This window comes from Kitasatospora sp. MBT66 (assembly GCF_000710405.2).
Classification (GTDB): Bacteria; Actinomycetota; Actinomycetes; order Streptomycetales; family Streptomycetaceae; genus Kitasatospora; species Kitasatospora purpeofusca.
This window is the reverse complement of sequence record NZ_JAIY01000013.1, coordinates 165,251-218,300: the sequence shown is the minus strand read 5'-3', so window position 1 is coordinate 218,300 and position 53,050 is coordinate 165,251. Positions and strand designations below refer to the sequence as shown.

The 53,050-nt window shown below is 75.0% G+C and carries 40 protein-coding genes, 4 tRNA genes and 1 pseudogene; 25 read left to right on the top strand and 20 right to left on the bottom strand.

Annotated elements, in window-relative coordinates; translation table 11 throughout:
• Positions 1–183: hypothetical protein (locus tag BI06_RS51560; RefSeq protein WP_043474849.1), on the top strand; the 183-nt coding region annotated here is incomplete at its 5' end.
• Between the two features lie 39 nt (positions 184–222).
• Here the strand turns inward: BI06_RS51560 and BI06_RS34445 are convergent.
• The 3 genes from BI06_RS34445 to BI06_RS54110 form a co-directional block, all read right to left on the bottom strand.
• Positions 223–693, bottom strand: a complete 471-nt coding sequence (locus BI06_RS34445; RefSeq protein ID WP_030394135.1) for a GNAT family N-acetyltransferase — start codon at positions 691–693, stop codon at positions 223–225.
• A 184-nt stretch (positions 694–877) separates the two neighbouring features.
• On the bottom strand, positions 878–1,807 hold the full coding sequence (locus tag BI06_RS34440) for a spermidine synthase (RefSeq protein WP_043474848.1): 930 nt from the start codon (positions 1,805–1,807) through the stop codon (positions 878–880).
• 124 nt (positions 1,808–1,931) lie between these two features.
• Complete coding sequence (locus BI06_RS54110; RefSeq protein ID WP_233290404.1) at positions 1,932–2,432, bottom strand: hypothetical protein; 501 nt, start codon at positions 2,430–2,432, stop codon at positions 1,932–1,934.
• 395 nt (positions 2,433–2,827) lie between these two features.
• Here BI06_RS54110 and BI06_RS54105 point away from each other — a divergent pair, with 395 nt between their 5' ends.
• Entirely contained in the window at positions 2,828–4,543 is a 1,716-nt protein-coding gene (locus BI06_RS54105; RefSeq protein WP_043474847.1) for a hypothetical protein, read from the top strand.
• Between the two features lie 70 nt (positions 4,544–4,613).
• On the opposite strand, the gene BI06_RS34425 is transcribed toward BI06_RS54105, so the two are convergent.
• Positions 4,614–5,270 (bottom strand): histidine phosphatase family protein, encoded by a 657-nt coding sequence (locus tag BI06_RS34425; protein ID WP_030394139.1) that lies wholly within the window; start codon positions 5,268–5,270, stop codon positions 4,614–4,616.
• Positions 5,271–5,556: 286 nt separating this feature from the next.
• Here BI06_RS34425 and BI06_RS34420 point away from each other — a divergent pair, with 286 nt between their 5' ends.
• The 6 genes from BI06_RS34420 (at position 5,557) to BI06_RS34395 (ending at position 11,527) form a co-directional block, all read left to right on the top strand.
• Positions 5,557–6,837 carry a hypothetical protein gene (locus BI06_RS34420; RefSeq protein WP_051742566.1) on the top strand — a complete coding sequence of 427 codons (1,281 nt, stop codon included), beginning with the start codon at positions 5,557–5,559 and terminating at the stop codon, positions 6,835–6,837.
• The gene (locus BI06_RS34415; RefSeq protein ID WP_063795081.1) at positions 6,834–8,537 is read left to right on the top strand and encodes a hypothetical protein; all 1,704 of its coding nucleotides are present in this window, start codon (positions 6,834–6,836) and stop codon (positions 8,535–8,537) included. The genes BI06_RS34420 and BI06_RS34415 overlap by 4 nt, the downstream gene beginning before the upstream one ends.
• 8 nt (positions 8,538–8,545) lie before the next feature.
• Positions 8,546–9,961: an AAA family ATPase gene (locus BI06_RS34410; RefSeq protein ID WP_030394142.1), complete on the top strand. Its 1,416-nt coding sequence runs from the start codon at positions 8,546–8,548 to the stop codon at positions 9,959–9,961.
• A 278-nt stretch (positions 9,962–10,239) separates the two neighbouring features.
• Positions 10,240–10,647 (top strand): hypothetical protein, encoded by a 408-nt coding sequence (locus BI06_RS34405; protein ID WP_030394143.1) that lies wholly within the window; start codon positions 10,240–10,242, stop codon positions 10,645–10,647.
• Positions 10,648–10,826: 179 nt separating this feature from the next.
• The gene (locus BI06_RS34400) at positions 10,827–11,354 is read left to right on the top strand and encodes a bifunctional DNA primase/polymerase (protein WP_051742565.1); all 528 of its coding nucleotides are present in this window, start codon (positions 10,827–10,829) and stop codon (positions 11,352–11,354) included.
• Positions 11,355–11,453: 99 nt separating this feature from the next.
• Positions 11,454–11,527, top strand: a tRNA-Lys gene (locus BI06_RS34395).
• Between the two features lie 142 nt (positions 11,528–11,669).
• On the opposite strand, the gene pgi is transcribed toward BI06_RS34395, so the two are convergent.
• Positions 11,670–13,331: a glucose-6-phosphate isomerase gene (gene pgi / locus BI06_RS34390; RefSeq protein WP_030394145.1), complete on the bottom strand. Its 1,662-nt coding sequence runs from the start codon at positions 13,329–13,331 to the stop codon at positions 11,670–11,672.
• 268 nt (positions 13,332–13,599) lie between these two features.
• A complete protein-coding gene (locus tag BI06_RS34385; protein ID WP_030394146.1) occupies positions 13,600–15,183 on the bottom strand; it encodes a Na+/H+ antiporter in 1,584 nt (527 codons plus the stop codon).
• Between the two features lie 263 nt (positions 15,184–15,446).
• Between BI06_RS34385 and BI06_RS34380 the strand changes: the two genes are divergently transcribed.
• Positions 15,447–16,355 carry an NADP-dependent oxidoreductase gene (locus BI06_RS34380; RefSeq protein WP_043474845.1) on the top strand — a complete coding sequence of 303 codons (909 nt, stop codon included), beginning with the start codon at positions 15,447–15,449 and terminating at the stop codon, positions 16,353–16,355.
• Between the two features lie 92 nt (positions 16,356–16,447).
• Positions 16,448–16,521 (top strand) — tRNA-Lys (locus BI06_RS34375).
• 90 nt (positions 16,522–16,611) lie between these two features.
• Here the strand turns inward: BI06_RS34375 and hemC are convergent.
• Positions 16,612–17,547 (bottom strand): hydroxymethylbilane synthase, encoded by a 936-nt coding sequence (gene hemC / locus BI06_RS34370; protein WP_030394148.1) that lies wholly within the window; start codon positions 17,545–17,547, stop codon positions 16,612–16,614.
• A gap of 42 nt (positions 17,548–17,589) precedes the next feature.
• Positions 17,590–18,321, bottom strand: coding sequence for a DUF2306 domain-containing protein (locus BI06_RS34365; RefSeq protein WP_051742564.1), 732 nt, complete (start codon positions 18,319–18,321; stop codon positions 17,590–17,592).
• 390 nt (positions 18,322–18,711) lie between these two features.
• On the opposite strand from BI06_RS34365, the gene BI06_RS34360 reads away from it, so the two are divergent.
• Both BI06_RS34360 and BI06_RS34355 read left to right on the top strand, forming a co-directional pair.
• The gene (locus tag BI06_RS34360; RefSeq protein ID WP_051742563.1) at positions 18,712–19,866 is read left to right on the top strand and encodes a sensor histidine kinase; all 1,155 of its coding nucleotides are present in this window, start codon (positions 18,712–18,714) and stop codon (positions 19,864–19,866) included.
• Positions 19,863–20,582: a response regulator transcription factor gene (locus BI06_RS34355; RefSeq protein ID WP_051742562.1), complete on the top strand. Its 720-nt coding sequence runs from the start codon at positions 19,863–19,865 to the stop codon at positions 20,580–20,582. The genes BI06_RS34360 and BI06_RS34355 overlap by 4 nt, the downstream gene beginning before the upstream one ends.
• A gap of 90 nt (positions 20,583–20,672) precedes the next feature.
• On the opposite strand, the gene BI06_RS34350 is transcribed toward BI06_RS34355, so the two are convergent.
• A complete protein-coding gene (locus BI06_RS34350) occupies positions 20,673–21,116 on the bottom strand; it encodes a MarR family winged helix-turn-helix transcriptional regulator (RefSeq protein ID WP_233290403.1) in 444 nt (147 codons plus the stop codon).
• 119 nt (positions 21,117–21,235) lie between these two features.
• Between BI06_RS34350 and BI06_RS34345 the strand changes: the two genes are divergently transcribed.
• Complete coding sequence (locus tag BI06_RS34345) at positions 21,236–22,087, top strand: alpha/beta fold hydrolase (RefSeq protein WP_233290402.1); 852 nt, start codon at positions 21,236–21,238, stop codon at positions 22,085–22,087.
• A gap of 50 nt (positions 22,088–22,137) precedes the next feature.
• Here the strand turns inward: BI06_RS34345 and BI06_RS34340 are convergent, their stop codons facing one another.
• Positions 22,138–23,373, bottom strand: a complete 1,236-nt coding sequence (locus tag BI06_RS34340; protein ID WP_107113464.1) for an MFS transporter — start codon at positions 23,371–23,373, stop codon at positions 22,138–22,140.
• 65 nt (positions 23,374–23,438) lie between these two features.
• On the opposite strand from BI06_RS34340, the gene BI06_RS34335 reads away from it, so the two are divergent.
• Entirely contained in the window at positions 23,439–23,801 is a 363-nt protein-coding gene (locus tag BI06_RS34335) for a MerR family transcriptional regulator (RefSeq protein ID WP_030394155.1), read from the top strand.
• A 104-nt stretch (positions 23,802–23,905) separates the two neighbouring features.
• Here BI06_RS34335 and BI06_RS34330 read toward each other — a convergent pair whose 3' ends face one another.
• Positions 23,906–25,603, bottom strand: a complete 1,698-nt coding sequence (locus tag BI06_RS34330) for a chitinase (RefSeq protein WP_051742561.1) — start codon at positions 25,601–25,603, stop codon at positions 23,906–23,908.
• Positions 25,604–25,905: 302 nt separating this feature from the next.
• On the opposite strand from BI06_RS34330, the gene BI06_RS34325 reads away from it, so the two are divergent.
• Positions 25,906–29,133, top strand: coding sequence for a S41 family peptidase (locus BI06_RS34325; RefSeq protein ID WP_043474840.1), 3,228 nt, complete (start codon positions 25,906–25,908; stop codon positions 29,131–29,133).
• A 36-nt stretch (positions 29,134–29,169) separates the two neighbouring features.
• Here the strand turns inward: BI06_RS34325 and BI06_RS34320 are convergent, their stop codons facing one another.
• Positions 29,170–29,436: a hypothetical protein gene (locus tag BI06_RS34320; RefSeq protein WP_030394158.1), complete on the bottom strand. Its 267-nt coding sequence runs from the start codon at positions 29,434–29,436 to the stop codon at positions 29,170–29,172.
• A 179-nt stretch (positions 29,437–29,615) separates the two neighbouring features.
• On the opposite strand from BI06_RS34320, the gene BI06_RS34315 reads away from it, so the two are divergent.
• Complete coding sequence (locus tag BI06_RS34315; RefSeq protein ID WP_051742560.1) at positions 29,616–30,413, top strand: phosphoribosyl-dephospho-CoA transferase MdcG domain-containing protein; 798 nt, start codon at positions 29,616–29,618, stop codon at positions 30,411–30,413.
• Between the two features lie 282 nt (positions 30,414–30,695).
• Entirely contained in the window at positions 30,696–33,188 is a 2,493-nt protein-coding gene (locus BI06_RS55225) for a PKD domain-containing protein (RefSeq protein WP_043474837.1), read from the top strand.
• Between the two features lie 191 nt (positions 33,189–33,379).
• Here BI06_RS55225 and BI06_RS34305 read toward each other — a convergent pair whose 3' ends face one another.
• From BI06_RS34305 to snpA (BI06_RS34290), 4 genes are all read right to left on the bottom strand, one after another.
• Positions 33,380–35,479, bottom strand: coding sequence for a phosphocholine-specific phospholipase C (locus BI06_RS34305; protein ID WP_043474836.1), 2,100 nt, complete (start codon positions 35,477–35,479; stop codon positions 33,380–33,382).
• A 165-nt stretch (positions 35,480–35,644) separates the two neighbouring features.
• Complete coding sequence (locus BI06_RS34300; protein ID WP_051742559.1) at positions 35,645–36,316, bottom strand: pentapeptide repeat-containing protein; 672 nt, start codon at positions 36,314–36,316, stop codon at positions 35,645–35,647.
• A gap of 233 nt (positions 36,317–36,549) precedes the next feature.
• Entirely contained in the window at positions 36,550–37,185 is a 636-nt protein-coding gene (gene snpA, locus BI06_RS34295) for a snapalysin (RefSeq protein WP_043474833.1), read from the bottom strand.
• 235 nt (positions 37,186–37,420) lie between these two features.
• Positions 37,421–38,068, bottom strand: a complete 648-nt coding sequence (gene snpA / locus BI06_RS34290) for a snapalysin (protein WP_030394164.1) — start codon at positions 38,066–38,068, stop codon at positions 37,421–37,423.
• Between the two features lie 342 nt (positions 38,069–38,410).
• Here snpA (BI06_RS34290) and BI06_RS34285 point away from each other — a divergent pair.
• Positions 38,411–39,349, top strand: a pseudogene (locus tag BI06_RS34285) (LysR family transcriptional regulator); the annotation flags it as partial.
• A 215-nt stretch (positions 39,350–39,564) separates the two neighbouring features.
• Here the strand turns inward: BI06_RS34285 and BI06_RS34280 are convergent.
• Positions 39,565–40,770, bottom strand: coding sequence for a low temperature requirement protein A (locus BI06_RS34280; protein ID WP_051742558.1), 1,206 nt, complete (start codon positions 40,768–40,770; stop codon positions 39,565–39,567).
• Positions 40,771–41,263: 493 nt separating this feature from the next.
• The gene (locus tag BI06_RS34275; protein WP_043474830.1) at positions 41,264–42,970 is read right to left on the bottom strand and encodes an ABC transporter family substrate-binding protein; all 1,707 of its coding nucleotides are present in this window, start codon (positions 42,968–42,970) and stop codon (positions 41,264–41,266) included.
• A 392-nt stretch (positions 42,971–43,362) separates the two neighbouring features.
• Between BI06_RS34275 and BI06_RS34270 the strand changes: the two genes are divergently transcribed.
• The 5 genes from BI06_RS34270 to BI06_RS34250 all read left to right on the top strand — a co-directional run bounded on the left by BI06_RS34270 (position 43,363) and on the right by BI06_RS34250 (position 48,590).
• Complete coding sequence (locus BI06_RS34270) at positions 43,363–44,346, top strand: ABC transporter permease (RefSeq protein ID WP_043474827.1); 984 nt, start codon at positions 43,363–43,365, stop codon at positions 44,344–44,346.
• A 16-nt stretch (positions 44,347–44,362) separates the two neighbouring features.
• Positions 44,363–45,385 carry an ABC transporter permease gene (locus BI06_RS34265; RefSeq protein WP_369826310.1) on the top strand — a complete coding sequence of 341 codons (1,023 nt, stop codon included), beginning with the start codon at positions 44,363–44,365 and terminating at the stop codon, positions 45,383–45,385.
• Positions 45,382–47,529, top strand: a complete 2,148-nt coding sequence (locus BI06_RS34260) for an ABC transporter ATP-binding protein (protein ID WP_043474825.1) — start codon at positions 45,382–45,384, stop codon at positions 47,527–47,529. The genes BI06_RS34265 and BI06_RS34260 overlap by 4 nt, the downstream gene beginning before the upstream one ends.
• Before the next feature lie 141 nt (positions 47,530–47,670).
• Positions 47,671–47,744 (top strand) — tRNA-Lys (locus BI06_RS34255).
• Between the two features lie 153 nt (positions 47,745–47,897).
• Positions 47,898–48,590, top strand: a complete 693-nt coding sequence (locus BI06_RS34250) for a GPP34 family phosphoprotein (RefSeq protein ID WP_030394171.1) — start codon at positions 47,898–47,900, stop codon at positions 48,588–48,590.
• A gap of 29 nt (positions 48,591–48,619) precedes the next feature.
• Here BI06_RS34250 and BI06_RS34245 read toward each other — a convergent pair whose 3' ends face one another.
• Both BI06_RS34245 and BI06_RS34240 read right to left on the bottom strand, forming a co-directional pair.
• Complete coding sequence (locus tag BI06_RS34245; RefSeq protein WP_082558890.1) at positions 48,620–49,564, bottom strand: alpha/beta fold hydrolase; 945 nt, start codon at positions 49,562–49,564, stop codon at positions 48,620–48,622.
• Positions 49,561–50,385, bottom strand: coding sequence for a DUF998 domain-containing protein (locus BI06_RS34240; RefSeq protein WP_082558889.1), 825 nt, complete (start codon positions 50,383–50,385; stop codon positions 49,561–49,563). Before BI06_RS34240 ends, BI06_RS34245 begins: the two co-directional genes overlap by 4 nt.
• A 210-nt stretch (positions 50,386–50,595) precedes the next feature.
• On the opposite strand from BI06_RS34240, the gene BI06_RS34235 reads away from it, so the two are divergent.
• Together BI06_RS34235 and BI06_RS34230 are read left to right on the top strand one after the other, a co-directional pair.
• Positions 50,596–50,669, top strand: a tRNA-Lys gene (locus BI06_RS34235).
• Between the two features lie 265 nt (positions 50,670–50,934).
• Positions 50,935–53,050 (top strand): transglycosylase domain-containing protein (locus tag BI06_RS34230; RefSeq protein WP_149030572.1); only part of this gene is annotated, 2,116 nt, incomplete at its 3' end.

The following is a 53,050-nucleotide window of genomic DNA, read 5'->3' as shown; positions in this document are numbered from 1 at the left end:
GACACCCCGGCGGCGGCGGTCGCGGCCCCGGCGACCGCCCGGCCCGCGGCCACGACGGCCGTGGTCACCGTCGCGCACGACGCCGCGGGCACCGCGACCGCCGTCCTCGCCCCGATCGCGGCCGGGCTGGCCCTGACCGGGGCCGCGATGTACAAGCACCGGGGCCTGCCGAAGGGGCACTGAGCGCGCTCGGCGGGACGGGGAGAACGCCACCCGCGCCGGTCAGCGGCCGGGGGCCGTCCCGGTCAAGTGCAGGGTGAGCACCGGCAGTTCCCGGCCGGGAATGGACCCGGACGCGACGGTGCCGGTCCGGACGGCGCCCACGGCCAGGTAGAACGGCTCGGCGTGCGGGTCGGACTCGACCACGATCCGGGTGAAGCCCTGGGCGGCGGCCTCCGCGCACAGGTGCTCCACCAGGCGGCGGCCGATCCCCCGGCCGACGGCGTCCGGCTCGACGAAGAGCATGTCCATCTCGCCCTCCGGCGGCGCCCCGGTGAGGGTGACGAAGCCCAGCACCCGGCCGCCGTCCTCGGCGACGGTCGTGCGGTCGGCCTCGATGCGGTCCGGATCCAGGGTGAGTTCGGCCCGGCAGGCCGCCATGAAGGCGGCGTCGTAGCCGAGATGGGCCTTGGATCGCAGGGCCAGGGCACTGAGTGCCGCCGCCTCGCTGGGCCGGGCCGGTCGGATCGGCATGACGTGTGCGCCCTTCCTGGTCGGGTCGGCGCGACCGGTTCCGCGCCGCGCCGGTCCCATTCTCGGCGGCCCGGCCGCACGACTTCCAATTGGGCGTCAGGACGACGGCGCACCAGGCGAATCGGCCACCGGACCGACCGAACGGGCTTGCGGCGAAGGCCCGTTCGACCAGGGTCCGCCGCGACTACCGGAAGACGCCCGGGGGCGGGGCCGGGGACGGCGCGGCGGCGGCATCGGTCACCGGGGCCGCGCCGGCCGCGAAGTCGGCCAGGGCGCGGCCGTGTTCGACCCGGCCGAGGGCCGCGTCGGAGGCCACCCGGCGGGTGAGGTCGGCCAGCGGGAGCGGGGTGTGCGCGGCGGCCAGGATCAGATTGCCGAACCGCTTGCCGCGCAGCACCGCGGGGTCGGCGACCAGGCAGAGTTCGGGGAAGACGGCGCCCAGGGTGGCCACCTGGGAGCGGGCGAACGCCAGCGTCGCGCCGTCGGCGATGTTGGCGGCGTACCAGCCGCCGGGGGCCAGGGCGCGCGCGGCCAGCGCGGTGAACTCGACGGTGGTGCAGTGCGCGGGCACCCGGGCGCCGGAGAAGACGTCGGCGATCACCAGGTCCACGCCGCCCTCGGGGGTGCGCTCCAGCACGGCGCGGGCGTCGGCGCCGCGCACCTTGACCTGCCAGCCGCGCTCCAGCGGGAGTTCGGTGCGGACCAGGTCGGTGAGCGCGGTGTCGATCTCGGCGACCTGCTGGCGCGAGCGCGGGCGGGTGGCGGCGACGTAGCGGGCCAGGGTGAGGGCGCCGCCGCCGAGGTGGAGCACGGTGAGCGGACGGCCGGGCGGGGCGACCAGGTCGACCAGGTGGCCGAGCCGGCGCTGGTACTCGAAGCCCAGATGGGTCGGTTCGGCCAGGTCGACCAGCGACTGCGGCGCGCCGTCGACCAGCAGCGACCAGGCGGCGGGGCGGTCGCGGTCGGGGCGGAGTTCGGCGAGGCCGGAGTCGACGGCGCGGGTGAGCGGCCCCTGCGCGTGGGTGCGGCCCCCGGGGCCGGTGGCGGCCGGGTCGTCCGCGGCGGCGGCGCGGCCCCGGTCCGTGGTGCGGCCGGCTCGGTTGCTTCGTCCCATACCGGCCATTATCGCCGCAGCTCGGAGAGGTCCGGCGGCCCGGCCCGGGCGGCGGCGGCCCCGACCCGGGCGACAGCGGCCCCGGAACGGGCGACGGCGCCCCCAGGGACCGGCGGCGGCGGCCTCAGAACGGGCCGAGGCCGCCCGCAGTGAGGGTGCAGGCGGCCTCGCAGAGCGCTGAGCGGAGGACCCAGGCGTCGGTGGGGCGGGCGGTGCAGTCGGCGCCGGCCGGGGGCATCACCCAGCGCGGGTCGGTGGCGGGCGGCAGCTGGGCGCCGGCGGTACAGGAGCTGCCGGGCAGGTGCCAGGTCGCCGAGGTGCCGGCCGGGACGAGGAAGGAGACGGTGGCGCCGTTGCGGCTCTGCAGGACGGCGCCGCAGGCCCGCCGCAGGCGCAGGATGTCGACCGCCTCCAGGCCGTGCCGCAGGGCGACGGTCACGGTGTCGTGGGTGGCGACCGGGGCGCGGTCCCGGTCGGCGGGAGGGCGGCGGGAGGGGCCGCCGCCGGACGGCGGGCGGGCGGGGCCGCGGTCGTCGGCGGACTCGGGCAGCAGCGCGGGGGCGGCGGCGGCCGGCATCCCTCCGGCGACCAGGCGGCGGTACTGCGGTACTCCAGTGGCCGGCATCGGCCCTCCTGTCACCTCGTCGGGGTGGAAGCCGCGCCGCCCGGCGTGGGGGGTGCCGCTGGGGCTGCCGCCGGGGGGTGCGGCAGGGACGGCGGACGGGGCTTCCACGTAACAGGACAACGCCGGGCAGGCCCCCGAGGCCACGGGGCGCCTTACAGCAAGGCATGGCATTTCATGGCGGATCCCGGCAACTACGCCCGGTTTGCCCGGTATTGGTGGCACATCATCCCCCAACGCACTGTGGCCGACCGGTGACTCCGGGTACTGTCGTGCCTCGCCCGGCGGTCCGTCGGGCCGCAGGACACGCCCCAGCGGACCCATTCGTGGCCGGGCGCCCCACCGCCCCACCGCCGCCCGACCAGGCACCACCACCCCGCACCACCACGGAGCGCACCATGGCAGCCACCCCACCGGCCGAGCCGAACCGCCCGTCGCCCAACGCCGTGATGCGCGCCCTGCGCGGCGACCGCTCGCCGGGCGAGTTCGCCATGACGGTGCGCCGGGCGGCCCGGGAGATCGGCGAGCACGTCTCGTGCGACGCCCGGTACATCGGGCGGGTCGAGTCCGGCGAGATCCGCTGCCCCAACTACGCGTACGAGCGGGTGTTCCGGCACATGTGGCCGGAACGGTCGCTCACCGAACTGGGCTTCGCCCCCCGTACCGCCGTCCGGCGCCGCTCGACGGACGGCGGTACGGGGAGCGAGGTCGAGGGCGAGGGGGTCCGGCCCGGCGCCGCCGCCGGGCACATCCCCGGGCGGTTCCCCGGACAACGCCCGGACCCGGACCCGCACACCGGACCGGACGCCGGACCACCACCGCTCCTCCACCCCCCGTTCCCGCCGCTGCCCGCCCCCCGCTCTCCGCTCTCCACCCAACTCCCGTACGCTGCCTGGCCGTACGCGGAACCGCCCCCACCGGAGGGGCCCCCGGCACCGAGGTCCGCGACGGCGCCCCGGGGGTCCGCCGCACCGCACCATCCCGACGAGGAGAACGACGACGTGCGTCGCCGTACGTTCCTGGCCGGCGGCCCTGCCGCGCTGGCCACCGTGATCGGCATCGACCGGCCCGCCCCGGCCGCCGCGGCCGATGCCCCCCGCACGGCGGGCACCCGCCCGGGACCGGGCCCCCGCCCCGGCCCCGGTGACGGCCTCGCGCCCGGCGACGGCTTCGTGCCCGGCCGGCCCCGGGCCGTCCCGCCGCCCCGCAAGGTCGGCGCGGCCGAGGTGCTGGGCGTCGAACAGGCCGTCCGGGAGATCCGGTTGGCCGACGACGCGCACGGCGCCGACGCGCTGTTCGAGCAGGCGGGCCGCTCGCTGCGGGCCGCCTACGTCCTGCTCGACGCGTGCGAGTACTCCACCGAGACCGAGCGCAGGCTCCAGGCCGGCGCCGGCGAACTGGCCGTCTCGGTCGGCTGGTTGGCCCACGACTCGAACCGGCTCCCGGACGCCCGCTCGTACTACGCCGAGGCGCTGGCCACCGCGCGGATGGCCGGGGACGCCGCGCTGGAGGCGCACGTCTTCTGCAACAGCGCCTTCCTCGCCCGCGACGCCGGCCGCCCCCGGGAGGCGCTGCGCGCGGCCCAGGCCGGGCAGTCCGCCGCCCGGGAGCTCGACTCGGACCGGCTGCTCGCCCTGCTCGCGATGCGTGAGGCCGGCGGCTGGGCACTGCTGCAGGACCGCGCCGCCTGCGAGCGGGCGGTCGCCCGGGCCTGCCGGCACTTCGACCGGGGCCCGTCCGACACCGACCCGGAGTGGATGTCGTTCTTCGGCGAGGCCGAACTCGCCGGGCTGCAGGCCCAGTGCTGGTCCGCCCTCGGGGACTGGGAGCGGGCCAGCGAGCGCGCCGGACTGGCCATAGCGCTGCAGAAGCCGCACTTCGTCCGCAACCGGGTGCTGTACACCGCCGAGCTCGCCCACGACCGGCTCGGCCGCGGCGATCTGGCGGGCGCGGCCGAGCACGGCTCGGCCGCCGTGGCGCTGTTCGGCGACGTGCGCTCGGCGCGGATCCGCTCGATGCTCGCGGACACCGCGCAGCGGCTGCGGCAGCACCGGCGGGTGCCGGAGGTCGGGCGCTTCCTGGCCGCGTACGGCGCGGCGACGGCGGCCGCCTGAGCCCGCCCGCCGTCGGCCGCCCGCCGCCCCGCGGGACAGGGACGACGGACGGCCCGGGCCGGTGCCGGGGTCAGGCCTTGTGGGTGAGGGTCTCCAGGTGGCCCTGGTCGTTCCAGAGCTCGACCGCCGGGGCGCCGTACTCCCAGGAGAGGATGCAGAGCGCGGCCGTGCCGAGCTTGAACCGCTGGGCGAACTCGGGCGGCAGGCCCAGCCAGCGGGCGGTCAGGATGCGCAGCAGGTGGCCGTGGGCGAAGAGCACCACGTCGCGGTCGGCGCAGTGCATGACGGTGGTGTCCGCCTCCGGCACGCCGTGCTCGGTGTTGAGGTCGGCGAGCAGGGCGTCGACCCGGGCGGCGACGTCGGCGAGCTTCTCGCCGCCGGGGACGCCGTCGCGCCAGATCAGCCAGCCGGGGTGGTCGGCGGCGCGGATGTCGGCGCCGGTGCGGCCCTCGTACTGGCCGTAGTCCCACTCCATGAGCTCGGGGCGTTCGACGGCCCGGTCGCCGAGGCCGGCCAGCGCGCAGGTCTCCTTGGCGCGGTCGAGCGGGCTGGTGTACACGAGGGCGTCGGGCAGGCCGTTCCAGGGCGCCGCGGCGAGGCGGACGCCGAGCGCCCTGGCCATCGCGCGGCCCTCCTCGGTCAGCGGGATGTCGGTGCGGCCGGTGTGGCGGCCGGTCGCCGACCACTCGGTCTCACCGTGGCGGACCAGCAGGATTCGGGCGGGCATGGCAGGCTCCTCGCGATCGGGGCGGGTGTCGACGTCGGCCTCGCCATCGAGCACCGGCCTCCATGATCCCCCACCTGCCGAGCGCCCACGATCCCGGCCTCCCCCACCTGCCGAGCGCCCACGATCCCGGCCTCCCCCACCCGCGGAGCGCCCGCGGTCCCGACCTCCGGCTCCCGCGCCGCCCGGCCCGCCGCCGGGCCGGGCGGCCGCCCGTTCCCCGCCCGTTCGTCGCCAACGGCCGGTTACGGCCGGATTGTCGGAGCCGGATGCGACACTGGGCCGCACCATGAACGTCTCGACGAACGCCCCGCTCCGCGGGCCGGCGGAGCCGCTCGCCCAGCGGCTCGCCGAGCTGCGCGGACCGGCGCCGCAGCGCAGTCTGAACGCCCGTGCCCTCGCCGCCCTGGCCGCCAATCCGGGGTGCCACCGCCGCGCCGTGCTGGACGCCGCCGGGGTGGACAAGACGGCGCTGGCCGCCCGTCTCGGCCGCCCCGCCCCCTTCGGCCGCTCGCCGCTCGCGCTGGCGCGCGGCGTCGTGTTCGAGGCCCGGCTGAAGGAGAACGGCTACGCGGCCCTGCTGGAGCCGCTGCGCAGCCGGCTCGGGCCGGCCGGTGAGGACGGCCCGCTGCTCGTGCCGGACCTGCTGCGTTCCTCCGGTCCGGCCGTGCGGGCCGACCGGACGGCGGCGGCGCTCGCGGAGGCGGCCGCCGAGGAGCACGCCTGGACGCTGCTGGACCATCCGCTGCTGCGGCTGGACGTGGCCGGTTCCACCGCCTACCTGGAGCCGGACGCCGTCGTGGTGCACGGCGGCCGCTGCACGGTGGTCGAGATCAAGTCCTTCCCGGTGCTGGACGGCACCGCGGACCCGGGCAAGGTGGGCGCCGCCGCCCGCCAGGCGGCGGTCTACGTGCTGGCGCTCCAGGAGGCCGCGGCGGCGCTGGCCGGGCGGGCGGTGGACCCGGACCCGTACGCCGAGCAGCGGTTGCCGGGCAGTCCCCGGACGACGGTGCTGCTGGTCTGCCCGGAGGACTTCGGCAGCCGGCCGACCGCCGTGCCGGTGGACGTCCGCCGCGAGCTGGCGACCACCCGCCGCCAACTGAGCCGGATGACCGGCATCGAACGGCTGCTGGCGGTGCTGCCGCCGGGGGCGGACTTCGACCTCTCCCCCGACGCGGACGGCGCCCCCGTCCGCTCCACCGAGGAGTTGGAGAAGACGGTCGGGACGGTGCCGGCCGCGTACAGCCCGGACTGCCTGTCGACCTGCGAACTCGGCTTCCACTGCCGGGCGCAGGCCCGCTGCGGGGACCGGGTCGAGCAGCTCGGCCGGGGCGTCCGGGGCGAGCTGGGCAGCATCCGCACGGTGGGCGAGGCCCTGGCGGTGGCCCGCACCGGCCCCGTCGGCGACAGCGGCGACAGCGACGGCATCGGCAGCGGCGAGGACAGCGAGGACGACGACGGCGACGGCAGCGGCGCCGACGAGGCCGCCGCCCGGCTGGCCTACGCCGCCGCCCTGCGCGCCGAGGCGCTCGGCCGCCCCCACCCGGCCGGCCCGGAGGGCGGGCGATGAGCCTGCTGACCACCCTGGCCCGGCTGGAGGCCGTCCGCGGCGGCCGCGCCGAGCCGCTGGCCACCGTCCGCCACCGGCACCTGTCGGAGCGCCCGATGGTGCTCGTCCCGCTCACCTCCGCCGGTGAGGACGGCGCCCCGCTGGCCGTACTGCTCGGCACCGACCGGGACGCGCCGGTGCTGCACATCGTGCCGCAGCCGCTCAACCGCACGCTGCGCTCCGAGTTCCTGGCCGATATGGCCGCCGACCTGCTGCCCTACCTGGAGTCCTTCGGCGACGAGGTCGAACTGGTCGAGGGCTCCGAGAAGGACCCGGAGACGGGTGCGAAGTCCCCGGTGGTCCGCGAGCTGTGCGCGGACGCGCCGCAACTGGTGGTGCCCAACACCGGGGGCGTGCGCCACCTGGCGCTGCTCGGCCGCTCGACCCGGTTCCGCCGCACCGCCGAGGACGAGGACCCGGGCCCGTTCCCGGCCCCGGCCCGGGTGCCGCTGCTCGGCCGCTGGCTGACCCACCTGGCCGAGCGCTCGGCCGTGCCCGGGTCCAGCCTGCTGCTGCCGATGACCGGGCTGCTCGCCCGGCACTGGGCCACCGGCCAGAGCCACCTGGAGGACCAGCACCTGGCCGCGCTGCTGGCCTGGCACGCCCCGCCGGAGGGGCAGACCGGCGCGGAGGCGGCCGAGCGGGCCGAGACCGAGCGCAACGCCGAGGGCCGGCTGGTCCGACCGCCGGCCGGCCCGACCACCGACCCGGTGTTCGACACCAAGGTGCTCGCCCCGGCCATCGCCCGCTACGACGCGGCCGCGGCGGCCCTGCGCGAGGCCGAGGGGCCCGGCGGCGGAGACGTCGCGGCGGCCCGGCAGGCCGTCCGGGTCTCCGTCGACCGGCTGCGCGCCGTGCTGCGCGCGGAACTGCTGCCGGCCTGGCACGACGTCTGGCACGGCCTGGACCTGCTGCGGGCGCTGCCCCCGGCCGGCCACCTGGCCGAGCGCTGGACCGGCGACCGCTGGTCGTACACCGGCCACCGGGACCGGCTGGCGGCCGGGGAGCCGCCGCAGCCCCGGGTCGACGACGCCGTGACGGCCGCCCGCAAGCTCGCCCAGCGCGAGCGCGAGCAGACCAGGCTGGACGTCCAGGAGGCGCTGGACGACCCGCTGGCGATGGCCGAGCACCGGCTCTCCGGCGAGGCGTTCAGCGGAGTGGTGACCGAGGTGGTGCCGGACTACGACACCACCGGCCGCTCCCCCAAGCCGCGCCCGCTGGTGACGGTGCGCACCGGTGACCGGCCGCACGCCGACCCGGGCCGGGAGGTGCACCGGGTCCGGGCGGCGCCCGGGCCCGAGGCCGGACCGGCGCCGGCGGCGCAGAAGGCGGTGATCGCCGCCGTCGACCCGGAGGAGGGCACCGTCACCGTGCGGGTGCTGTCCGGCATGGGGCGCAAGAAGGAGCCCGAGCCGGGGAGCCTGCCCGAGCCGGGCGAGCGGGTGACCTTCACCCTGTTCGAGCTGACGGTCCGGCAGGCGGCGCCGCTGCCCGATCCGGACGACACCCCGTGGACGCACGGCGGCCCGCCCGGGGCCGTCGTCACCGTGCTGCCGGCCGTGACCGGTACCGGCCCCGGCACGGACACCCGTACCGACGCCCGTACCGACACCGACGCCCGTACCGACACCGGCACCGGCACCGCCGAGGACTGGGAGTGATCCGGCCGATGAGCAGCACCGAGCAGACCTCCCCGACCGGCGACCCCGGCGGCCCGGTCGCCGACCCGCCCGCCGACCCGACGCCCGGGGCGGCGGCCGACGCGGCGGTGGCCCGGATCCTGGAGGCGACCGTGCGCCCGGCCGTCGGCGCGCCGCGCGGGGTCGTGGTGGACTCGCCGCCCGGGGCCGGCAAGTCGACCCTGGTGGTGCGCGCCGCCCGGGAGCTGGTGGCCGCCGGCGAGCGGCTGATGATCGTCGCCCAGACCAACGGCCAGGTGGACGACCTGGTCGACCGGCTGGCCGCCAAGGCCCCCGATCTGACGATCGGCCGGCTGCACGCGGCGGACGCCCGCCCGGGCCCCGAGGTGCTGCGCCACGCCAATGTGACGCCCTCGGACAAGGTCGCCGAGCTCGCCGAGCTGGACGTGGTGATCTCCACCTCGGCCAAGTGGCAGTGGGTGCGGACCGAGCAGCCGTGGCGGCACGCGATCGTCGACGAGGCGTACCAGATGCGCTCGGACGCGCTGCTGGCGGTGGCCCGGCTGTTCGAGCGGGCGCTGTTCGTCGGCGACCCGGGCCAGCTGGACCCGTTCACCGTGGTCGGCACCGAGCAGTGGGCGGGCCTGTCCTACGACCCCTCGGGCAGCGCGGTGGTCACCCTGCTCGCGCACAACCCGCAGATCCGGCCGCACCGGCTGCCGGTGTCCTGGCGACTTCCGGCCAGCGCGGCGCCGCTGATCTCCGGGGCGTTCTACCCGTTCACACCGTTCCGCTCGGGCACCGGGCCCGGGGACCGGCAGCTGACCGCGGCGGTGCGGCCGGACGGTTCGGCCCTGGACGCGGCGATCGACCGGGCGGCCGAGCACGGCTGGGCCCTGCTGGAGCTGCCCGCCCGGCACACCGTGCGGACCGATCCGCAGGCGGTCGCGGCGGTGGCGGCGACCGTGCGGCGGCTGCTGGACCGGGGGCTGACCGCCCACTCCGAGCAGGGGTCGACCCCGCTCACGGCGGACCGGGTCGCGGTCGGCACGGCCCACCGGGACCAGGCGGCGGCGGTCCGGGCGGCACTGACCAAGGTCGGGGTGCCGGTGGACGGGGCGGCCGGCCCGGCGGTGACGGTGGACACCGCGAACCGGCTGCAGGGCCGGGAGTACGACGTCACGGTGGTGCTGCACCCGCTCTCCGGGCGGCCGGACGCGACCGCGTTCCACCTGGAGACCGGCCGGCTGTGCGTGCTCGCCTCCCGGCACCGGCACGCCTGCATCGTGGTGGCCCGGGCCGGGATCGCGGAGCTGCTGGACGAGCATCCGGCCACCGAACCGGTGCAGTTGGGTGTCCCGGTCGCCTTCCCCGACGGCTGGGAGGCCAATCACCGGGTGCTGCACCACCTGTCCGGGCACCGGGTGCGGCTGGGCCGCTCCTGAGGCCGGGCGGCCCGGCCCGCCCGGCGCCGCCGGGAACAGCGCCCGGGAGCAGCGCCCGGGCCCCGCGGACGCACGGCGGGGGACGCGGTCGGGACGCGGTCGGCGGACGGCGGGTGCCCGGCGGACGCACGCCCCCGGCGCGTCCGCCGGGAATAGCGCCCGGACGCGCACCGTTCCGTTACCGGCCGCCGGCGCGAGACAATGGACGGCGGCCACGACCGGGCGGCGCCCGAGCAGCTGTCGCCCGCCCCCCATCGAGCACCCGGAGGTGTCCGTCCATGCCCGACCCCCAGGCGCAGGCGTCCGACCCGAGCGGCCCCGCCGCGGCGGCCGGTCCCGGTGCGGGCGCCGGTGCGGCGCCCGGCCGGCGGCAGCGTCCGGTACAGCTGCTGTTCGAGCCGCAGGCCGACGAACCGGAGCCGGAGCGCTTCTTCGACCTGGAGTCGATCGACGACCCGGCCGAGCTGCTGCGCCGCTCCACCGAGCTGGCCCTGGCCTTCCGGGCGGCCGCGGAGCGGGCGACCGACTTCCAGGCGGTCGCGGCCGCGCAGCTGGCCGATCCGCGCCGTTTCGACGCGCTGCCCGAGACCGAGATCGCGGCCCGGGCGGACTGGACCCCGGACTACGCGGCCAAGATGATCGAGTACGGCCGCGGCCTGCTCCAGCCCCGGCGGCACGAGGACTGACCCCGGCGCGGGCAGCCTTCCGGCCCGGGCCGCCGTCCGCCCCCGGACCGCCGCAACCGGCGTCCGGCGCCTCTGGCATATGCCGGAGGAAGCGGAAGGGTACGCCCGTGCCCGCCCCGCTGTCCGGCGAACCGGAGTTTCCCTCCCGGTCATGGCCCGGACACCCCAGGCTGCTGTCCGTGGACATCTGGACCTATCAGTCGGTGGAGTACGTGACCGTGGCCGGGGAGGCCTGGCTCGCCTCCGCCAGCGAGTACCCCCGCAGCATGCGCGCCCTCTGGGAGTCCCGGCCGTGGGCGCCCTCGGTACTGCCCTGCGGCCGGGCCTTCGACGTGATCAGCATGCCGTCGCTGTTCGGCCGCCGGGTGCTGGACGAGCTGTGGGCCTCCGGTCCCGGCTGCGGGCCGGTGGCGGTCTTCCGGGGGCGGACCCTGCTGTTCGTGCAGCCCGGGGCGGCCCCCCGGCTGCGCCGGCTGCTGGCCTGGGAGGAGTGGGCCCGGGACGTGCCGCCGCTGCTCTGCCACGGCAAGGGCGACACGGTGACCGTGCCGCCGGTGCAGCGGATGGTGAACAGCCCGGACTCGCCCGGACTGGGCTCCGGGCGGTGGATCGTCGCCCCGGAGAGCCGGGAGCCGTGGCTGCCGGGCGCCTCCGTCGTCCTCTGGGCCTGCGTCCGGGCGGCCCGCGAGCCGGTCGGCGCGCTCTAGCCGGCCGTCCGGCCCCGGGCCCGGACGGCCGCCCGGGAGGTGCGGGTATTCGATTTTGGCCGGACCGCGCCCCGCTGCTAGAGTCCTCTCTGTCAGCAGGCGCCGCTAGCTCAGTTGGTTAGAGCAGCTGACTCTTAATCAGCGGGTCCGGGGTTCGAGTCCCTGGCGGCGCACAGACAACCTGAAGGCCCCTCGCGCGAGCGGGGGGCCTTCAGGCGTTTCCAGCACCCTCGGCGCCGCCGAAAAGCGGCCGGGCCGCCGCCCGCCGGAGCGGACGACGGCCCGGAGGAGTCCGGACACCGGAGCGGGCGGGCCTCAGCGGCCGCGCAGCTCCCGGTAGCGGGCCACCAGCGCGGCGGTGGAGCTGTCCAGCTGCTCCGTGCCCTCACCGGTCAGCAGCACCGGCTCGATCCGCTTGGCGAGCACCTTGCCCAGCTCGACGCCCCACTGGTCGAAGGAGTCGATGTTCCAGATCGCGCCCTGCACGAACACCTTGTGCTCGTAGAGGGCGACCAGCTGGCCGAGCACCGAGGGGGTCAGGGCGCCGGCCAGCACGGTGGTGGTCGGGTGGTTGCCCCGGAAGGTCTTGTGCGGGACCAGCTCGGCCGGCACGCCCTCGGCGGCGACCTCCTCCGGCGTCCGGCCGAAGGCCAGCGCCTGGGTCTGGGCGAAGAAGTTGGCGAGCAGCAGGTCGTGCTGGGCGACCAGGCCGGGCAGCAGGTCGGCGACCGGCTCGGCGAAGCCGATGAAGTCCGCCGGGATCACCTTGGTGCCCTGGTGCAGCAGCTGGTAGTAGGCGTGCTGGCCGTTGGTGCCGGGGGTGCCCCAGACCACCGGGCCGGTCTGCCAGCTCACCGGCTTGCCGTCGCGGTCCACCGACTTGCCGTTGGACTCCATGTCCAGCTGCTGGAGGTAGGCGGTGAACTTCGACAGGTAGTGCGAGTACGGCAGCACCGCGTGCGCCTGGGCGTCGAAGAAGGCGCCGTACCAGACCCCGAGCAGGCCGAGCAGCAGCGGGACGTTCTCCTCCGGCGGGGCGGTGCGGAAGTGCTCGTCGACCAGGTGGAAGCCGTCGAGCATCTCCCGGAACGCGTCCGGGCCGATGGCGATCATCAGCGAGAGGCCGATCGCCGAGTCGTAGGAGTAGCGGCCGCCGACCCAGTCCCAGAACTCGAACATGTTCGCGGTGTCGATGCCGAAGTCCGCGACGCCCTCGGCGTTGGTGGAGAGCGCGACGAAGTGCTTGGCGACCGCCTCGGTGCCGGCGCCCAGCTCGGCGAGCAGCCAGTTCCGGGCCGAGACCGCGTTGGTGATGGTCTCGATGGTGGTGAAGGTCTTGGACGCGACGACGAACAGCGTCTCGGCGGCGTCCAGGTCGCGGACGGCCTCGTGCAGGTCGGCGCCGTCCACGTTGGAGACGAAGCGGACGTCGAGGTCGCGCCGGCCGAAGGAGCGCAGCACCTCGTGGGCCATCGCGGGGCCGAGATCGGAGCCGCCGATGCCGATGTTGACGACGGCGCGGATCCGCTTGCCGGTGTGGCCGCGCCACTCGCCGCCGCGGACCTGCTCGGAGAAGGCGGCCATCCGGTCCAGCACCGCGTGCACGGCGGGGACGACGTTCTCGCCGTCGACCTCGATCACGGCGTCGCGCGGGGCGCGCAGCGCGGTGTGCAGGACGGCCCGGTCCTCGGTGGTGTTGATCCGGTCGCCGCGGAACATCGCGTCCCGCAGGGCGGCGACGCCGGTGGCCCCGGCCAGTTCGCGCAGCAGCGCCAGGGTCTCGTCGGTGACGAGCTGCTTGGCGTAGTCGACGTGCAGGTCGCCGACCTGGAGGGTGTAGCGGCGGCCGCGCTCCGGGTCGGCGGCGAACAGCTCGCGCAGGTGCGTGTCGCCGAACTCCTCCCGGTGCTTGGCGAGGGCGGCCCACTCCGGGGTGCGGTCCAGGGGGGTACGGGCGTCGGCGCGGGTCTCCGACATCGGTGGCTCCTCGTTTCCTCGGGTGCAGATACCGGCAGGACCGGGCGGGAGGGTGTCGCGCGGCCGTGCGGGTCCTGGGGGGTGCGCCGACTCCGTTGACGGCCTTGCCCGGGGTCAGCCTATGCAACGCCGGGGGCCCCGGCGCACATTCCGTTCGTCGGCGGCCGGTCGGGGTTCCGGCTGTTCGGGCGGGCTTCGCGGGGTGTCCGTCCGGCCGTCACGGTCCGTCCGTCCGACCCGCCGCGGGGTCGCCCGGACGGACGGGCCGTCACTTCCGTTCGGACCGCAGGTCGAGGCCGCGCAGCACCCGGTCGACGAGTTCCGGGTCGGCGCCGGGCTCGGCGCGGGCGACCAGCATCTCGCGCCGGGAGGCGGCGATCATCTCCTGTTCGACGCTGTGCGCCGCGCGCCACTGGGCGAGCCGCAGCTTGGCCTCGCTGGCCTCCTCCTCGGCGTAGTTCTCGGGGCAGAGCCGGGCCAGCCGGTCGTGCTGACGGTCCCGCAGGCGGTCGGCGACCTCGGCGGGCAGCTTGTCGGCCTCCTCCAGTTCGCCGAGCCGGCGCAGTCCGGCCTTGGCTGCCCGCCACCACAGCAGCCGGACCTCCTGCTCGTGCCGGTCGTGGTCGATGTCGAGGTGCAGCCGCTTGGCCATCCAGGGCAGGGTGAGGCCCTGGACCAGCAGGGTGAAGAGCACCACGCTGAAGGCGATGAAGACCAGTCGGCCGCGTTCCGGGAAGGGCTCGCCGGTGTCGACGGTGAGCGGGATCGCGAGGGCCAGGGCGACGGTGGCGACCCCGCGCATCCCGGACCACCAGAGCACCACGCTCTCCTGCCAGCTGATCGGGGTGTCCTCCTCGGAGTCGGCCCGCAGCCGCCGGGAGAGCCAGCCGGCCGGGAGCAGCCAGAGCAGCCGGACCGCCACCACGACGGCGATCACCACGGCGGCGTCGCCGAGCATGCCGGTCCAGCCGGAGCCGGCCTCCTTGAGGACGGTGGCGAGTTCGAGGCCGATCAGGCCGAAGGCGACGCCGGTGATGAGGATCTCGACGATCTCCCAGAAGGCGTTGCCGACCAGCCGGTAGGCGACGGCGTCGGCGTCGGCGGCCCGTTCGGCGAGGTAGAGGCCGCAGACGACCACGGCGAGCACGCCGGAGCCGTGGATCTCCTCGGCCAGGCTGTAGGCGGCGAACGGCACCAGCAGGTTGAGCGCGACCTGCTGGGTGGGATCCTCCAGGTAGTTGGCGAGCTTGGTGTTGGCCCAGCCGAGGGCGACGCCGATGACGACCGCGAGCACGGCGGAGAGCACGAAGCGCAGCACGGCGCCGCCGCCGGAGAAGTCGCCGCCGACCACGGCGTCGATGGCGAGCGAGTAGACGACGATCGCAGTGACGTCGTTGAACAGGCCCTCGCTCTCCAGGATGGCGACCAGCCGGCGGGGCAGTCCGACGCTGCCGGCCACCGCGACGGCGGCGACCGGGTCGGGCGGGGAGACCAGGGCGCCGACGGCGATGGCGGCGGCGATCGGCAGGCCGGGCAGCAGCCAGTGCACGGTGCCGGCGACGGCCACGGTGGTGACCACGACCAGGGCTACGGCGAGCAGCAGGATGGAGCGGATGTTGGCCTTGAAGTAGCGGACCGAGGAGCGCCGGGCGACGGCGAAGATCAGCGGTGGCAGGACCAGCGGCAGGATCAGCTCGGGTTCGATCGCGATGTCCGGGATCTGCGGGATCAGCGCCATGGCGATGCCGAGCAGGGTCATCAGGACCGGCTGCGGCACCCCGGTCCGGCGGGCCAGCGGCATGGTCACCACGGAGGCGAGCAGCACCAGGAAGAGCAGGGGCAGCTGGCCCACGGGGAGGTCCTCTCGACGGCGGGCGGATGGTCGAACGCGGATGCGAGCCGGACTGCGGACGCGGATGCGTACCGGAGTACGGACCCGGACATGGCCCGGGCCGCCGTCGAGGATAAATCTGACAATGATCTCAACTCGGGCGACACGCCGGAGCGGGGTTGACCTCAAGCGCGCTTCAGATTCGATGATCGGAGCCTCGCGGTTCGGACCGACAGGCCGCGGCACCCGGCACGACCCGACAGCACGTGACAGGAGCGCCCGGCATGAAGGCAGTGACCGTCCCCCGGTTCGGCGGCCCCGAGGAGCTGCGGGTGACCGCCGTGCCCGACCCCACCCCCGGCCCGGGCCAGGTCCGGATCCGGGTCTACGCCGCCGGGGTGCAGCCGGTGGACCTGGCGATCCGGGAGGGCCGGGCGCCGTACGGCGTCGAGCTCGTCCCCGGGCTGACCCCGGGCAACGAGTTCGCCGGGGTGGTCGACACCCTCGGCCCCGGCGTGGACGGCTGGGCGGTCGGCGACGAGGTGCTGGGCTTCCGGGTGCTCGGCTGCGCCGCCGAACTGGTCGTCGCCGACGCGGAGCGGCTGGTGCGCAAGCCGGCCGGGATGCCGTGGGAGCACGCCGGGGCGCTGTCGGCCTCGGGGCAGACCGCGCACGTCGGGCTCACCGTACTGAAGGTCGGCGAGGGCGACACCGTGCTCGTCCACGGCGCCGCGGGCGGGGTCGGCACGGTCGCCGTCCAGCTGGCCCGGGCCTGGGGCGCCACGGTGGTCGGCACCGCGAGCGAGCGCAACCACGAGTATCTGCGGACGCTCGGCGCGATCCCGGTCGGCTACGGCGAGGGGCTGGTCGAGCGGGTCGGGGCGGTGGCGCCGCAGGGGGTGGACGCGGCCTTCGACCTGGCCGGGCGCGGGGCGCTGGAGGCCTCCGTCGAGCTGGTCGCCGACCGGTCCAGGATCGGCACCGTGGTCGACTACCCGGTGGCCGCGCGGCTGGGCGCCGTCGGCATCAGGGGCGAGCGGACGGCGGCCCGGCTGGCCGAGCTGGTCGGGCTCTGGGAGGCGGGCGGGCTGCGGCTGGAGATCGCCCGGACCTTCCCGCTGGAGCGGGTGGCCGACGCCCACCGGCTGGTGGGCACCGGGCACGTCCGGGGGAAGGTCGTCCTCGTCCCCTGACCCGGCACGGCGGTCCGGACCGCCGGAGGGGTGCGGTCCGGACCGATTGTGTGTTTCCGCCGCTGACCAGGTAATGTTTCTCCCGTCAGCAGGCGCCGCTAGCTCAGTTGGTTAGAGCAGCTGACTCTTAATCAGCGGGTCCGGGGTTCGAGTCCCTGGCGGCGCACAGACGGTCGAAGGCCCCCTCGCAGCAGCGAGGGGGCCTTCGGCGTTCCCGCGCACCCCTCGGCCGGAGCCGGGGGACCGGGCCACCGCGTCAGTGCGGGATCGCGGCGATCAGCTCGGAGGCGCCCTGCCGCTTGAGGGCCAGGGCGGTCGCGGTGCCGAGGTCCTCCGGGCTCAGCGAGCCCGCCCACTCGTGGGCGTCCAGGACCTGCTTGCCGTCCGGGGTGAAGACCCGGCCGCGCAGCGAGAGGCGACCGTCCTCCTCGGCCTTGGCCCAGCCGGCGATCGGCGAGTTGCAGTGGCCCTGGAGCACGTGCAGGAACATCCGCTCGGCGCTCGCCTCGCGCCAGGTCGCGTGGTCGCCGAGGCCGGACACGGCGTCGATGGTGGCGGCGTCGTCGGCGCGGCACTGCAGGGCGAGGATCCCGGCGCCGATCGGCGGGCACATCACCTCGACCGGCAGCACCTCGCTGATCCGCGCGGTCTCGCCGATCCGCTCCAGTCCGGAGAGGGCGAGCAGCAGGGCGTCCGCCTCCCCCGCCGCCAGCTTGGCCAGCCGGCTGTTGGCGTTGCCGCGGATCGGCACGTACTCCAGGTGCGGGTGGGAGGCCGAGAGCTGGGCCCGCCGGCGGACCGAGGAGGTGCCGATCCGGGTGCCGGGCGGCAGCTCGTCCAGGGTCAGTCCGCCGGGGTGGACCAGCGCGTCCCGGATGTCGTCGCGGCGCAGGTGGGCCGCGAACACGGTGCCGGCCGGCAGCGGGCGGTCGGCCGGCACGTCCTTGAGGCAGTGGACCGCGAGGTCCGCCTCACCGGCGAGCAGCGCGGCGTCCACCTCCTTGGTGAACGCGCCCTTGCCGCCGAGCCGGGCCAGGTCGCCCATCCAGCGGTCGCCGGAGGTGGTCACCGGGACCACCTCGGTGCGCACCCCCGGGTGCAGGGCGGCGAGTTCGGCCCTGACCCGCTCGACCTGGGCGAGCGCCATCGGCGAGGAGCGGGACACGATCCGGATCAACTCTGCGGTGGTCATTGCTGGATGATAGGTCGTCAGCGCGCCCGCCCCGGAATCGGGTCACCCGGCCGGCGGTGCCGCCGGAACGCGGCCGGTGCGGGCGGGCGGGGGCAGTCCCGGGAGTCGGGCTATCAGGTGCTCGGCCACCACCAGGTTGATCAGCCAGCAGGTCCAGGCGGCGGTCGCGTAGGCCTGTTCGAACGGGACGCCCGCGAGGTCCATCACCGGCAGCCAGATCCGCAGCGTCGCGGCGGCCATGATCAGCGCGAAGGAACGGATCGCCCAGGCGCGGTGCCGGAGGATGTCGCGGCGCCGGCCGGCCCGCCAGGCCAGGGCCGAGGAGAGCAGCAGCAGGACGGCCAGCCCGGTGAAGCCGATCGGCGCGACCGGGCCGACCAGGCCCCTGGGCGCCATCAGCAGGCCGCCGGTGCCGGCGGCCAGGACGGCGAGCAGGTAGAGCCGGCCGGTCAGCCGGTGCAGTCCGGGGCGGCGGGCGCGCAGCCGGGGCAGGAACTGCCACGGGCCGAGCAGGATCGCCAGCACGCCGCCGCCCACGTGCAGCACGAGCGAGCCCCGGTGGGCCAGGTAGACGGCGCGCTGCTGGTCGAGGAAGACCTCCGGGTCGAGGGTCAGGTAGCGGGCGGTGAACAGGGCCGTGAGGAAGGCGAGCGCGGTGACCGTCCACCAGCCCGCCCGGCGGGCGGAGCCGGTGTTCGGCACGGCGGCGGTGTTCGGAGCGGCGGCGGTGTCGGGGGCGGCGGCGGTCGGGACGCGGGGGTCCGGAGCGTTCATGGCCCGGACGCTACGGACCGGGCCCGCCCGGCCGCGTCCGCCCGCCGGGGTCCGCCGGCCTGCCCCTCGCGGGCGGCCGGGCACCCCGGGCGGGGGTGGCGGGCGGGCTTCCACCCCCGGTCGGGCGGGTCCCGAATACCCCACCAGGGCGATGCGCGGGGCCGACGGCCGCCGTTACCGTACGGCCCGGCGCCCGCACCACCGCGCGGCGGCCACTCCCCGCGAATCCCCCGATTCCCCCGATTCCCCCGAACCGGAGCCGCCATGAGCCCGCCGCCCCGCACCCGGGCGATCCGGACCGCACCGGTCCCCTCGGCCCCCTCGGTCCTCTCTGCCCCCTCTGCTCCCCCTGCTCCCGACGGGCCCGGGTCCTGGTCGGCCGGAGCCCGGGTGGCGCGGAGCCTGCGGGCGGTCCGGGCGGTGCCGGGCGGGCACTGGGACCTCGTCCTGGCCGGCGGGTTCCTACTGCTGATGGCCGTCGAACGGACCGGCGCGGCCGACGAGTTGCACGGCGGCCTGCTCGTGGCGCTGGCCCTGAGCGCGGCGGTGGCCGCCCCACTGGCGGTCCGCCGGACCAGGCCGCTGGCCGGCTACCTGGTCGGCGCGGCCGCGCTGTCGGTGGAGGCGCTGTTCGTGCTGCCGAGCCCGGTCTCCCCGTACGCCGACCTGGTCGGCCTGTACTCGCTCGGCCTGTACGCGCCCCGGCGGCGGGCCTGGTTCGGGCCGTTCGCCGCCCTGCTCGGGATGGCCGCCTACTTCGCCGACCTCGGGCACGACTATCCGGTGATCCCGGCCGGGGTGCTCTTCCTGTGGCTGCTCGGCTGGGCGTTCGGCTACGGCACCGCGCGGCGGACCGAGGAACGGGAGGCCGCCCGCCGGCGGCTGCGCCGCGAGGTGGTCACCGAGGAGCGCGCCCGGCTGGCCCGCGAGCTGCACGACTCCGTCGGGCACACCCTCAACGTGGTGCTGGTCCAGGCCGGGGCCGCCCGCAGGCTGCTCGACCGCGACCCCGAACGCACCCGGGAGCTGCTCTCCGGGATGGAGCACACCGGACGGGACGCGCTCGACGACCTCGACCGGGTGCTCGGCCTGCTGCGGCGCGACGGCGAGTACGGCGAGTACGGCGACGACGGCGAGGGGGCGGCCCCGCAGCCGGGCCTCGCCGACCTGGAGCGGCTGGCCGGGCGGCTCGGCCGAGCAGGGCCGAGGGTGCGGGTGCGGATCGACCCGGCGGCCCGGCGGGTGCCGCGCAGTCTGGACGTGTCGGCCTACCGGATCGTCCAGGAGGCGCTCACCAACACCGTCAAGCACTCGGGCCCCCGGACCGTCGAGGTCACCGTCCGCTGCGCCGGCGGGCGGCTCGCCGTCGAGGTGTGCGACGACGGGCGGGGCGCCCCGGCCGGGTACACGCCCGGCCGGGGGCTGCTGGGCGTGGCCGAGCGGGTGTCGATGCTCGGCGGCCGGGTGGAGCACGGGCCGATCGGCTCCGATGGGTCCGCCCGACCGGGCGGGTTCCGGCTGCGCGCCGAACTGCCGGTCCCGTGACGGCCGCCGACGGACCGGGCGGACCCGGCGTCAAGAAGGTGCGGGTCGTGGTCGCGGACGACGACGCGCTGCTGCGGGCCGGGGTCTCGCTGGTGCTGGAGACGGACGACCGGATCGAGGTGGTCGGCCAGGCCGCCGACGGGCTGGCCGCAGTCGGCCTCTGCCGCGCGCTGCTGCCGGACGTGGTGCTGATGGACGTCCGGATGCCCGGGGTCGACGGGGTGGAGGCGACCCGGCGGATCGTCGCCGCCGGCCTGCCCACCCGGGTGCTGGTGCTGACCACCTTCCACCACGACGACTACGTGTGGGGCGCGCTGCGTGCCGGGGCGGCCGGCTTCCTGCTGAAGCGAGCCTCGGCCGAACGGCTCGTCGACGCGGTGCACACGCTGGCCGGGGGCGAGTCCGTGCTGGACCCGGCGGTCACCCGGGACCTGGTCGCCCAGGTGGTCGGCCGGGGCGTCGAACGCCCCCCGCCGGAGCCGGAGGACACCCGGCTCGCTCAGCTGACGGCGCGGGAGCGGGAGGTCCTGCGGCTGGCCGCCGAGGGGCGTTCCAACCAGGAGATCGCGGCGCTGCTGGTGCTCGCCGAGTCGACGGTGAAGACCCATATGAAGCGGATCCTGGCGAAGATCGACGCCCGGGACCGCGCCCAGGCGGTGGCCATCTCCTACCGCGGCGGCCTGATGCCGCACCGGGGTCCGGCGGGCGGGTACTGAACGGGCCCTGGGGCTCCTGCGGCCGCGCGCTCCGGCCGGCACCGGGCGGTCGGGGCCCCGCTCCGGCCCCCGCTCCGGCACGGACCCGCGTCAGCCCTGTTCCGACGGGGCGGCGAGCTGGGCCGACGCACGGCCGAGCAGCTCGATCAGCCGCTCCCGCTCCTCCGGGCTGAAGCCGTCGGCGATCCGCCGCTCGACGGCGACGGCCTCCACGTCGGCCAGCGCGAGCAGTCGGCGGCCCTCGTCGGTGAGGTGCACCTCGGTCACCTTGCGGTGCCAGGGATGCGGCCGGCGGACGACCAGGTCCTTGGCCTCCAGGTTGGCGAGCACGGTGGCCACGGTCTGCGGGGTGACCAGGCAGGCACGGGCGAGCGCGGCCGCGGAGAGTCCGGGCCGGTCGGCGAGCGTGTACAGCGCGGCGTACTGCGGGACCGTCAGCCCGAACGGGCGGAGCGCCGCGTGCTTGGCGGCCATCAGCTCCTGCTCCACCCGCTTGATGTGCAGTCCGAGGCGTTCGGTGACCGGCATCTCCATGCGCGCCATCGTACGCCGGAGGATCGAACCCTGATGAATGACAGAGTTCTGCTATATGACAGAGCTCTGCTACCTTGATGCCCCGTCACCCGGTCCCGCACCACTCTCGGAGGCACTCCTTGGTCCGCACCGAACCCGTCCGCACCGCCCCCGTCCGCACCGAACTGGCCCGCATCGCCCCGGCCCGCGCCGAACCGCTCGACCGCACCGTCGCGGGGACCGGCCCGGGCCTGGTCCTGCTCCACGGCACCGGCGCCGACGCGGTCTCGAACTGGGGACCTCTCGTCGATGCCGCGCGCGACCGCTACACCGTCGTCGCCCCCAACCTGCCCGGCGCCGGCGCCACCCCGGTCGACCTCGGGCCGATCGACCTCGACGCCCTCGCCGACCGGGTCCTCGCCACCGCCCGGAACGCCGGACTGGAACGGTTCCACCTGGTCGGCCACTCGCTGGGCGCGGTCGTCGCCACCTCCGTGGCCGCCCGGCACCCGGCCGCCGTGACCTCGCTCGCCCTGCACGCCGGGTGGGTCAGGAGCGCCCCGCGCGAGGCGTTCATGTTCGACCTGTGGGCGCGGCTGCTGCGCACCGACCCGGCCCTGCTGGCCCGGCAGCTGATCCTCACCGCGATGGGGCCCGGCCTCCTCGGCGCTCTGGACGACGCGGGGTTCGCCGAGCTGGCCGCGGGGTTCGCGGCCATGCTCGACGACCGCATCCTCGGGCAACTGGAGCTCGACGCCCGGGTCGACCTGCGGGACGCCGTCGGCCGGGTCGTCGCGCCCGCGCTGGTCCTGGCGAGCGCGGACGACCAGGTCGTCCCGCCCCACCACCAGCGCGAACTCGCCGGGGCCCTGCGCGGGGCCGAGTACCTGGAGGTGCCCGGCGGCCACGGCCTGCCGTTCGAGGACCCGGCGCGCTTCTTCGCGATCGTCACCGAGTACGTGGACCGGCAGCAGGCCCGGGCTCGCGGCTGAAGGCCGGGCCCGGACCGGGGACCTGCCGTCCGGGCGGGAGACGGCGCCGCTCAGCCGGCGGGGCCGGGGCGGCGGGCCGGGAAGCCGTGGGTGCGGGCGGCCAGCACCACCGCGAGCACGGCCAGCAGCAGGAGCAGCACCGCCCACGGGAAGGAGCCCGCGCCGAGCCCGTCCAGCAGCAGGCCGCCGGCCACGCCCCCGCCGGCCATCGCCGCGTTCCACAGGGTGACCAGCACCGTCTGCGCGGCGTCCGCCTGCTCGCCGCCCGCCTCGCCGACGGCGGTCTGCAGCAGGGTGGGCATGCCGCCCCAGCCGAGTCCCCACAGCGCGGCGGCCGCGTACACCGCGAGGGTGCTGCCGGTGGCCAGGCCGAGCACGGCGGCCGCGGCGGCGATCAGCAGGGTGGCGCCGACGGAGAGCGCGCGCAGCCGGCGGTGGATGTGCGCGCCGGTGAACCAGATGCTCAGCAGCGAGGCCGCGCCGAAGGCCAGCAGCACCGCGTCGGTGGCGCCGCCCATGCCGCGCCGGTCGAGGAAGGGCGCGATGTAGGTGTAGAGGACGGTGTGGGCGAGGACGACCACGACGGTCACGGCGAGCACCGGGGTCACCCCGGGGACAGTGAGGGAGCGCAGGACCGGGGTCCGTTCGCCGCGGGCCCGGCCGGGCACCTCGGGGACGGCCGCGGCGATCCAGCCGGTCACGCCGACCGCGACCCCGGTCATCAGCAGGAACGGCACCGTCCAGTCGAGCGCCTCGCCGAGGAAGGTCCCGGCGGGCACGCCCAGCGACAGGGCGAGCGGCACCCCGGTCATCGCGACGGCGATCGCCTGGCCCTGGAGCTCGGGCGGCGCGAGCAGCCGGGCGTACCCGGCGAGCAGGGCCCAGGCGAGGCCGGCGGCGACCCCGGCGAGGAAGCGGGCGGCCATCGTGAGCGGGTAGCTGGTGGACAGCGCGGTGACGGTGTTGGCGGCGGCGAAGCCGACCATCGCGGTGAGCAGCAGGCGCCGGCGGCCCCAGCCGGCGGTGGCCGCGGTGAGCGGGACGGCGGTGAGGGCGGTGCCGACGGCGTAGACGGTGACGGCCTGGCCCGCGGCGGACTCGCCGACGCCGAGGTCGGCGCTCATCGCGGGCAGCACGCCGGCCGGCAGGGTCTCGGTGAGGGCGGTGACGAAGACGGCGGTGGCGAGGGCCAGCAGGGCGGGCAGCGGCAGGGCCGCCGGGGCCGTGGCGGTGGGCGGGGTGGTGGCTGAGGCGTTCCGGACGGTCGTCCGTGGCGTGGTCGGCATGCCGGTTATGCTCGAACCCTCACATTGATGTGAGGGTCAACGCGACCGGCTGTGAGGTGGGGCACATGCGGATCGGCGAGCTGTCCGAGCGGACCGGGGCGTCCCGGCGGCTGCTGCGGTACTACGAGGAGCAGGGGCTGATCGTGGCCGGGCGCTGCGCCAACGGCTACCGCTCCTACGACGAGCCGACGGTGGACCGGGTGCTGCAGGTCCGGGGGCTGCTGGACGCGGGACTGCCGACCAGGATCATCAAACAGATCCTGCCCTGTCTCGACAAGCCCCGCACCATCCACTTCGAGCACGCCACCCCGGAGATGATCGCCACCCTGGAGCGGGAGTTGTCCGGGATGAGCGAGCGGATCTCCTGTCTGACCCGCAACCGGGACGCGATCGCGGAGTACCTGGAGGCGGTCCGGGTGGACCGCTGAGCGGCGGGTGCGTCCGACCCACCGCCGCCCAGCGGTCGTTCCGGTGCGGCCCCCGCCGACCGCGGTCGGGCCGCGGTCGGCGGGCTGCCGTCAGCTGTCAGCCGTCAGCGGCGGAAGTAGGAGTCGAAGTTCTTCGAGAACTCCCGGCCGCCGAACTGGTCCCAGTTGATGGACCAGGTCATCAGACCGCGCAGGCCGGGCTGGGCGCCCGCCTTGGGGACGTAGCTCCCGCAGTTGGCGAGCTTGGTGAGGCAGTCCAGCGCCTTGTTGACCTCGGCCGGGGCGACGTAGCCGTTGCCCGCGTTGGTGGTGGCCGGCATGCCGATGGCCACCTTGGAGGCGGGCAGCGCCGGGAACACGTTGTTGGTGTTGCCCGCCACCGGGAAGCCCTTGAGCAGCATGTCGGTCATCGCGACGTGGAAGTCGGCGCCGCCCATCGAGTGGTACTGGTTGTCCAGGCCCATGATGGAGCCGGAGTTGTAGTCCTGGACGTGCAGCAGGGTCAGGTCGTCGCGCAGGGCGTGGATGACCGGCAGGTAGGCGCCGGCCCTCGGGTCCTGGCCGCCCCAGGGGCCGGAACCGTAGTACTGGTAGCCGAGTTGGACGAAGAAGGTCTCCGGCGCCATGGTCAGCACGAAGTTCGGGCCGTACTTGGCCTTGAGCGTGCGGATCGCCGAGATCAGGTTGACGATGACCGGGCTGGTCGGGTTCTTGAAGTCGGTGTCGCCGGTCTGGAGCGACAGCGAGTGGCCCTCGAAGTCGATGTCCAGGCCGTCCAGGCCCCACTTGTCGATGATCGCCGAGACCGAGCTGACGAAGGTGTCCCGGGCGGCGGTGGTGGTGAGCTGCACCTGGCCGTTCTGGCCGCCGATCGAGATCAGCACCTTCTTGCCCTTGGCGCGCTTGGCCGCGATGGCGGCCTTGAAGTCGGCGTCGGACTCGACGGTCGGGCACTCGGTGGCCGGGCAGCGGTTGAACCGGATGTCGCCCGAGGTGACGGAGGTCGGCTCGCCGAAGGAGAGGTTGATGAAGTCCCACGAGTCGGGGACGTCCGCCACCTTGGTGTAGCCGGCGCCGTTGGCGAAGCTCGCGTGCAGGTAGCCGACCAGGGCCTTGGAGCCGGGCGGCGGGCTGGTCGGGGTGCCGGTGGGCGTGACGGTCGGGGTCACCGTGGGGGTGACCGTCGGCGTCACGGTCGGCGTAACCGTGGGGGTGACGGTCGGGGTGACCGTCGGGGTGGCGGTGGGCGTCGCGGTCGGGCTGGGGGCGCCGGGGCCGTCCAGCGAGACGTCGTCCGCGTAGTAGGTGCCCTGGCCGTACCAGCCGTGGGTGTAGACGGTGGCGCTGGTCTGGGTGGCGCCGGTGGTGAAGGCGACGCTGAGCTTCTGGTAGGCGCCGCCGGTGCCGGGCGTCCAGGTCGAGGTGCCGCCGTCGACACCGAGGTAGACGTACGAGCCCTTGACGTAGGCGCTGAGCGTGTAGGCGGTGTTCGGCGCGACGGTGACGGTCTGCGCACAGCGGGCGCTGTCGCCCGCCGAGGCGGCCCCGGCGAGGGCGTAGGTCCCGCCGTGGGACTGGCCGGTGACGACGCTGCCGGTGCCGCCGGAGCAGCTCCAGGGGCCGAGGGCGCCGCTCTCGAAACCGCCGTTGACCAGGAACTCCCCGGCCGAGGCGCTGGGCGCGAGGCCCAGGGTGAGGCCGACCATGGTGGCGGCGGCGACGGCCGAGGCGGTGCCGGCGGCCAGCAGGGCGCGCGGCCGGCGGCGGGCGGGCGCGGGCAGGTTGACGGTTGATCTGCGCATGTGGGGGACTCCTCGCGGAGGCGCGGGTGTGGGGGTGTACGGGCATGCCCGGTCGCGCACCGGTGGTGGGGGAACGGTGCGGCCGGGCAGGAGAGTTGGACTAGACCACTGAAGTGGATCCGGCCGTACGGTGTCAATGGTCCAGACCGGTTCCGGGCCCCGGGAGCGGCAGGTCGGGGCCGGTCCCGGGGTCCGGGAACGGCAGGCCGGGGCGGGTACCGGGGGGACTCCGGGCGGGTTCCGGGGATGTGGAACACCGGGTTCCGGTTGCCGGGCCCGAGCCCCGGCCGAAGCATGGAAGGGTGACGTCGTCCGGCTACCTCCGCCACCCCCACCTGCGCGGGGGCCTGCTGGCGTTCACCGCCGAGGACGACGTCTGGATCGCCCCGCTCGACCCCGACGCCGCCGGCACCGGCCGGGCCTGGCGGATCAGCTGCGACCGCACCCGGGTCAGCCACCCCAGGCTCTCCCCCGACGGCCGCACCCTCGCCTGGACCGGCTGGCTGAGCCTCGCCCCCGAGGTGTGGACCGCCCCCGTCGACGGCGGCGAGGCCCACCGGCTCAGCCACTGGGGCAGCCAGGACACCCGGCTGCGCGGCTGGCTGCCCGACGGCGAACTGCTCGCCGTCACCTCCTACCACGAGCCCTTCGGCCACTACACCTGGGCGCACGCCCTGCCCGCCGACGGCAGCCCCGCCCGCCGGATGCCCTGGGGACCGGTCGGCGACGCCCAGGTCGGCCCCGCCCACACCGTGCTGCTCACCGGCGCCGCCCCGCACGAACCCGCCGCCTGGAAGCGCTACCGCGGCGGCGCCACCGGCCGGCTCTGGGTCGACGGCGAACGCATCCTCGCCGACCTCCCCGGGCACCTCGCCTCCCCGATGCCCGTCACCGCCGCCGACGGCGACCGGATCGCCTTCCTCTCCGACCACGAGGGCATCGGCAACCTCTACTCCTGCCGCCCCGACGGCACCGGACTGCGCCGCCACACCGACCACGCCTCCTACTACGCCCGCGAGGCCGCCACCGACGGCACCCGGATCGTCTACCAGCACGCCGGCGACCTCTGGCTGCTGGACGGCCTCGACGCCCCCGCCCCGCGCCGGCTGCACGTCCCGCTCGGCGGCGCCCGGGCCGGCCGCCGCCCGTACCGGGTCACCGCCGCCTCCCACGTCAAGGACCTCGCCTGCGACCGCACCGGCCGGGCCGGGGTGATCACCGTCCGCGGCAGCCAGTACTGGCTCACCCACCGCGAGGGCCCGGCCCGGGCGCTCGCCGACACCCCCGGCGTCCGCACCCGGCTGCCGGTCGTGCTCGCCGGCACCGGCGAGGCCGCCTGGATCACCGACGGCGAGGGCGAGGACGCCGTCGAGATCGTGCCGCTGCCCGGCCACGAACAGGCCCCCTCGCAGCACGGCCACCGGGTGCTCGCCGCCGGGCGGCTCGGCCGCGTCCTGGAACTCAGCGCCGCCCCCGACGGCGCCCTCCTCGCCGCCACCTCCTCCGACGGGCGGCTGCTGCTGATCACCGCCGCCGACGGCACCGTCCGGGAACTCGCCGCCTCCGGCCACGGACCGGTCACCAGCGCCCGCTTCTCCCCCGACTCCCGGTGGATCGCCTGGTCCCAGCCCGCCGCCGGCCGCTCACTGCGCCGGATCCGGCTCACCCGCACCGACGCCCCCGCGCCGGTCGTCGACGTCACCGACGGCCGGTTCGAGGACGAGCAGCCCACCTTCACCCGGGACGGCCGCTACCTGGCCTTCCTCTCCTGGCGCGGCTTCGACCCCGTGCACGACGTGCACACCGGCGACCTCTCCTTCCCGCTCGGCTGCCGCCCCTACCTCGTCCCGCTCGCCGCCGGCACCCCGTCCCCGTTCGCCGCCCCCGACGAGGACCCCGCCCCGCACGGCGACGGCGGCGGCGACGGCACCGTCCACGTCGACCCCGAGGGCATCGGCGGGCGGCTGATCCAGTTCCCCGTCCTGGCCGGCAAGTACTCGGCCACCGACGCCGTCCGGGGCGGCCTGGTCTGGCTGCGCTGGCCGATCTCCGGCACCCTCGGCCAGACCTTCACCAACCCCGACGACACCTCCGGCCGCCCCTCCCTGGAGTACTACGACCTGGCCCGCGGCAGCCGCTCCACCCTCGCCGACCGGCTCGACGGCTTCGCGGTCTCCGGCGACGGCGGCTCGGTCGCCGTCTACTCGGCCGGCACCCTGCGGATCCTCCCGGTCACCGCGCCCTCCGCCGCCACCACCGTCGACCTGCGGCGGATCACCCACACCGTGCACCCGGCCGCCGAGTGGCGGCAGTCCTACGCGGAGGCCGCGCGGATCGTCCGGGACCAGTTCTGGGACGAGGGGATGTGCGGACTGGACTGGCCCGCCCTGGTCGCCCAGTACGAACCGCTGCTGGAACGGATCGCCGGCCCCGACGACTTCGCCGACCTGCTGCGCGAACTCCTCGGCGAGCTCGGCACCTCGCACGCCTACGTCACCCCCTCCCGGCGCGGCGAGGGCCCCTCCCTCGCCCAGCAGCCGGTCGGCCTGCTCGGCGCCAACGCCCACCGCTCCCCCGACGGGCACTGGCTGGTCGACCGCATCCTGCCCGGCGAGTCCTCCGACCCGCGCGCCCGCGCCCCGCTCGCCACCCACGGCGTGCACGACGGCGACGAACTGCTCGCCGTCGCCGGGCGCCCCGTCGACCCCGTCCGCGGACCGCTGCCGCTGCTCGCCGGCACCGGCGGGACCAGCGTCGAACTCACCCTGCGCCGGGGCGGCCCCGAGGGCACCGCGCGCCGGATCACGGTCACCCCGCTCACCGACGAACGGCCCATCCGCTACCAGGACTGGGTGGTCAAACGGCGCGCGCTGGTACGGGAGTTCAGCGACGGCCGGTGCGGCTACCTGCACATCCCGGACCTCGGCGGCTCCGGCTGGGCGCAGTTCAACCGGGACGTGCGGCGGGAGATGGACAAGCCCGCGCTCGTCCTGGACGTGCGCGGCAACGCCGGCGGCAACGTCTCCGAACTCGTCCTGGAGAAACTCACCCGCCGCGTCCTGGCCTGGGACTTCAGCCGCGGCCGGGAACCCGTCCGGTGGCCGCGCGACGCGCCGCGCGGGCCGGTGGTGGCACTCGCCGACGAGGCCACCAGCTCGGACGGGGACGTCGTCATCGCCGCGATCCGGCTGCTCGGGCTCGGCCCGGTGGTCGGCAACCGCACCTGGGGCGGAGTGGTCGGCATGACCGGGCGGCACCTGCTCGGCGACGGCACGCAGATCTCGGTGCCGAAGAACGCCTCCTGGTTCACCGGCGGGCTCGGCTGGTCGATCGAGAACCGGGGCGTCGAACCGGACGTGCACGTGATCCGCGCACCCAGGGACTGGGCCGCCGGGCGCTACCCGGAACTCGTCACGGCGGTGCGGCTGGCACTGGAACTGCTGGAGGACGCGCCCGCCGCGGTGCCGCCGCCCGCGGACACGCCGCGCCCGGACCTGCGGCGGCCGCCGCTACCGCCCCGGGAGCGGTGAGCGGCGGCTGTCGCGATCCAGCCGCGGATCCGGACGTCAGCCCCAGGGGTCGCCCTCGGCGGTCATGTCCTGGCGGGCCCGCTCCTCCGCCTCCCGCTCGCCGATCGCGGCCGACTCCCGGGCCTCGCGCGCCTTCTCCGCCTCACTGCCGAAGGCGTCGGCGGCCTCGTCGTGCGCGAGCGCGGCACGCTGGGCGGCGTCGTTCATCGCGGTGGTGTCCTGCTCGGGGCCCCCGCCGAGCGAGGACCTGGCCTCCTCGGCGGAGTGCTGCGCCTTGTGGCGGAACCTGTCGAAGATGCCCATGACTCCTCCTCCGGGCGAATTCCGGTTTGCCCCCACTCTCACACCGCAGTGCCGGGGCCGCACCCGCTGGCATTGAGCCCTTGGTCCCTGGTGGTGGGCGCCGAAAGGCCGTAGCCGGGGCAAGCGGGCGGGGGAAGGCTGGGAACCGTCAGCCGGTCCGTCCACCCCAGGAGCCCGCCGTGACCGTCGCCGCCCGCCCCCGTGTCCCCCGTCCGAGTGAGGACCCGCACGGCGGGCCGCGCCGACTGGTCGGCTCACTGGCCGCACTCGGCGGACGGCTGCCCGGCGCCCACGACCTGCTGCTGATGCAGTGCACCGGCTCCCTGCGGCCCCTCGACGGCGGCGAACTTCCCGCCTGGGCCCGACAGGTACTGCGCGCGCATCCCTGGGTGACGGTCGCGCGGGCCCCCTCGGTGGCGGGGTCACCCGTCGACACCCCGCATCCCGTGCGCTGCACCCGGGACGTGTCGGCCGCCGCCGAGACCTGGATCCCGGTCACGGTGCGCGGTCCCGAACGCGGGCAGAGGTTGGACGCACTGGCACCACGGGCGGCGGTGGCCCGCACGCTGCGCCCCGAGCAACTGCCGGACCGGCTCGGCCTGCTGCCGCCCGGGCGAACCGCCGCGATCCCGGCCCTGGCGGTGCTGCCCGCCGCCGGGCAGCTGATCGCGGACCACCGGCTGGCCTGGGGCCCGATCGGCGCGATCGGCTACGAGCTGGCCACCGGCGAACCGGTGGCGGGCCCGCTCAGCCCCCTGCGGGTGGTGCTGCGCGCCCCGCAACCGGTCAGCCGCCGCGACGCGCTGCAGCTGCGGCGGGCGCTGAGCAGGCTGCGGGTACCGATCCAGGCCGAGCTGGAGACGCGTCATGGAGCGGTACTGCTGGCCGAGTACGCGGCCTCGCCGCTCGCGCTCACCCTGTTGACGCCGGACGGACCCCGGGAGGTCCACGACCCCTGGTTCCCCCGGGAGTTGTGAATCATCGGGCTCCGCGACCGAGGACGACCAAGGGTTCCTCGAAGGGCTGTTGAGCGCGCCGCCCCGCCGACGACCTCAAGAGCGAGTGATCACCCGGTTACCCAACGCTTTCTCGGGCGGCCGCCCGGGCCAACCGCACCCCGCGGCCGGGAACGTCCGACCCCACCCCCATAATTCTCACCAATGCTCCGCAGACACTCCATCGGGTCGGACACGGCCCGACCGGGTCGGGACCGGCCGCGAGTGTCGCGGCTTTGACGACTCTTGGGGGAGAAGTACACCGTGCGCATCCGTCACACGGCCGGCCTGGGCGCCGCCGTGGTCTCCGCCGTGGTGAGCCTGCCGCTGCCCGCGACGGCGGCCGAACCGGCCGCCGTCCTGTACGTCCAGGGCTCCGACGGCGCCTGCACGAACAGCGGTCCGGGCACCCGGGCCCAGCCGTTCTGCACCATCCAGGCCGCCGCCGACCAGGCGCTGCCGGGCCAGACCGTGGAGGTCGCCCCGGGCACCTACGCCGAGGACCTGGTCATCAAGCGCTCCGGCGAGCCCGGCAAGCCGATCACCTTCCGCGGGGGCGGCAGTCTCCTCGACCGGAAGTCCTTCCCGGTCGTCAGCAGTGCGCAGAAGCAGCCGGTGAAGATGTCCGGCCGGCACGACATCGTGTTCTCCGGCTTCAACCTGACCCACTTCGAACTCGACGCCGTCAGCCGGGTCGAGCTCTCCGGCAACTGGATCCAGCAGCCGAACGGCGACATCCTCCGGCCCGCCGTGAGCATCACCGGTGCCAGCGACGGCGTCCGGGTCGAGCGCTCGCTCGTCAGCCTGCCCCACGGCGGCGTGAAGGTCGGTCCGGGCGCCACCGGGACGGTGATCGCCGGCAACGACTTCAGCGCCACCTTCGGGTCGGCCGTGTCGGTGACCGACGCGCCGAACACGGTCATCACCCACAACACCGTGCGCTACCAGTGGAACGTGTCGACCGCGATCGACCTGGCCGGCGCGTCCCACCACGCGACGATCACCAACAACGTCGCCGACGGGTCCGTCGTCCAGGTGTCGGCCGGCTCGACCGAGGGCACCGTCCTCGACCACAACACCGTCGTGTCGCCCTCTCCCGGTAACATCCCGGTCTACAAGTGGGGCGGCGCCGACTACCTGGAGGCCCCGCAGCTGAAGGCCGCGACCGGCCAGGGCGCCCACGACCTGAACCCGTACTCGATGAGCTTCGACTTCGACCAGTTCCCGTTCTCGGTGCCGACGGCCGTGCTCGACACCTGGCAGCCCGGCATCGTGGTCGACTCCGCCGGTCCCGACGTGCCCGGCACCCCGGCCGTCGACCTGTTCGGCCACCGCCCGATCGACCACCCCGACGCCCCCGACGCCGGCCCGAGCGGCGCGTTCCGCGACCGCGGTGCCTACGAGGTCGTCGGCTCCTTCAAGGCCGACCTCAAGGTGACCCCGGAGAGCGGCTCCGACCCGCTGGCCGTCCGGATCGACGCCAACCCCGTCATGCCGACGCGGATCGCCAACTACTCCTACGACTTCGGCGACGGCACCACGGTCTCCGGACCCGACCGCCCCGTCGAGCGCCACGTGTACGCCAAGCCCGGCAACTACACGGTGAAGCTCACGGCCACCGACGAGCTCGGTGCCACCCTGACGGGCCAGCGGTGGTTCAGCGTCGACTACACCCCGGCCGGCTACACCGCGATCGCGCCGACCCGTGTCCTGGACACCCGTGAGGCCGGCAGCCGCTACCCGCGGCTCGGCGCCGGCGAGACCATCGCCCTGGACGTCCGCAAGCCCGGCTCCGCCACCCTGGTGCCCGCGGGTGCCACCGCCGTCGTGCTCAACCTGACCGCGACCGAGGGCACCGCCGACAGCCACCTGGACGTCTACCCGTCCGCCGCCGCCCGGCCGACCACCTCGAACGTGAACTTCGGCCCCGGCCAGGACGTCGCCAACCTGGTGACCGTCCCGATCGGCCCGGACGGCAAGGTCGTGGTGCGCAACAACTCGGGCACCGTGCACGCCGTCGCCGACGTCCTCGGCTACTTCACGGCCGCCGCCCCCGACCGCTTCACCTCCCTCGCCCCGGCCCGGCTGCTCGACACCCGCTCCGACGCCACCCCGCTGACCGGCGGCACCCCCCGACGCCTCCAGGTCGCCGGCACCGGCGGCGTCCCGGCGGGCGCCACCTCCGCGGTGCTCAACGTCACCGCCACCGAGTCCGCCTCGGCCGGCTTCGTCGCCGTCTACCCCGGCGGCGCGGCCCGCCCCGCGGCCGGCTCCAACCTCAACACCGCCCCCGGCCGGGACATCGCCAACCAGGTCGTCGTCCCGCTCGGCGCCGACGGCAGCATCGAGCTGTTCACCAACGCCGCGAGCTCCCACCTCGTGGTGGACGTCTCCGGCTACTACAGCCCGGACGGCAAGGGCCTGTTCACCCCGGTCACCCCGACCCGCCTGCTGGACTCGCGGGGCAACGTCACCTTCGCGCCGTTCACCAGCCAGCGGGTCTGGCGCGTGCCCACCGGCGCGAGCGCCGCGGTGGTCAACCTGACCGCGACCGGGACACTCGGTGCCACCCACCTCACCGCGTGGGCCACCGGGACGGCCAAGCCCGACACCAGCAACCTCAACGCCACCCCCGGGATGGACGTCTCCAACCACACCACCATCCCGGTCGGCCCCGAGGGCACGTTCGAGATCGCCAACCACGGCGGCACCACCGACGTGATCGCCGACCTCTTCGGCTACTACCGCAACCAGTAGCAGCGGCCCGGAGAACCGAAGAACGCCTGAGGCCCGGCTCCCTCCCACGGGGGAGCCGGGCCTCAGGGCGGCGTCACAGGTTCCTGGGCCGACGCGACCGCAGGCCGGTCCGTCCGTCACCGTCCCAGAAACTGTTGTGCAACTGATCGACTGCGCCGGAGCGAGTGACCACCCGGTTGCCCGACACTTTCTCAGCCGGTGATGCTGGCCGTGCCGGTCTCCAGGTGGCCGGTGAAGCGCTGGGACCAGGTGGCGTCCACGTTCACCGTCACGGTGAAGTCGTACCAACCGTTGGTGTAGGCGACGGCGTTGAAGTAGTCCGTCACGCTGCCGCCGGCCGGGACCTGGTAGGTCCAGGGGCCGTCGGTGCGGTAGTTGGTCGAGGTGATGGTGAAGGTCATCGCCGTGGTGCCGGTGTTGGTGAGCTGGAAGTACACCGCGAGCTTGCCCGTGCCCGGCTCGACCGCGTAGGAGCAGGTGACGGCCGCGTTCTTGCCGGCCTTGTTGGCGTCGCCCTTGAAGCGGCGGAGGAAGCGGTTGGGGCCGATCACGCTCAGGTCGTAGGGGCCGCCGCCGAAGCCGGTGCCGCAGTTGAAGAAGTCGCTCTGGTTGCCGCCGGGGTCGACGGTGTACTGCCAGGGGCCGCCGCTGCGGTAGGCGTTGGCGTAGGCGGCGAAGTGGGCGGACTTGGTCGCCACCGCGCCCTCGTTGGCCATCTTCAGCCAGACCTTGATGGCGCCGGCCGAACCGTACTCCAGGTGGTCCAGGTTGGCGTTCGGCTGGTGGGGCAGGGCGCGGGCCGGGCGCGTGCCGGGCTCCTGGGTGGGGAGCTTGTTGTCCACCGGGGCCGGGTTGGGCAGCGGGCCGCAGCTGGACATCCCGACCACCGCGCCGGCCGTGTCGGGCAGCCCGGGCAGGCCGTAGACCGGGTTGGCGAAGTCGAACAGGCCGGTCAGGTCGCCGCAGACCCGGCGGCGCCAGTCGCTGATGTTGACGCAGTTGGCGGGCTTGCCGATGGCGGCGGTCCACTTCTCCATGAAGCGCAGCACCGAGGTGTGGTCGAAGACCTCGGAGGAGACCCAGCCGCCGCGGGTCCACGGGGAGACGGCGATCAGCGGGACCCGGAAGCCGAGGCCGAGGTTGGTGCCGCCGTAGAACTCGCCCGGGGTGCCGGCCGGGGCGGCGGGCGGCGGGACGTGGTCGAAGAAGCCGTCGTTCTCGTCGTAGTTGAGGAACAGGACGCTGGAGTTGAAGACGTCCGTGTCCGCGTTGAGCGCGTCGATCACCCGGTGGACGAAGTGCGCGCCGTCGGCCGGGGTGGCGTAGGGGTGCTCGGAGACCTCCTGGTTGGGGACGATCCAGGAGACCTGCGGGAGCGTCCCGGCCAGCACGTCGGCCTTGATCGCGGCGACGATGTCGTCCGGGGTCTTCCCGGTGACCTTGGGGACGGAGCCCATGCCCTTGACGGCGAGCGGGCTGCCGGCCGGCGCGTTGGCGAACTGGGTGAAGTAGGCCAAGGCGTTGTCGCCGTAGTTGTCGGCGGCGTTCTGGTAGACCTTCCAGCTGACGCCCGCGTTCTCCAGCGCCTCGGCGTAGGTCTGCCAGCGCAGGCCCTTCTCGTCGCCGCCGTCGTAGGCCGGGCCGCCCGCCGCGCCGGTGGGGTCGATCTGGCCGGACCAGTGGTAGGTGCGGTTGGGGCCGGTGGCGCTCAGCATCGAGCAGAAGTAGGCGTCGGCGATGGTCCAGTTCTCGGCGAGCGCGTAGTGGAACGGGATGTCCTGGCGGGTGAGGAAGCCGAGCGGGCGGTTGTTGCCCTTGGCCGCCACCCAGGAGTCCATCTTGCCGCCGTTCCAGGCCCGGTGCTGGTCCCCCCAGCCGTGGGCGAGGTCGCCGTTGCACTGGGCCAGGCGCTCCGGGTCGGCGCCGCCGGCCGGCTTGGTGAGGCTGAACTGCCACGGGTACTGGCGGCCCAGGCCGTTGGGCTGGTTGAAGACGGAGTAGCCGCCGGCGATCTGGATGGCGGAGCGGTCCGCGAAGCCGCGGACGCCGCGCAGCATGCCGAAGTAGTGGTCGAAGCTGCGGTTCTCCTGCATCAGGATCACGATGTGCTTCGCGTCGGCGAGGGTGCCGGTCTGCGACAGCGCCGCCGAGGGGGCAGTGGCGGGCACCTCCCCCGGCGCTCCGGCGGCCGGGGCGGCCCCCGCTCCGGTGCTGCCGGCACCGGCCGCGGCGAGGCCCGCGGCGGCGGCGCCGGACATGGTCACGAACTTCCTACGACTCAACTCGGCCATCAGCCCAGCCCGTCCCTTCACTGGCGAGGTTGTGCACACAACTCGGGCCCACTCGATCGCGCAGCATCTTCCACCCGCCCGGAACGACCCGACCAGAGGCCGGGGGCAGGTTTGTCGGACTGTTCTCCCGGCCGTCACCGAACGACCGGGAGCTGAACGGGCGGCTCAGTCGTCCTTCACCGTGATGCCCAGGGCCTGGGCGAACTGGGGAGCCAGTTCGAGGAGTTGGGTGGAGCTGATCAGGGCGCCGCGCAGGCCCTGGTGGCCGTCGGGGAGGTCGAGGGAGACGGCGCCGCGCAGGTCGACACCGCTCAGGGTGGCGCCGCGCAGCCGGACCTCCTCCAGGGTGGAGCCGGGGAAGGACACCCCGGTGAGCTTCGCGTCGCCGAAGTCGACGTCGCGCAGCAGGCAGTCCTCGAAGACGACGTCGCGCAGGACGGCGGCGCGCAGGTTGACCGCCTCCAGCTTGCAGCCGCGCAGCACCACCCGGCGCAGCGCGGCGCCGTGGGCGGCGATGCCGGCCAGGACGCCGCCGGTGACGGCGCTGTCCTGCCACTCGCTGTCGACGAGGTCGCACGCCACCCAGCGGCCGGCCTGCGACCAGACCTCGTTGAACCGGGCCTGGCGGAGCTTGACGCCGCTCAGGGCGACGCCGGTCAGGGCGCACTCCAGGAAGGTGGCGCCGGCGGCCGACTGGTCGGTGTACTCGCCGCCGTCGAAGTGGACGGTGTCGTAGCGGTCGTCGCCGCGCAGCGGACCGCGGTGCGGGACCAGGTGGTCCGCGTACGGCAGGTCCTCCAGGCGGTCGGGGACGTGCTGGGGCTTGGACGGCGGCATGGCGGCGGCACCTCGTGGTCGGCGGCGGACTGGTCCTCGTCCGCATGCTCGCACGGGGCACCGACAGTGCCGGGGGGCGGCGCGAGCGGGCGCGGCGGTGGCACGGTGGGGCGCCCACCGCCGGCCCTGCTCAGGTGCGCCTCCAGGACATTCCCGGGGCGGGAACGCACGCGGGGCGGCCCGGTCGCCGGGGTTCCGGCGACCGGGCCGTCCACTGCGGTGCGGGAGGAGGATCAGCCGGCCAGGCCGTTCCGCCACAGGGTGTTGACCCGGCTGCGCTCGGCGCTGTTCGGGTTCGGGTTGGTGCAGGAGGTGCCGGGGCCGCCACCGGACATCAGCTCGCTGCACGGGCCCGAGTAGTGGTCCGGCAGGCCGAGCACGTGGCCGGTCTCGTGCGCGACGACGCGCAGCGAGCTGTACTGGCGGTTCTGCGCGTAGTCGAGGAAGACGTAGCCGCTGCCGTGGCCGTCGGTGCTCGCGTAGGAGCCGCGCGAGTCGTTGCCCTCGTAGTAGCGGAAGTCGGCGGCCGAGCCGGAACGAAGCTGCACGTTGGTGACCGAGCTGTTCCAGATCTGCGCGCTCTGGGCTATCTGGTTGCGGAAGGTGGGCGCGCTGCTGGCGTCGTAGGTCACGGTGACGGCGAGCAGGAACGGGTTGGCGGCCTGCTTGGCCCGCGCGGACTTCATGACGGCCTCGTAGAACGCCTTGTTGTTGGCGTCCTCGGTGGGCGAGCCGGCGTAGGCGGAGCCCGAGGCGGTGTAGCCCTGGGTCGGCGCGGCGGCGGCGGCGGTGGTGGTCGGCAGGACGGCCAGACCGGCGGCGAGCGCCAGTCCGACGGCGGCGGAAAACGTGCGCGAGACACGGTTCATGTGGGGGCTCCCGTTCAAGGACCGAGGGATGGGGGTTACTGCGGGTGGGGGTGCTTCGGTGCTGCGGTGGTGCGGGCGCGCCGGACCGGCCGGAGGGGCGGCCGGGCGGCGCGCGTCGGGGGGCCGCCCGCCGGACGGGCGGGCCGCGAAGGGTGGACCGGCAGGTCGGCAGGCCGCCGGGCCGGAAGGCCGGAGAGGAAACAGGTCAGCAGGTCAGCGGGCCGGAAGACCGGCGTCAGCCCGCCAGGCCGTTGCGCCAGAGGGAGTTGACCCGGCTGCGCTCGGCGCTGTTCGGGTACGCGTTGGTGCAGGACGGGCCGGGGCCGCCACCGGACATCAGCTCGCTGCACGGGCCCGAGTAGTGGTCCGGCAGGCCCAGCACGTGGCCGGTCTCGTGGGCGGTCACCCGCACCGAGGAGTACTGCTGGTTCTGGGTGTAGTCGAGGAAGATGTAGCCCTGGCCGTGGCCGTCGGTGCTCGCGTAGGAGCCGTTGTCCGGGTCGTCGCCCTCGTAGTAGGCGAAGTCGGCGCCGGAGCCTTCCTGCAGCCGGACGTTGGCGACCGAGCCGTTCCAGATCTGCGCGCTGCGGGCTATCTCCGCCGCGAAGGAGGGCGCGTTGCTCGCGTCGTAGGTGACCACGACGGCCCGCAGGTACGGGGTGGCGGCCTGCTTGGCCCGCGCGGACTTCATGACGGCCTCGTAGAAGGCCCGGTCGTCCGCCTTGCCGGCGCTCTTCGCGGCGGCGCCCGGGGTGTACCCGTGGGCGGCGGCCGGACCGGGGGCGGTCACCGGGGCGGCGGTGGCGGCGGCGGGCAGGGCGGCCGTTCCGAGGGCGAGGGCGATTCCGAGCGCGAGGGAAAGCGTTCGCGGCACGCGGTTCATGTGGGGGCTCCGATTCGCGAGTGCGCCGCGGACGGTGGGGGCCGGACCGCGGGCATCGGATGAATGCTTGCTGCCCACAGAGCTTCGGCCAGGCCGGCGGCCCGGCGGATGATGTCAACCGGCGATAGCCCGAACCAATCACCCGCACCCGCCGGGGATCGGTCCGGGAGATCGGCCCGGGAGTCGGCCGGGTGTCGCCCAGGGGTCGTCCGGGGGTCGTCCGGGGGGCGTCCGGGATCCGCCCGTGCGGTCCGGCGCCCGTGCCCCTGCCGACCCGACAGCCTGTCATGTCCCTGGCGTCATACCGTTTTGGCCGTTACGCTCCCCTGTGTGGAGCTCGACGTGAGACACCTGCGGGTGCTGTGCGCGATCGCCGACACCGGAAGCCTCCGCAAGGCCGCGCTGCAGCTCGGGATGACCCAGCCGTCGCTCACCACCCAGCTGCACCGCATCGAACGGGCTGTCGGCGGAACGCTGTTCACCCGGGAGCAGACCGGCAGCCGGCCGACCGCGCTCGGCCACTCCGTGCTGTCCAGAGCCAGACCGGTGATCGCCGAGATGGCCGCGCTGGTCGCCGCCGCGCGCCAGGAGGCCAGGGAGGCCGCCGGCGGCGAGCGGGCCCGCCGGCTGCGCATCGGCAGCGTCGGCAGCCGGGCGGTGGCCGCGTGGCTGCGCCGGGTGCACGAGCGGCTGCCGGAGACCGACACCACGATCCAGATCGACATCTCCGCCAACGCCCTGCTCCGGATGATCGCCGCCGACCAGCTGGACGTCGCCTTCGTGCACGAGAGCGAGGGCTTCCCGGTGCGGCTGCCGCCGGACGCCGAGCACCGGGTGCTGCTCGCCCGCGAGCCGCAGTTCGTCGCGCTCACCTCGGGCCATCCGGCGGCCGCGCGGCAGGTGGTCCGGCTGGCCGAACTCGCCGAGGACACCTGGATGGTGGACCCGACCGCCGACCACGAGTACGCCGCCATGCGCCGGGTGTTCCGCGCCGCCGGGCTCAATCCGCGCGTGGTCCAGGTCCGGGACAACGCCACCGCCGCCGAGCTGGTCGCCTCCGGCGAGGCGGTCCGCCCCTGCCAGCCGACCTCACTGCCCGGACCGGGCACCGTCGTCCGGCGGCTGCAGGGCGACCCGCTGACCGTGCGGCTGCTCCTGGTCTGGCGGCCGCGCGCCCTCGGCCGGCCGGCCCGCGAGGCGCTGTACGAGGAGCTGCGGGCGGCCTATCTGGACCTCGCCCAGGCCAGTCCCGCGTACCGGGCCTGGCTGTCCGGGCACGGCGAGGTCCTGCACGGCCTGCTGGGGCCCTCGACGGCCGACCCGCCGCGCGCGGACGCACCGGTCGCGGCGGGCCTCGCTACCGGAGCGGGCCCGATCACCGCCGCCACCGGGGCGGGCCCAGTCACCGCCGCCGCCGGGGCGGGCAGCGGGAGCAGGCCCACCGCCGCGAACCGGTCGAACGGCTCCACCGCCCCGGCCGGCCCCGCCGCGCTCGCTCAGCGCTCCCTGGCGTGCAGCGCCACCCCGACCGCCACCGTCAGCGCCGTCACCAGGCCCGCCACCAGGACCCCGGAGCCGCCCGCCGCCGTACAGGCGAGCACCGCCACCGAGGCGACCGGCAGCAGCGCCTGAGCCGCGCCGGTCTTGACGTGCCGGGAGTGCAGCGCCCACACGGTGACGAGGTAGAGCGCGGTCGGCACGGTCACCGTCGCGGTGGCGGCCGTCTCGGACACGTGCGCCTTGTGCACGGCCGATTCGACCGCCACCTCCAGCCCGGAGCCGATCGCCGCCGCCGCGCCGAAGACCAGGTAGTGGCCGTACCCCCAGAGGAAGGCCTGCCGGTTGGAGCGCAGATGGTCGTGCACCGGCCGGGCGAAGTAGATCCACCAGGCCGAGAAGCAGATCAGCAGACCGCCGGCCGCGACCGGCAGCAGCCGGGTCAGCCCCTCGTGCTCGTCCACCGCGGACTGCACCGCGACGGTCGCCGCCGCCACCGTCTCACCGAGCACGATCAGCGTGAACAGGCCGTACCGCTCGGCGATGTGGTGCGGGTGCCAGGAGGTCTGCATCCGCAGTTCGGCGACCACCGGCACGGACAGCTCGGCCAGGATCCCGATCGGGATGACCACCGCCCGGACGTCGTGCGGGAGCACCAGCACCACGGCCCAGCCGATCTGGCAGAGGGTGATCCCGGCGGCGTAGCGCAGCGCCACACCGCGCGCCGGCCCCTCCTCGGCGGCCGCCGCGCGCAGCCACTGGGTGACCATGGCCAGCCGCATCACCACGTAGCCGACCACCGACAGCACGATGTCCTGGTCCGCGAAGAGCCGCGGCACCCCGGCCGCGAGGATGAGCACACCGGCGATCTGGACCAGGGTGGTGACCCGGTACGGCACGTCGTCGCAGTCGTAGGCGGAGGCGAACCAGGTGAAGTTCATCCAGGCCCACCAGATGGCGAAGAAGGCGAAGAAGTACCCGCTCAGCCCGTCGCCCCAGTGGCCCTCGGCGAGGTCGTGGGCCAGCTCCCGGCCGGCCTGGCCGACGGCGACCACGAAGCAGAGGTCGAAGAAGAGTTCCAGCGGGGTGGCGACCCGGTGCGGCTCCTCCCGGCCGCGCGGGACCATCCGGCGCACCGGGCGCGGGTCGGCGTGGTGCGGGCCGGCGTGGTGTGTTGGGGGGACTGCGGCGGACTCGCTGCTCATCGACGGTTCTCCGGACTGCGGACGGGCGGGCTGACCCGCCGCATCCTGGCAGCGCGCGCAGCCCCGCGCACGCACCGTCGCCCGCTCCGGCGCGGTCGGCGGAGCGCTCCGATTGCCCCGCAACGGCCCGATTTGCCCTGTCGTCAGCGAGAGTTGACGCCTCGGTGCGCGAACCGGGTGACAGCACGGCGGGTTTCCGGGCGCGCCCCGCGCGGTAGGGCGCGAGGGCCGGACCGCCCCGCTAGATTCGTCCCGGTTCGAAGCGAGCGGGGTCCGGGGACGGACCCCACGACACGGGCGGCCTGCGGGCATCGCGGAAGGTCAAGGCGGGTGGCAGGACAGCGGGGGCGGCAGCGCCGGTACCCCCGTGTCCGTACCACCGGCCTCGTGATCACCGCGCTGCTCGCCAGCGCCTGCCGTGCGCTCGCCGGCCTCCGCCGCGCGCCCGCCCCCGCTGCGGCCGTGCCTCCGGCAACGGCCCCGCCCCCGGCGGCTACTTCTCCCAGCCGACCTTGGTGTAGTCCGTGCTCGCCAGACCGAAGGCGCCGTAGTTGGCGAGCCCCTTGCGGGCCGCCACCACGGTCGGCCGCTGGTACAGCTCGAAGGTGTGGCCGAGCTCCCAGATCTTGGCGTCCGCCTGGTTGTAGAGCTTCGCGGCCTCCACCGGGTCGATCGTGCCGGCCGCCTTCTTCAGCAGTCCGTCGATCTCCTCGGTGCCCAGCTTGGAGAAGTTGCCGAACACGTTGTCGCCCTGCGGCAGCCGGAAGTTGGTGAGGCTGCTGGAGAGCGGGAACGAGTCGGTGTTGCGCCAGCTGGCGATGTCCCACTTGCCGGGGTTGACGTACTTGGTGAAGAAGTCGTTGGCCGCGACCTTGTCGACCTCCACCTTGACCCCGGCCTGCAGCCACATCGCCTGGGCGGCGGTGGCGAGGTCGACCTGGGCCTGCGGGGTGGACTCGTTGAGCACCCAGTGCAGGGTCAGCGACTGGCCGTCCTTGGTGCGCGGCTGGCCGCTGCCGGCCTCCTTCCAGCCCGCCTCGTCCAGCAGCTTCTTCGCCGCGGGCACGTCGAACTTCGCCCACTCGCCGGAGTTGTCCTGGTAGCCGGCCTGGTTGGGCATGAAGATGTGGTTGCCGAGCGGCTTGAACTCCACCGGCACACCGTTGTTGGCGATCTTGATGAGCGCGTTGCGGTCCAGCGCCTTCCCGAGCGCCTGCCGCACCTTCTGGTCCGCCAGCGCGCCGCCGCCGCCGAAGGAGATGTGCACCTCGTCCCAGGGGCTGGCCGAGCGGATCACCGCTTCCTTGGCGTCCTTGAGCTGCCCGTAGGCGGTGGCGGTGCCGGCCGTGGCGTAGTCGATCTCGTTGTTGAGGAAGGCCTGGGTGGTCGCGGACTGCGACATCACCCGGAAGACGATCCGCTCCGCCTTGGGCTTGGCACCCCACCAGTTCGGGTCCGGGACCAGGGTCAGGGTCTGCGCGGTCTTGTCGGCCGTGCCGATCTTCAGCGCGCCCGCGGTGATCGGGACCTTCTCCACCCAGCCCTTGTTGAAGTCGTCGGCGGTGGCGATCCCGGCGGCCGGGATCAGCGGGCGGAAGAGGTTCTGCCAGTCCGCGTACGTCTCGGAGAAGGTCACCTTGACCTCGGCCGGGTCGGCGCCCTGCTCGACGGCGGAGATCAGCTCGTAGCCGGCCGAGTCGGCGATGTTGTAGCCGTCCTTCTTGCCGTTGCTGGCCTCCCAGTCGGCCTTGAAGTCGAGGTAGCTCAGCGGCTTGCCGTCCGACCACTTGGCCTTCGGGTTCAGCTTGTAGGTGACCACCTGCGGCGAGGTCGAGGTGACCTTGGCGTCCACCAGGTAGTCGGCGTTCGCCTTGAAGGTGCCGGTCTCGTCGGTGGTGAAGAGGTCCGGCTCGACGGTGCGCATGATCTCGACCGCGTCGCCGTACCGGCCGTCCACCTGGAACGGGTTCCACTGGGTGATCCACTGGTAGAGCGGGAAGCGGACCTCGCCGCCGTCGCGGATCTGGTCCACCGTCTTGGCGTTGATGTCGATGGAACCCTGCCCCGGCGCCGCGCTCTTCACCGCCGTGTCCGCCGAGCCACCACCGCCGGAGCTGCACGCGGTGGCCGCGAGGGCGACGGCGAGAGCGAGGACGGCGGCGCGGCCGAGTCGGCGCGCAGGCGTGGCGGAAGCGTGCATGAGGGTTCCCCCCGTGAGGTCCGGCGAGTGGTGAGAGATGAGCGTCGCGAGGTGTGGCGAGGCTTGAGCGTGGGCAGCCAAGTCGGTGCCGGGGACCGAACGTAACAGCCGATCAGGACGAGTACCAGGGGGCGTGGTGGACACCTGATCCAAACGAAACGGGGCGCAACACGACCGCAATACCGCGGCCGTGCGCCGGTGCCAGACTCTGACCTGCGCGCTTTCCTGACCACGGTCAAGAAGGCGGCCGGGACCGCCCTCGACCCACCCGCCCCCGGTACGCCGCACCCGCATCCGCGCCACGGCGCCCCGCTCCCCCACCCTCGACCCGAAGGCCACCCTCCGATGCCCACCAGACGCGTCGGCCCCGCCCCCACCCAGGGCGGCCGCTGATGCTCCGTTACCTGACCAAGCGGTTCGCCTACTACGCCGTCCTGCTGGTCGCCGCCGTCTTCCTGGCGTACGCGCTGGCCGGCGCCGCACTGCAGCCGCGCGTCTACTTCGAGGCGAAGGTGCCGCGCCCGGCCGCCGCCTCGGTCGAGCGCCAGCTCACCGACCTCAACCTCAACGACCGCACCCCGGTCGTCGAACGGTTCGGGCACTGGGCGGGCGACCTGCTGCTGCACGGCGACCTCGGCCGCACCATCCACGACACCCCGGTGATGGACGACTTCCGCCGCCGGGTCTGGGTCTCGCTGCGGCTGCTGCTGATCGGCAGCCTGCTCGGCATGGTGCTCGGCGTCGCCGCCGGGGCGTGGAGCGCCGTGCGCCAGTACCGGATCTCCGACCGGCTGCTCACCGTGCTCTCCTTCGTCCTGCTCTCCACCCCGGTGTTCCTGGTCGCCCTCTTCCTCAAGAACGGCGCCATCGCCGCCAAGGACGCCGTCGGCCACGAGGTCGTCCCGTTCACCGGCTACGAGACCCCCGGCCTCAGCGGCGGACTCGGCGCCCACCTCGCCGACTGGGCGCTGCACCTGCTGCTGCCGACCCTCTCGCTGGCGCTCGGCGGCCTCGCCACCTACAGCCGCTACCAGCGCGGCACCATGCTCGACGTGCTCGGCTCCGACTACCTGCGCACCGCCGAGGCCAAGGGCCTCACCCGGGGCCGCGCCCTGGTCAAGCACGGGCTGCGGACGGCGGTGATCCCGATGTCGACGATGTTCGCGTACAGCTTCCTCGGCATCTTCACCGGCGCCGCGTTCACCGAGACCATCTTCGGCTGGCACGGCATGGGCGAATGGTTCATCCAGTCCGTCAACGAGCAGGACGTCAACGCGGTCGTCGCGGTCAACCTGTTCGCGGCGGTCGTGGTGCTCGCCTCCGGCTTCCTCGCCGACACCCTGCACGCCGCCCTCGACCCGCGCGTGCGGTCCTGAACCGAGGAGAGCCCTCTTGACCGCCGTCATCGCGGAGTCCGCCGGCCCCGCCGAGCCCGCCGGACCCGGTTCCCCCGCCGCTCCCGCCGTTCCCGGGCCGACCGGCCGGGGGCGGATCGTCCTCGCCCGGCTGCTCGCCGCCCGCTGGGCGGTGGTCGGCGCGGTGATCGTCCTGCTGCTGTTCCTGCTCGCCTTCGGCGGCGGGTTCCTCACGCCCTGGGACTACGCCACCCCCGACTACGGCGCGCTGCGCCAACCGCCCTCGGGCACCCACTGGTTCGGCACCAACGGGGTCGGCCAGGACGTCTTCGCGCAGACGGTCCGCGGCCTGCAGAAGTCGCTGGTCATCGGCCTGCTGGTGGCGCTCTTCTCGACCGTGCTGGCCTCCCTGGTCGGCGCCTGCGCCGGCTACTTCGGCGGCTGGACCGACCGGCTGCTGATGTTCCTGGTCGACCTCATGCTGGTCTTCCCCAGCTTCCTGGTCATCACGATCGTCTCGCCCCGGCTGAAGGGCGCCGGCTGGCTCGCCTTCGTGCTGCTGCTCGCCCTGTTCAACTGGATGATCACCGCCCGGGTGGTCCGCTCGATGACCATCTCGCTGCGGGAGCGGGAGTTCGTCCGCGCCGCGCAGTTCATGGGCGTCCGTCCGCTGCGGATCATCTCCCGGCACATCCTGCCGAACGTCGCCTCCTTCCTCATCATCGACGCCACGATCGCGGTCGGCGGCGCCGTGATGAGCGAGACCGCGCTCTCCTACTTCGGCTTCGGCGTCAAGGCGCCGGACGTCTCGCTCGGGACCCTGCTCGCCGCCGGCACCAGCGAGGCCCCGGTCTTCCCCTGGCTGTTCTACTTCGCCGCCGGGCTGCTGGTGCTCTTCGTCCTGGCGGTCAACCTGATCGGCGACGGGCTGCGGGACGCGCTCGACCCCACCTCCGAGGGCGCCCGGCGGCCCCGGCGGTCCCGGCGGTCCCGGCGGTCCCGCACCCGTGCCAGCGCCAGTGCCAGTGCCAGTGCCACGACGAAGAGGACCAGCGCGTGACCACCACCGCCACGACCACCGCCACCGGGACCCCGCTGCTGCGCGTCCGCGACCTGCGGGTCGAGTTCACCGGCCCGCGCGGCGCCGACCCCGTCCCCGCCGTGCGCGGCGTCGACCTCACCCTGCACCGGGGCGAGACCCTCGGCATCGTCGGCGAGTCCGGCTCCGGGAAGTCCGTCACCGCGCTGGCCGTGCTCGGCCTGCTGCCCGGCACCGCCCGGGTCCGGGGCTCGGTCCGGCTGGACGACCGCGAGCTGATCGGCCTGCCCGGACGCGAACTGGCCGCCGTCCGCGGCCGCCGGATCGCCATGGTGTTCCAGGACCCGCTCTCCGCCTTCACCCCCGTCTACCGGATCGGCGACCAGCTCGTCGAGGCGCTGCGGATCCACCGGCCCGGCCTCGACCGCGCCGCCGCCCGCAAGCGGGCCGCCGAACTGCTCGACCTGGTCGGCATCCCGGCCCCCGACCGCGCCCTCGACAGCTTCCCGCACGAGTTCTCCGGCGGCATGCGGCAGCGCGCCATGATCGCCATGGCCGTCGCCAACGACCCCGACGTGCTGCTCGCCGACGAACCCACCACCGCCCTGGACGTCACCATCCAGGCGCAGGTGCTCGACGTGCTGCGCACCGCCCGCCGCGAGACCGGCGCCGCGCTCGTCCTGGTCAGCCACGACCTCGGGGTGATCGCCGGGATGGCCGACCGGGTCGCGGTGATGTACGCGGGCCGGGTGGTCGAGACGGCGGGCGTGGACGAGCTGTTCGCCGCGCCGCGCCACCCGTACACGCTGGGCCTGGTCGGGGCCGTCCCCCGGCTGGACGGGAACCGCGGACCGCTGGTGCCGATACCCGGCACGCCCGCGCCGATGGCCGAACTGCCGCCGGGCTGCCCGTTCGCCGCCCGCTGCCCGCTGGTCGAGGACCGCTGCCGCACGGCCGAACCGCCGCTGACCGGCGACGGGGCGTCGGGCTCGGACCCCGGCACGGGCGCCGACGGCGCGACCGCCCACCTCGCGGCCTGCGTCCGGGCCGGCGAGCTGGCCGAACGGCGGCCCGCGCCCACCGAGGTCTACCCCGTGCCCGAGGTCCCGGCCGTGTCCGCCGCCGCACCCGTCCCCCGGGAGCAGCGCCCGCCGGTCCTGGAGGTCGAGGGGCTCACCAAGACCTTCCCGCTGCTCAAGGGCACCGTGTTCAAGCGCCGGATCGGCTCGGTGCACGCGGTGGACGGCGTCGAGCTGTCGATCCGGGAGGGCGAGACCCTCGGCCTGGTCGGCGAGTCCGGCTCCGGCAAGTCCACCACCCTGTTCGAGCTGCTGCGCCTGGCCGCCCCCGAGTCCGGGCGGATCGAGCTGCTCGGCCGGGACACCGCCGCGCTCTCCCGCGCCGAGGCCCACCGGATGCGGTCCGATCTGCAGATCGTCTTCCAGGACCCGATGGCCAGCCTGGACCCCCGGATGCCGGTCGGCGACATCGTCGCCGAACCGCTGCGCGCCCAGCGGGCCGCGAAGGAGGAGATCGCCCGCCGGGTGCCCGAACTGCTCCGCCAGGTCGGCCTCGACCCGGCCCACGCCGTCCGCTACCCGCACCAGTTCTCCGGCGGGCAGCGCCAGCGGATCTCGATCGCCCGCGCGCTGGCCGTCCGGCCCCGGCTGCTGGTCCTGGACGAGCCGGTCTCCGCGCTGGACGTCTCGATCCAGGCCGGGGTGCTCAACCTGCTCCAGTCCCTCAAGGCGGAGCTGGGCCTCTCCTATCTCTTCGTCTCGCACGACCTCTCGGTGATCCGGCACCTCGCCGACCGGGTGAGCGTGATGTACCTGGGGCGGACGGTCGAACAGGGCGAGGTGTCCGCCGTCTTCGACCGCCCGCGGCACCCCTACACCCGGGCGCTGCTCTCGGCCGTCCCGCTGCCGGACCCGGCCGCCGAACGGAGCCGGACCCGGATCCTGCTGGCCGGCGACCCGCCCTCCCCCACCGTCCGGCACACCGGCTGCCCGTTCCGCGCCCGCTGCCCGGTGTACGCGGGACTCGACGAGGGGTCACGCGGCCGGTGCGAGACGGAGGCGCCGCCGCTCACCGGCGCGGGGCCGGCCGCCGCGGGTGCGCCGGAGCCCGACCACCGGGCCGCCTGCCACTTCCCGGAGGGGTGACGGGGCGTCCGCCGCCGGGGCCTTCGAGATCCTTCTCGCCGGACCGCCGGTCACCCACCGCCTCGCGAACACGGTGGGTGACCGTCCTGTCGCGATTCGGCGGATCGGCCCGATTGCGTGTAATGTCTTCCAGGTCAGCAGGCGCCGCTAGCTCAGTTGGTTAGAGCAGCTGACTCTTAATCAGCGGGTCCGGGGTTCGAGTCCCTGGCGGCGCACAGACGGTCGAAGGCCCCCTCGCAGCAGCGAGGGGGCCTTCGGCGTTCCCGCGCACTCCCGATCGTTCCCTCCCGTTCCCCGGAAGTCCCGGAAACGGCGGCGGGTCGGCGGATAGCGTGGGTGTCCGTCCTCGCACCGGAGGTGCTGTCGCCGTGACTCCCCTCGGTCCGCCCGATCCGTACGCCGCCTCCGACCGCCTCCCGCTCTCGCTCGCGGAGGAGCTGGTCCTGCTCTTCACCGACCCGGACAGCGGCACCCTGCGGGTCTCCCGGAACGGCTTCCAGCGGGCGATCGCGGCCGCCGTGCTCGCCGAGCTGCTGCTGACCGGCGGCATCAAGGTCCAGGACCGGCGGATCACCGGATTCCGCCCGGACGGGGCGCGCGACGAGGTCACCGCCGAGGTGCTCGACCGACTGGGGCGGGCCCCGGAGTGGCGCCGGCCCGGGCTGGACGCGGCCCTGCGGCGGGTGCCGCGGGGGCCGGCGGTGCGGATCTTCCGGGAACGGCTGGTGGCGAGCGGGCACCTGACCCTCGAACACCGCCGGTTCCTCCTGCTGGTGCCGTACCGCGCCTGGCTGCCGGTACGCGCCACCGTCGGCGCCGAGATCGCCGAGCGGATCGCCGCCACCCTGCGGGGCGCTTCCGGTCCGCGCGGCGCCTCCCCCTCGGCCCAGCGGGACCTGCACCTGGCCGGACTGCTCTGGGCCGCGCAGCTGGACCGCCGGCTCTTCCCCGGCCGGGTCCACTCCGAGCTGCGGAAGTCCTTCCGGGCGGTCGCCCGGGAGCAGCCGATAGCCCGGGCCCTGCGCCGGGTGGTCGGGGCGGACAACGCCAGCGGCGGCTGAGCCGCCCCGGCGGCCCGGCCCGGCGGGGTTCAGCCCGGCCCGCGGGAGGTGTCCAGGACCGCCGAGGCCACCGCGTCCGGCCGGTCGAACATGAGCAGGTGCCCGGCCGGGGCGGTGCGCCGGTACTCCGCGCCGAGGAGTTCGGCGAGCCCCTGCTGGGCGGCCAGCCACTCCTCGGTCCGGGGGCCGCTCAGACCGTCGTCGGCGGCGAGCACGGTCACCGGCAGGCCCGCCGGCAGCGGGGCGGTGCCGCGCAGCGCGGCCAGCTCGGCGGCCATGTCCAGGTAGTGGGTGTTCTCCCGGAGCAGTGCCCGCAGCGAGCGTCCGGTGCGGTAGCAGTGCCGGACCAGCGGCGCCGGGGCGAGGTCCTCGTGCCGCACCGTGGTGGCCCGGGCGACCGTCCGGCGCACGGCGGGCCCGAGCAGGTAGGGCACGGCGACGGCGGTGGCGGCGGCCGCGGTGGCGCGCGCCGCGAGGTCCCGCAGACCGGGCGCCGGGCGCGGCCGGGGGTCCGGTTCGACGCTGCCGTCCAGCAGGACCAGCCCGGCCGTCCGCTCGGGGTACACCCGGGCGAACGCCTCGACGTGGAAGCCGGCCAGCGAGTGCCCGGCCAGCGTGCAGCGTCCGGGCAGGCCGAGCGCGTCGAGGACGGCCCGGATCCGGGCCGCCTCCCCGGCGGCGGTCGGGACGGGCCGGTCGGCCGGTTCGGGGGCGCTGAGGCCGTAGCCGGGCCGGTCGTAGCGGACGACGGTGCGGTACGGGGTGAGGAAGGGAACCACCAGGTCCCAGTCGAACCAGCTGCTGCCGAGCCCGCCGGTGAGCAGGCACACCGGCCCCCGGCCCTCGACCCGGACGTGCAGCGGGACGCCGTCGATCCGGACGAAGGCGGCCGGCGCCGGGCCGGAGCGGGAGGCGGGCGGGTCCTCGGAGCCTTCGGCCCCGCCGTTCGCGGTCGGGCCGCGATCGCCGGTCATACCGGATCCCGCCGTTCGGTCCGGGACGGCGCGGCGGCGGCCGGGGCGTCCCGGACCGTGCCGTCGACGAGCGTCCCCCGCGGTCCGGCGCAGTCCCGGCCGCCCGTCCGGCCGACGGCCGCCGCGAGCAGCGCGAGCCAGAGGGCGACGAGCAGCACCTGGAGCCGCTGGCCGGCGCCCAGCGCCCAGGTGCCGCGGCCCGCCTCGAAGGCGGCGATCGCGCCCAGGCTCCAGCCGGTGGCGAGCAGCTCGGCGCCCAGCAGCCACGGCCCGTACCGGGCCACCGGCGGCCACCGGTGGTAGCGCCGGGCGGCGACGGTGAGCGCGGTCAGCCCGCCGAGCGCGCCGAGCACGGCCAGGCTGCTGGTCACGGCGTGCGCGGTGTGGGTGGCGGGGACGAGGCCGGCGGTCTCGCGGGCGGCGCACATCTCGTCGCTGGTGGGCGCGCAGCTCAGCGGCAGCCGGGAGTCGGCGGCGGTGGCCGCGCCGAACAGGGCGAGCGCGGCCCAGCCGCCCGCCGCCCAGGGCCGCCGGACCGGGCTCCCCCCGGCCTCCGGGGGTGCCGGGCGGCGGAGGTGGAAGGCGGACAGCGCGAGCAGGGCGGCCGCCAGCACGGCGAGCCCGGCGACCAGGTCGGTGGCCCGGAAGAGGCCGCCCAGCGGCTGGTCCTCGGCGGCGAGCTCGCTGATGTAGGCCTGGACCGGGTCGAGCCCGGTGCTGAGCACCACCTCCAGGACCCACGCGGTGTAGGCCACCGCGCTGAGCAGCAGCAGGGCGGCGACGGCCCTGGCGGCGGCCTCCGGCCGGGCCGGAACGGACACCGGGGCTGACACCGGAGCGGACGCGGGTGCGGAGATCGGGGCGGGGGTGCGCCGAGCGTTCCGGCGACCGGGGTGGGAGCTGGGCACAAAACCACCCTAACCGTCGACAAACGGCACCCCAACCGGGCGGAAACGGACAGGCTGCCCCCGGTGACATCCGGGTGGTTCGAGGCACCCTTCGGAAGCGTGTATTGTTTTCCCCGTCAGCAGGCGCCGCTAGCTCAGTTGGTTAGAGCAGCTGACTCTTAATCAGCGGGTCCGGGGTTCGAGTCCCTGGCGGCGCACCGACACCGGGGAGCCTCTCGTACACACGAGGGGCTCTCCGGCTTTTCGCTGCCCATTGACGCCCGATTTGTGTGTGATGTCGGTCTCGCTTCCCGCCGTGGTGGAGCCAACCGGTACCTTCGGCGCGTTCTGGGCTGTACACCGGAAAAGGGGCAAAGGCCCCCGACCGCCGACGGTCCTGTCCGCGCGGGCCGGCCCGGCCGTACGTGCCGCCGCCCGCCCGTGCACCCTCCCCGTCGTTCGCCCGCAGGAAAGGCCGCCGCTTTGTCCCGTAACGCCCCGAGCGGCGCGCCGCGCGTCCGGAAGACCAAGGTCCGACGGCCCAGGCGCACCGGCTGGCGCCGGCTGATACCGACCTGGCGATTGACCCTGGTGGGCCTGGTGGCCTCGGTACTGCTCGGGGTCGGCCTGTTCGCCCTCGGCATCGCCCTGGTGAAGGTCCCGGACGCGCACGCGGCCGCGACCACCCAGAGCAACACCTGGCTCTACCAGGACGGCTCGGTGCTCGCCCGGACCGGCCAGACCAACCGCCAGAACGTCCCGCTGGACAAGGTCTCCCCCGCCGCGCAGCACGCGACCCTGGCCGCCGAGGACCGCAACTTCTACCACGAGGGCGCCGTCAACGTGGCCGGCATGGTCCGCGCCGCCGTCAACACCGCCAAGGGCGAGGGCACCCAGGGCGGCTCCACCATCACGCAGCAGTACGTGAAGAACACCTACCTGAACCAGCAGCAGTCGGTCACCCGCAAGGTGAAGGAACTCTTCATAGCGATCAAGGTGGACGCCACCGAGACCAAGGACGAGATCCTCTCCAGCTACCTCAACACCTCGTACTACGGGCGCGGCGCGTACGGCGTCCAGGCCGCCGCCCAGCAGTACTTCGGCGTCGACGCCGCCCAGCTCGACGCCGCCCAGGGCGCCTACCTGGCCACCCTGCTGAACGCCCCCAGCGCCTACGACGTCGCCACCGCCACCCCGGCGGGCAAGCAGAACGCGGTCAACCGCTGGAACTACGTGCTCGACGGCATGGTGAAGGAGGGCTGGCTGTCCGCCGAGGAGCGGGCCGCCACCGCCTTCCCCGAGGTCAAGGACCCGCAGGCGCAGCTCGGACTGTCCGGCCAGGCCGGCTACCTGGTCAACGCCGCGACCGAGTACCTCACCACCAACCAGGTCATCGGCGAGTCGGAGCTGGCCAAGGGCGGCTACACGATCAAGCTCACCGTCGACCCGACCCGCCAGCAGGCCCTGGAGGACTCCGTCCAGGCCCAGCTGCACGACACCCTCAACCCGGACAAGCGGAAGAAGGACGCCGCCGTCCAGGCCGGTGCCGCCTCGGTGGACCCGAAGACCGGCGCCGTGGTCGCCCTGTACGGCGGGGTCGACTACACCAAGCACTACATCGACAACGCGACCCGGCGGGACTACCAGTCGGGCTCGACCTTCAAGGCGATCGCACTGGCGGCGGCCCTGGAGAACAACGCCAAGACCCAGACCGGCCAGGCCGTCACCCCGCGCACCGTCTACGACGGCACCAGCGAGCGCAAGGTCCGCGGCGGGAAGGGCACCGCGTACGCGCCGCCGAACGAGGGCGACAAGAGCTACGGCCAGATCACCCTCCAGCAGGCCACCGACTGGTCGGTGAACTCGGCCTTCGCCCAGCTCGCCCAGGACACCGGGCTGGCGAAGGTGCGGGACACCGCGATCGCGCTCGGCCTGCCCAGCAACACCCCCGACCTGAACGTGGTGCCGTCGATCCCGCTGGGCACCTCCACCCCCAGCGTGCTCGACATGGCGGGTGTGTACGCCACGCTGGACAACGGCGGCAAGCAGATCACCCCGTGGCTGGTGCAGTCGGTGGACCGCGAGGGCGAGGCGGTCGCGCTGCCCGCCCACAAGACCACCCAGGCGGTGAGCGAGCAGACCGCGCGCCAGGTCACCTCGATGCTCCAGGGCGTGGTGGCCGACCAGGGTGGCACCGGCTGGCGGGCCAAGGCGCTGGGCCGCCCGGCCGCGGGCAAGACCGGCACCACCGACGAGCACCGGTCGGTGTGGTTCGTCGGGTACACCCCGGAGCTTGTCACCTCGGTCGCGCTGTTCGGCCAGGACCCCGGCACCGGGGCCCAGGTCAGCCTGAACGGCACCGGCGGACTCGACGGCGCGGCGGGCGGCCAGTACCCCGCGCAGATCTGGACCGCCTACATGAAGGCGGCGCTCAAGGGCCAGCCGGTCTCCGACTTCCCCGCGCCCGCGGGCGCCGACGACTCGGGGCGTGGCGGCTGGGGCTCCTCCGGGGCCGGCGCCTCGCCCAGCCCCTCGGGCGGCGCGAGCTCCGCGCCGGCCACCCCGGACGGGTCGGCGACGCCCTCCGGCCCGCCCTCGC

Bases quoted from the DNA above. Each gene is read 5' to 3' on its own strand.
- hemC (WP_030394148.1), bottom strand. From the start codon at position 17,547: ATGACCACCGCAGAGTTGATCCGGATCGTGTCCCGCTCCTCGCCGATG.
- BI06_RS34335 (WP_030394155.1), top strand. From the start codon at position 23,439: ATGCGGATCGGCGAGCTGTCCGAGCGGACCGGGGCGTCCCGGCGGCTG.
- BI06_RS34365 (WP_051742564.1), bottom strand. From the start codon at position 18,321: ATGAACGCTCCGGACCCCCGCGTCCCGACCGCCGCCGCCCCCGACACC.
- BI06_RS54105 (WP_043474847.1), top strand. From the start codon at position 2,828: ATGGCAGCCACCCCACCGGCCGAGCCGAACCGCCCGTCGCCCAACGCC.
- BI06_RS34300 (WP_051742559.1), bottom strand. From the start codon at position 36,316: ATGCCGCCGTCCAAGCCCCAGCACGTCCCCGACCGCCTGGAGGACCTG.
- BI06_RS34330 (WP_051742561.1), bottom strand. From the start codon at position 25,603: ATGCGCAGATCAACCGTCAACCTGCCCGCGCCCGCCCGCCGCCGGCCG.
- BI06_RS34420 (WP_051742566.1), top strand. From the start codon at position 5,557: ATGAACGTCTCGACGAACGCCCCGCTCCGCGGGCCGGCGGAGCCGCTC.
- BI06_RS34305 (WP_043474836.1), bottom strand. From the start codon at position 35,479: ATGGCCGAGTTGAGTCGTAGGAAGTTCGTGACCATGTCCGGCGCCGCC.
- BI06_RS34440 (WP_043474848.1), bottom strand. From the start codon at position 1,807: ATGGGACGAAGCAACCGAGCCGGCCGCACCACGGACCGGGGCCGCGCC.
- BI06_RS34410 (WP_030394142.1), top strand. From the start codon at position 8,546: ATGAGCAGCACCGAGCAGACCTCCCCGACCGGCGACCCCGGCGGCCCG.
- BI06_RS34340 (WP_107113464.1), bottom strand. From the start codon at position 23,373: ATGCCGACCACGCCACGGACGACCGTCCGGAACGCCTCAGCCACCACC.
- snpA (WP_043474833.1), bottom strand. From the start codon at position 37,185: ATGAACCGTGTCTCGCGCACGTTTTCCGCCGCCGTCGGACTGGCGCTC.
- pgi (WP_030394145.1), bottom strand. From the start codon at position 13,331: ATGTCGGAGACCCGCGCCGACGCCCGTACCCCCCTGGACCGCACCCCG.
- BI06_RS34380 (WP_043474845.1), top strand. From the start codon at position 15,447: ATGAAGGCAGTGACCGTCCCCCGGTTCGGCGGCCCCGAGGAGCTGCGG.
- BI06_RS54110 (WP_233290404.1), bottom strand. From the start codon at position 2,432: ATGCCGGCCACTGGAGTACCGCAGTACCGCCGCCTGGTCGCCGGAGGG.
- BI06_RS34275 (WP_043474830.1), bottom strand. From the start codon at position 42,970: ATGCACGCTTCCGCCACGCCTGCGCGCCGACTCGGCCGCGCCGCCGTC.
- BI06_RS34425 (WP_030394139.1), bottom strand. From the start codon at position 5,270: ATGCCCGCCCGAATCCTGCTGGTCCGCCACGGTGAGACCGAGTGGTCG.
- BI06_RS34245 (WP_082558890.1), bottom strand. From the start codon at position 49,564: ATGACCGGCGATCGCGGCCCGACCGCGAACGGCGGGGCCGAAGGCTCC.
- BI06_RS34415 (WP_063795081.1), top strand. From the start codon at position 6,834: ATGAGCCTGCTGACCACCCTGGCCCGGCTGGAGGCCGTCCGCGGCGGC.
- BI06_RS34280 (WP_051742558.1), bottom strand. From the start codon at position 40,770: ATGAGCAGCGAGTCCGCCGCAGTCCCCCCAACACACCACGCCGGCCCG.
- BI06_RS34350 (WP_233290403.1), bottom strand. From the start codon at position 21,116: ATGGAGATGCCGGTCACCGAACGCCTCGGACTGCACATCAAGCGGGTG.
- BI06_RS34270 (WP_043474827.1), top strand. From the start codon at position 43,363: ATGCTCCGTTACCTGACCAAGCGGTTCGCCTACTACGCCGTCCTGCTG.
- BI06_RS34320 (WP_030394158.1), bottom strand. From the start codon at position 29,436: ATGGGCATCTTCGACAGGTTCCGCCACAAGGCGCAGCACTCCGCCGAG.
- BI06_RS34405 (WP_030394143.1), top strand. From the start codon at position 10,240: ATGCCCGACCCCCAGGCGCAGGCGTCCGACCCGAGCGGCCCCGCCGCG.
- snpA (WP_030394164.1), bottom strand. From the start codon at position 38,068: ATGAACCGCGTGCCGCGAACGCTTTCCCTCGCGCTCGGAATCGCCCTC.
- BI06_RS34445 (WP_030394135.1), bottom strand. From the start codon at position 693: ATGCCGATCCGACCGGCCCGGCCCAGCGAGGCGGCGGCACTCAGTGCC.